57 protein-coding genes (2 of these 57 cut by a window edge) are annotated in these 53,633 nt (G+C 68.5%); 28 read left to right on the forward strand and 29 right to left on the reverse strand.

Annotated features, from left to right (window positions below; translation table 11 throughout):
* The 4 genes from ACTF4R_RS07040 to ACTF4R_RS07055 all read right to left on the reverse strand — a co-directional run.
* Positions 1 to 1,100, reverse strand: partial view of an LEA type 2 family protein gene (locus ACTF4R_RS07040; RefSeq protein ID WP_440007162.1) — the 5' portion only. 727 nt of this gene lie to the left of the window's left edge; 1,100 of the gene's 1,827 nt are visible here — the first part of the coding sequence; it begins with the start codon at positions 1,098 to 1,100; the stop codon falls past the left edge of the window.
* Between the two features lie 98 nt (positions 1,101 to 1,198).
* Positions 1,199 to 2,221, reverse strand: a complete 1,023-nt coding sequence (locus tag ACTF4R_RS07045; RefSeq protein ID WP_440007163.1) for an ABC transporter ATP-binding protein — start codon at positions 2,219 to 2,221, stop codon at positions 1,199 to 1,201.
* Positions 2,218 to 3,273 (reverse strand): ABC transporter permease, encoded by a 1,056-nt coding sequence (locus ACTF4R_RS07050; RefSeq protein ID WP_440007164.1) that lies wholly within the window; start codon positions 3,271 to 3,273, stop codon positions 2,218 to 2,220. The genes ACTF4R_RS07045 and ACTF4R_RS07050 overlap by 4 nt, the downstream gene beginning before the upstream one ends.
* A gap of 3 nt (positions 3,274 to 3,276) precedes the next feature.
* Complete coding sequence (locus ACTF4R_RS07055) at positions 3,277 to 4,326, reverse strand: extracellular solute-binding protein (RefSeq protein ID WP_440007165.1); 1,050 nt, start codon at positions 4,324 to 4,326, stop codon at positions 3,277 to 3,279.
* A 65-nt stretch (positions 4,327 to 4,391) separates the two neighbouring features.
* Here ACTF4R_RS07055 and ACTF4R_RS07060 point away from each other — a divergent pair, with 65 nt between their 5' ends.
* On the forward strand, positions 4,392 to 5,084 hold the full coding sequence (locus ACTF4R_RS07060; protein WP_440007166.1) for a TOBE domain-containing protein: 693 nt from the start codon (positions 4,392 to 4,394) through the stop codon (positions 5,082 to 5,084).
* A gap of 9 nt (positions 5,085 to 5,093) precedes the next feature.
* Here ACTF4R_RS07060 and ACTF4R_RS07065 read toward each other — a convergent pair whose 3' ends face one another.
* Positions 5,094 to 5,960 (reverse strand): dihydrodipicolinate synthase family protein, encoded by an 867-nt coding sequence (locus tag ACTF4R_RS07065; RefSeq protein WP_440007167.1) that lies wholly within the window; start codon positions 5,958 to 5,960, stop codon positions 5,094 to 5,096.
* Positions 5,961 to 6,063: 103 nt separating this feature from the next.
* On the opposite strand from ACTF4R_RS07065, the gene ACTF4R_RS07070 reads away from it, so the two are divergent.
* The 3 genes from ACTF4R_RS07070 (at position 6,064) to ygfZ (ending at position 8,883) form a co-directional block, all read left to right on the forward strand.
* On the forward strand, positions 6,064 to 7,155 hold the full coding sequence (locus ACTF4R_RS07070; protein ID WP_440007168.1) for a geranylgeranyl reductase family protein: 1,092 nt from the start codon (positions 6,064 to 6,066) through the stop codon (positions 7,153 to 7,155).
* A gap of 99 nt (positions 7,156 to 7,254) precedes the next feature.
* Positions 7,255 to 7,554: a DUF6432 family protein gene (locus tag ACTF4R_RS07075; protein WP_433626516.1), complete on the forward strand. Its 300-nt coding sequence runs from the start codon at positions 7,255 to 7,257 to the stop codon at positions 7,552 to 7,554.
* A gap of 207 nt (positions 7,555 to 7,761) precedes the next feature.
* Positions 7,762 to 8,883 (forward strand): CAF17-like 4Fe-4S cluster assembly/insertion protein YgfZ, encoded by a 1,122-nt coding sequence (ygfZ, locus tag ACTF4R_RS07080; protein ID WP_440007169.1) that lies wholly within the window; start codon positions 7,762 to 7,764, stop codon positions 8,881 to 8,883.
* 109 nt (positions 8,884 to 8,992) lie between these two features.
* Here the strand turns inward: ygfZ and glnA are convergent, their stop codons facing one another.
* A complete protein-coding gene (glnA, locus tag ACTF4R_RS07085) occupies positions 8,993 to 10,363 on the reverse strand; it encodes a type I glutamate--ammonia ligase (protein ID WP_440007170.1) in 1,371 nt (456 codons plus the stop codon).
* A 124-nt stretch (positions 10,364 to 10,487) separates the two neighbouring features.
* Between glnA and lrp the strand changes: the two genes are divergently transcribed.
* Both lrp and ACTF4R_RS07095 read left to right on the forward strand, forming a co-directional pair.
* Positions 10,488 to 10,946, forward strand: a complete 459-nt coding sequence (lrp, locus tag ACTF4R_RS07090; RefSeq protein WP_440007171.1) for an HTH-type transcriptional regulator Lrp — start codon at positions 10,488 to 10,490, stop codon at positions 10,944 to 10,946.
* Between the two features lie 172 nt (positions 10,947 to 11,118).
* The gene (locus tag ACTF4R_RS07095) at positions 11,119 to 11,451 is read left to right on the forward strand and encodes a winged helix-turn-helix domain-containing protein (RefSeq protein WP_440007172.1); all 333 of its coding nucleotides are present in this window, start codon (positions 11,119 to 11,121) and stop codon (positions 11,449 to 11,451) included.
* A 215-nt stretch (positions 11,452 to 11,666) separates the two neighbouring features.
* Here the strand turns inward: ACTF4R_RS07095 and thsA are convergent, their stop codons facing one another.
* The gene (gene thsA / locus ACTF4R_RS07100) at positions 11,667 to 13,361 is read right to left on the reverse strand and encodes a thermosome subunit alpha (RefSeq protein ID WP_440007573.1); all 1,695 of its coding nucleotides are present in this window, start codon (positions 13,359 to 13,361) and stop codon (positions 11,667 to 11,669) included.
* Positions 13,362 to 13,612: 251 nt separating this feature from the next.
* Here thsA and ACTF4R_RS07105 point away from each other — a divergent pair, with 251 nt between their 5' ends.
* On the forward strand, positions 13,613 to 14,560 hold the full coding sequence (locus ACTF4R_RS07105; protein WP_440007173.1) for an alpha/beta hydrolase: 948 nt from the start codon (positions 13,613 to 13,615) through the stop codon (positions 14,558 to 14,560).
* A 74-nt stretch (positions 14,561 to 14,634) separates the two neighbouring features.
* On the opposite strand, the gene ACTF4R_RS07110 is transcribed toward ACTF4R_RS07105, so the two are convergent.
* Positions 14,635 to 15,183: a KH domain-containing protein gene (locus ACTF4R_RS07110; RefSeq protein WP_440007174.1), complete on the reverse strand. Its 549-nt coding sequence runs from the start codon at positions 15,181 to 15,183 to the stop codon at positions 14,635 to 14,637.
* 155 nt (positions 15,184 to 15,338) lie between these two features.
* On the opposite strand from ACTF4R_RS07110, the gene sufU reads away from it, so the two are divergent.
* On the forward strand, positions 15,339 to 15,758 hold the full coding sequence (gene sufU / locus ACTF4R_RS07115) for a Fe-S cluster assembly sulfur transfer protein SufU (protein WP_113274837.1): 420 nt from the start codon (positions 15,339 to 15,341) through the stop codon (positions 15,756 to 15,758).
* A 22-nt stretch (positions 15,759 to 15,780) separates the two neighbouring features.
* Here sufU and ACTF4R_RS07120 read toward each other — a convergent pair whose 3' ends face one another.
* The 6 genes from ACTF4R_RS07120 to ACTF4R_RS07145 all read right to left on the reverse strand — a co-directional run bounded on the left by ACTF4R_RS07120 (position 15,781) and on the right by ACTF4R_RS07145 (position 21,156).
* Positions 15,781 to 16,410: a helical membrane plugin domain-containing protein gene (locus ACTF4R_RS07120; RefSeq protein WP_440007175.1), complete on the reverse strand. Its 630-nt coding sequence runs from the start codon at positions 16,408 to 16,410 to the stop codon at positions 15,781 to 15,783.
* A 10-nt stretch (positions 16,411 to 16,420) separates the two neighbouring features.
* Complete coding sequence (locus tag ACTF4R_RS07125; protein WP_440007176.1) at positions 16,421 to 17,560, reverse strand: NAD(P)/FAD-dependent oxidoreductase; 1,140 nt, start codon at positions 17,558 to 17,560, stop codon at positions 16,421 to 16,423.
* Positions 17,557 to 17,793, reverse strand: coding sequence for a sulfurtransferase TusA family protein (locus ACTF4R_RS07130; protein ID WP_440007177.1), 237 nt, complete (start codon positions 17,791 to 17,793; stop codon positions 17,557 to 17,559). The genes ACTF4R_RS07125 and ACTF4R_RS07130 overlap by 4 nt, the downstream gene beginning before the upstream one ends.
* A 207-nt stretch (positions 17,794 to 18,000) precedes the next feature.
* The gene (gene radA / locus ACTF4R_RS07135) at positions 18,001 to 19,032 is read right to left on the reverse strand and encodes a DNA repair and recombination protein RadA (protein ID WP_440007178.1); all 1,032 of its coding nucleotides are present in this window, start codon (positions 19,030 to 19,032) and stop codon (positions 18,001 to 18,003) included.
* Positions 19,033 to 19,165: 133 nt separating this feature from the next.
* Entirely contained in the window at positions 19,166 to 19,798 is a 633-nt protein-coding gene (gene pspAB, locus ACTF4R_RS07140; RefSeq protein ID WP_440007179.1) for a PspA-associated protein PspAB, read from the reverse strand.
* A gap of 74 nt (positions 19,799 to 19,872) precedes the next feature.
* Positions 19,873 to 21,156 carry an adenosylhomocysteinase gene (locus ACTF4R_RS07145; protein ID WP_440007180.1) on the reverse strand — a complete coding sequence of 428 codons (1,284 nt, stop codon included), beginning with the start codon at positions 21,154 to 21,156 and terminating at the stop codon, positions 19,873 to 19,875.
* 231 nt (positions 21,157 to 21,387) lie between these two features.
* On the opposite strand from ACTF4R_RS07145, the gene ACTF4R_RS07150 reads away from it, so the two are divergent.
* Positions 21,388 to 22,422, forward strand: coding sequence for an SPFH domain-containing protein (locus ACTF4R_RS07150; RefSeq protein WP_440007574.1), 1,035 nt, complete (start codon positions 21,388 to 21,390; stop codon positions 22,420 to 22,422).
* A 36-nt stretch (positions 22,423 to 22,458) separates the two neighbouring features.
* Here ACTF4R_RS07150 and ACTF4R_RS07155 read toward each other — a convergent pair whose 3' ends face one another.
* Positions 22,459 to 22,899 (reverse strand): DUF2267 domain-containing protein, encoded by a 441-nt coding sequence (locus tag ACTF4R_RS07155; RefSeq protein WP_440007181.1) that lies wholly within the window; start codon positions 22,897 to 22,899, stop codon positions 22,459 to 22,461.
* Positions 22,900 to 23,023: 124 nt separating this feature from the next.
* Between ACTF4R_RS07155 and ACTF4R_RS07160 the strand changes: the two genes are divergently transcribed.
* From ACTF4R_RS07160 to ACTF4R_RS07170, 3 genes are all read left to right on the forward strand, one after another.
* Positions 23,024 to 23,674 (forward strand): HVO_0476 family zinc finger protein, encoded by a 651-nt coding sequence (locus ACTF4R_RS07160; protein WP_440007182.1) that lies wholly within the window; start codon positions 23,024 to 23,026, stop codon positions 23,672 to 23,674.
* A gap of 2 nt (positions 23,675 to 23,676) precedes the next feature.
* Positions 23,677 to 24,309: a protein-L-isoaspartate(D-aspartate) O-methyltransferase gene (locus tag ACTF4R_RS07165; protein ID WP_440007183.1), complete on the forward strand. Its 633-nt coding sequence runs from the start codon at positions 23,677 to 23,679 to the stop codon at positions 24,307 to 24,309.
* Between the two features lie 173 nt (positions 24,310 to 24,482).
* Complete coding sequence (locus ACTF4R_RS07170; RefSeq protein ID WP_440007184.1) at positions 24,483 to 24,686, forward strand: DUF7470 family protein; 204 nt, start codon at positions 24,483 to 24,485, stop codon at positions 24,684 to 24,686.
* Positions 24,687 to 24,698: 12 nt separating this feature from the next.
* Here the strand turns inward: ACTF4R_RS07170 and ACTF4R_RS07175 are convergent, their stop codons facing one another.
* The 3 genes from ACTF4R_RS07175 to ACTF4R_RS07185 all read right to left on the reverse strand — a co-directional run bounded on the left by ACTF4R_RS07175 (position 24,699) and on the right by ACTF4R_RS07185 (position 26,883).
* On the reverse strand, positions 24,699 to 25,520 hold the full coding sequence (locus ACTF4R_RS07175; protein WP_440007185.1) for an endonuclease/exonuclease/phosphatase family protein: 822 nt from the start codon (positions 25,518 to 25,520) through the stop codon (positions 24,699 to 24,701).
* A gap of 4 nt (positions 25,521 to 25,524) precedes the next feature.
* Positions 25,525 to 25,809, reverse strand: coding sequence for a hypothetical protein (locus ACTF4R_RS07180; protein ID WP_440007186.1), 285 nt, complete (start codon positions 25,807 to 25,809; stop codon positions 25,525 to 25,527).
* Positions 25,810 to 25,896: 87 nt separating this feature from the next.
* Positions 25,897 to 26,883, reverse strand: a complete 987-nt coding sequence (locus ACTF4R_RS07185) for a tyrosine--tRNA ligase (RefSeq protein WP_440007187.1) — start codon at positions 26,881 to 26,883, stop codon at positions 25,897 to 25,899.
* Between the two features lie 172 nt (positions 26,884 to 27,055).
* On the opposite strand from ACTF4R_RS07185, the gene ACTF4R_RS07190 reads away from it, so the two are divergent.
* From ACTF4R_RS07190 to ACTF4R_RS07205, 4 genes are all read left to right on the forward strand, one after another.
* A complete protein-coding gene (locus ACTF4R_RS07190; RefSeq protein WP_433626564.1) occupies positions 27,056 to 27,412 on the forward strand; it encodes an Hsp20/alpha crystallin family protein in 357 nt (118 codons plus the stop codon).
* Positions 27,413 to 27,418: 6 nt separating this feature from the next.
* A complete protein-coding gene (locus tag ACTF4R_RS07195) occupies positions 27,419 to 29,092 on the forward strand; it encodes an ABC1 kinase family protein (protein ID WP_440007188.1) in 1,674 nt (557 codons plus the stop codon).
* A gap of 54 nt (positions 29,093 to 29,146) precedes the next feature.
* Entirely contained in the window at positions 29,147 to 30,319 is a 1,173-nt protein-coding gene (locus tag ACTF4R_RS07200) for an aminotransferase class I/II-fold pyridoxal phosphate-dependent enzyme (protein ID WP_440007189.1), read from the forward strand.
* Positions 30,320 to 30,647: 328 nt separating this feature from the next.
* A complete protein-coding gene (locus ACTF4R_RS07205; protein ID WP_440007190.1) occupies positions 30,648 to 32,534 on the forward strand; it encodes a cation:proton antiporter domain-containing protein in 1,887 nt (628 codons plus the stop codon).
* Here the strand turns inward: ACTF4R_RS07205 and ACTF4R_RS07210 are convergent.
* Positions 32,497 to 33,072, reverse strand: a complete 576-nt coding sequence (locus ACTF4R_RS07210; protein WP_440007191.1) for a DUF7344 domain-containing protein — start codon at positions 33,070 to 33,072, stop codon at positions 32,497 to 32,499. The genes ACTF4R_RS07205 and ACTF4R_RS07210 overlap by 38 nt on opposite strands.
* A gap of 218 nt (positions 33,073 to 33,290) precedes the next feature.
* Between ACTF4R_RS07210 and ACTF4R_RS07215 the strand changes: the two genes are divergently transcribed.
* The 3 genes from ACTF4R_RS07215 to ACTF4R_RS07225 all read left to right on the forward strand — a co-directional run bounded on the left by ACTF4R_RS07215 (position 33,291) and on the right by ACTF4R_RS07225 (position 35,736).
* Positions 33,291 to 34,973, forward strand: a complete 1,683-nt coding sequence (locus ACTF4R_RS07215; protein ID WP_440007192.1) for an aldehyde ferredoxin oxidoreductase family protein — start codon at positions 33,291 to 33,293, stop codon at positions 34,971 to 34,973.
* 93 nt (positions 34,974 to 35,066) lie between these two features.
* Complete coding sequence (locus ACTF4R_RS07220; RefSeq protein WP_440007193.1) at positions 35,067 to 35,375, forward strand: cupin domain-containing protein; 309 nt, start codon at positions 35,067 to 35,069, stop codon at positions 35,373 to 35,375.
* Between the two features lie 67 nt (positions 35,376 to 35,442).
* Positions 35,443 to 35,736, forward strand: a complete 294-nt coding sequence (locus ACTF4R_RS07225) for a CGCGG family putative rSAM-modified RiPP protein (RefSeq protein WP_440007194.1) — start codon at positions 35,443 to 35,445, stop codon at positions 35,734 to 35,736.
* Between the two features lie 123 nt (positions 35,737 to 35,859).
* Here ACTF4R_RS07225 and ACTF4R_RS07230 read toward each other — a convergent pair whose 3' ends face one another.
* Complete coding sequence (locus ACTF4R_RS07230) at positions 35,860 to 36,207, reverse strand: hypothetical protein (RefSeq protein WP_440007195.1); 348 nt, start codon at positions 36,205 to 36,207, stop codon at positions 35,860 to 35,862.
* 45 nt (positions 36,208 to 36,252) lie between these two features.
* On the opposite strand from ACTF4R_RS07230, the gene ACTF4R_RS07235 reads away from it, so the two are divergent.
* The 4 genes from ACTF4R_RS07235 to ACTF4R_RS07250 all read left to right on the forward strand — a co-directional run bounded on the left by ACTF4R_RS07235 (position 36,253) and on the right by ACTF4R_RS07250 (position 40,509).
* Entirely contained in the window at positions 36,253 to 36,480 is a 228-nt protein-coding gene (locus tag ACTF4R_RS07235) for a hypothetical protein (protein WP_440007196.1), read from the forward strand.
* Positions 36,481 to 36,559: 79 nt separating this feature from the next.
* Positions 36,560 to 37,900, forward strand: coding sequence for an O-acetylhomoserine aminocarboxypropyltransferase/cysteine synthase family protein (locus ACTF4R_RS07240; RefSeq protein WP_440007197.1), 1,341 nt, complete (start codon positions 36,560 to 36,562; stop codon positions 37,898 to 37,900).
* A 68-nt stretch (positions 37,901 to 37,968) separates the two neighbouring features.
* Positions 37,969 to 39,126, forward strand: a complete 1,158-nt coding sequence (gene metX, locus ACTF4R_RS07245; protein ID WP_440007575.1) for a homoserine O-acetyltransferase MetX — start codon at positions 37,969 to 37,971, stop codon at positions 39,124 to 39,126.
* Between the two features lie 48 nt (positions 39,127 to 39,174).
* A complete protein-coding gene (locus ACTF4R_RS07250) occupies positions 39,175 to 40,509 on the forward strand; it encodes a M28 family peptidase (RefSeq protein ID WP_440007198.1) in 1,335 nt (444 codons plus the stop codon).
* Between the two features lies 1 nt (position 40,510).
* Here the strand turns inward: ACTF4R_RS07250 and ACTF4R_RS07255 are convergent, their stop codons facing one another.
* The 3 genes from ACTF4R_RS07255 to truA all read right to left on the reverse strand — a co-directional run bounded on the left by ACTF4R_RS07255 (position 40,511) and on the right by truA (position 41,966).
* Complete coding sequence (locus tag ACTF4R_RS07255; RefSeq protein WP_440007199.1) at positions 40,511 to 40,780, reverse strand: hypothetical protein; 270 nt, start codon at positions 40,778 to 40,780, stop codon at positions 40,511 to 40,513.
* A gap of 81 nt (positions 40,781 to 40,861) precedes the next feature.
* Complete coding sequence (locus ACTF4R_RS07260) at positions 40,862 to 41,131, reverse strand: hypothetical protein (protein ID WP_113274862.1); 270 nt, start codon at positions 41,129 to 41,131, stop codon at positions 40,862 to 40,864.
* 43 nt (positions 41,132 to 41,174) lie between these two features.
* Positions 41,175 to 41,966: a tRNA pseudouridine(38-40) synthase TruA gene (gene truA, locus ACTF4R_RS07265; protein WP_440007200.1), complete on the reverse strand. Its 792-nt coding sequence runs from the start codon at positions 41,964 to 41,966 to the stop codon at positions 41,175 to 41,177.
* A gap of 355 nt (positions 41,967 to 42,321) precedes the next feature.
* On the opposite strand from truA, the gene ACTF4R_RS07270 reads away from it, so the two are divergent.
* Positions 42,322 to 43,707, forward strand: a complete 1,386-nt coding sequence (locus ACTF4R_RS07270; RefSeq protein ID WP_440007201.1) for an arylsulfotransferase family protein — start codon at positions 42,322 to 42,324, stop codon at positions 43,705 to 43,707.
* Between the two features lie 130 nt (positions 43,708 to 43,837).
* On the forward strand, positions 43,838 to 45,067 hold the full coding sequence (locus tag ACTF4R_RS07275; protein WP_440007202.1) for an aryl-sulfate sulfotransferase: 1,230 nt from the start codon (positions 43,838 to 43,840) through the stop codon (positions 45,065 to 45,067).
* On the opposite strand, the gene ACTF4R_RS07280 is transcribed toward ACTF4R_RS07275, so the two are convergent.
* The 4 genes from ACTF4R_RS07280 to ACTF4R_RS07295 all read right to left on the reverse strand — a co-directional run bounded on the left by ACTF4R_RS07280 (position 45,064) and on the right by ACTF4R_RS07295 (position 50,521).
* The gene (locus ACTF4R_RS07280) at positions 45,064 to 45,882 is read right to left on the reverse strand and encodes an MBL fold metallo-hydrolase (protein WP_440007203.1); all 819 of its coding nucleotides are present in this window, start codon (positions 45,880 to 45,882) and stop codon (positions 45,064 to 45,066) included. The genes ACTF4R_RS07275 and ACTF4R_RS07280 overlap by 4 nt on opposite strands.
* A gap of 54 nt (positions 45,883 to 45,936) precedes the next feature.
* A complete protein-coding gene (locus ACTF4R_RS07285) occupies positions 45,937 to 47,169 on the reverse strand; it encodes an MFS transporter (protein WP_440007204.1) in 1,233 nt (410 codons plus the stop codon).
* 72 nt (positions 47,170 to 47,241) lie between these two features.
* Positions 47,242 to 48,591: an ATP-binding protein gene (locus ACTF4R_RS07290; protein WP_440007205.1), complete on the reverse strand. Its 1,350-nt coding sequence runs from the start codon at positions 48,589 to 48,591 to the stop codon at positions 47,242 to 47,244.
* Positions 48,592 to 48,682: 91 nt separating this feature from the next.
* Positions 48,683 to 50,521, reverse strand: coding sequence for a flippase activity-associated protein Agl23 (locus tag ACTF4R_RS07295; protein ID WP_440007206.1), 1,839 nt, complete (start codon positions 50,519 to 50,521; stop codon positions 48,683 to 48,685).
* Between the two features lie 137 nt (positions 50,522 to 50,658).
* Here ACTF4R_RS07295 and ACTF4R_RS07300 point away from each other — a divergent pair, with 137 nt between their 5' ends.
* On the forward strand, positions 50,659 to 51,801 hold the full coding sequence (locus ACTF4R_RS07300; RefSeq protein WP_440007207.1) for a thiolase family protein: 1,143 nt from the start codon (positions 50,659 to 50,661) through the stop codon (positions 51,799 to 51,801).
* A 70-nt stretch (positions 51,802 to 51,871) separates the two neighbouring features.
* Here ACTF4R_RS07300 and ACTF4R_RS07305 read toward each other — a convergent pair whose 3' ends face one another.
* Both ACTF4R_RS07305 and sdhC read right to left on the reverse strand, forming a co-directional pair.
* Positions 51,872 to 52,237, reverse strand: coding sequence for a succinate dehydrogenase/fumarate reductase transmembrane subunit (locus ACTF4R_RS07305; protein WP_440007208.1), 366 nt, complete (start codon positions 52,235 to 52,237; stop codon positions 51,872 to 51,874).
* Entirely contained in the window at positions 52,237 to 52,629 is a 393-nt protein-coding gene (sdhC, locus tag ACTF4R_RS07310; protein ID WP_440007209.1) for a succinate dehydrogenase, cytochrome b556 subunit, read from the reverse strand. The genes ACTF4R_RS07305 and sdhC overlap by 1 nt, the downstream gene beginning before the upstream one ends.
* Before the next feature lie 121 nt (positions 52,630 to 52,750).
* Here sdhC and ACTF4R_RS07315 point away from each other — a divergent pair, with 121 nt between their 5' ends.
* Positions 52,751 to 53,407, forward strand: a complete 657-nt coding sequence (locus ACTF4R_RS07315) for a helix-turn-helix domain-containing protein (protein ID WP_440007210.1) — start codon at positions 52,751 to 52,753, stop codon at positions 53,405 to 53,407.
* A gap of 192 nt (positions 53,408 to 53,599) precedes the next feature.
* Positions 53,600 to 53,633 carry the 5' portion of an aldo/keto reductase gene (locus ACTF4R_RS07320; protein WP_440007211.1) on the forward strand. 755 nt of this gene lie beyond the right edge of the window, so 34 of the gene's 789 nt are visible here — the first part of the coding sequence; the start codon lies at positions 53,600 to 53,602; the stop codon falls past the right edge of the window.

The raw sequence follows: 53,633 nt of genomic DNA on the forward strand, positions 1-53,633 counted from the left end.
AGGTCGTCGGCGAACGCGGCGTCGGCACCGTTGGGGTTCTCGACGACCGCGGTGGTCCGGACGCGGGTGTCGCCCTGGTCGGGGACGACCCACTCGCTGTCGACCTCGCCGACCGACGGCGCCTCGAACGCCGCCTCGCCGGGGCGCTCGACGGTCTTCGTCGTCGACTCCCCGTCGCCGAGCATGTCGGTCGTGAAGACGACGCGCTCGCTCAGGAAGGACAGCGGGACGCGTTCGGTCTCGCCGTCTTCCTCCATCAGCGCGTAGAACTGCACGTCCATCGTCGTCTTCTCGTCGTTCCGGACGTGGCTGGTCCACCACTGCGGGAGCTTCGAGTTGTCCATCGCGGAGTCGATGTCGATGGTCGTCGTCTCGCCCGCGCCGATGCGGACCTCGCCGTCCGTCGTCCCCCGGGCGACCTCCACGTCGTTCATCGTGATGCTGTAGCCGAGCTTCGAGAACACGACCGTGCCGTTACCGGGATTCTGCACCGTCGCGGCGAACCGGATGGGCGTCTCCTCCGTCGTCGCCTCGCCCCACGAGGCGTCCGTCTTCGTCGCCTTCAGCACGGTCCGGTTGTCGACCGTCAGCGCTCGCGTCTCGTCCTCGTCGAACGCCGAGAGGATGTCGGTGCTGAACGTGCGCTTCTCGGCGGGCAGCGACTCGGAGAAGAACGGGACGCCGACGCTCGGCGTCACCGTCATCGTCGTCTGCTCGCCGCCGTTGACGTGCGTCGCCCACCAGTTCGGTATCTTCTCGTTGTCTATCTTCGCCGACAGCGAGACGGTCGAGCGCCCCGTTCCGAGGCCGACTCCGCTCTCTTCGCCCTCACCGACGGTCACGCCGTTCATGCCTATCTCGTACCCCATGTCGACCACGGGCGGGACGCCGACCGGGTTCGGGTTGTTCACGACGACGTTCGTCCGTATCTCGGTCGACTCCTCGTTCACGGTCCCCCACTCGCTGCTGGTCGATTCGACCGTCGGCTGGGCGACCGAGACGAGCCCCGACGTAAGGGCCACGCCGAGCCCCCCGGCGGTGACGACGAGCACCGACAGGACGGCGACCGCGACCTTGCCGAGCAAGCTATTCGGCCGCACGGATAACCACCTCTACTGACAGATACGAAATACGGTAGTTCATGCGTGGGCCCTTACGAAGCCGACGGTAAGAATCTTTACCTGGAGTGTTCCATCAGCTATCTGATGGCATGCGTTCGCCCGTCCCGGAACGCGACCCCGACCTCGTCGCCGACGGCCAGCGAATCGCCGGCCGCGACGGTCGGGTCGTTCCCGTCCGGCGTCGGGCGTTCGCGGGACGCGACCGCTCCGTCGGCGTACGCGTCGAACCGACGCCCGCCGACCGAGAGCGCGACCCGTCGACGGCCGTCCTCGGGGAACACGCGTTCGACCCGGGCGCGGAAGTCGGGGTCGGACGGGTCGAGTTCCACGTACTCGGGTCGGACCGCGAGGTGCTCCCCGTCGGCCGTGACCGGCGTTCCGGGGAGCCTGCCGTCCTCCAGTTCGAGGCAGTTCGCCCCCGTGAACCGTGCGACGAACGGGCTCGCCGGCCGTTCGAAGATGGCGTCCGGCGAGTCGACCTGGACGATGTCGCCGTCGTCGATGACCGCGATGCGGTCGGCGAGCATCCGGGCCGTCGTCCGGTCGTGCGTGACGTACACCGCGGTCTCGTCGGCGAGCACGTCCGCGAGGTCCTCGCGCAGCGACTGGCGGGTCGGCACGTCCAGCGCCGAGAGGGGTTCGTCCAGCAGGAACGCGTCCGGCCGGACGAGCAGCGCGCGCGCCAGCGCGACCCGCTGGCGCTCGCCCCCGGAGAGGGTCGGCGGGTAGCGGTCCGCGAGGTCCGCGACGCCGAGCGCGTCGAGCAGGCCCGCCGGGTCCCGGGTGTCGTCGTGGTACCGCCGTCCGAAGGCGACGTTCTCGCGCACGGTGAGGTGGGGGAACAGCGCGTAGTCCTGGAAGACGAACCCGAGGTCGCGCTCCTCCGGGGCCAGCCCCGACAGCTCCCGGCCGGCCAGCCTCACCGTCCCGTCGTGGTCGTGGAACCCCGCCACCGTCTCCAGCAGGAGCGTCTTCCCGCTCCCGCTCGGTCCCAGGACGGCGAGCGTCTCGCCCGCCGGCACCCGGAGGTCGGCGCGCACGTCGAACCGCTCGGCCCCCTCGGCGGTGAACGTCGCCGACACCTCGACGTCGAGGCTCACGGCCACCCCCCGTCGTCGTAGGCCAGCGAGCGGACGACCAGGAAGATGGCGACCGAGAGCGCGAGCAGCAGCGTCGCCACCGCGCCGCTCTCGTCGAGTCCGCCGGTGGTGTACTCCCTGAAGATGAACACGGGCGCGTGCTGGGTCTCCGCCCTCTCCCCGAACAGCGGCGGGTAGACCACGTCGACGTTGTACGCGACGATGGCGACCGCGCCGAACTCCGAGACGGCCCGCGCCCACGCCAGCACGCCGCCGGTGAGTACGCCCCGGACCGACAGCGGTGCGGTCACGCGCCGGAACGTCTCCCACCGGTTCGCGCCGAGGGTCCGAGCCGCGTACTGGAGTCGCGAGTCGACGGCCTCGAACCCCTCGCGGGCGGCGTTGACCGCGAACGGCGCGCTCACGAACGTCATCGCCAGCACCATCCCGGTCATCGTCCCGAGCACCGAGAAGTCGTAGTGAAAGCCGTCGAACAGCGGCACGTCGAAGAGGAGACCGAACGCGGCGAACTCGCCGGGAATCGACACCGCGAGCCAGTCGAACGCGCCGTCGCCGCTGTACGCGAAGAGGACGGCGAGTCCGGCGACGCTGTGCGGGACGACCAGCGGCAGGTCGACGAGGGTCTCGACGAGCGCCTGCCCGTGGAAGCCACGCGCGAGCACCAGTGCCAGCGGCACGCCGAGCGCGACCGACAGCAGCGCCGCGAGCATCGGCGCGTACACGGAGACGTACAGCGCGCGGTGCACCGCGGGGTCGGTCGCCTTCTCGACGACGAGACCCGGGTCCTGACTCGCGACCAGCATCAGCAGCGGGAGCGCGAGTAACACGAGCAGGACGCTGCCGAGCGTGGCCGCGGCGACGCCGAACGCCCCGCGGTCGCGGTAGTGGGCGACCGCCCCGGTGCTCACCACGGCGAAGAGCGCGTACGCGCCCGGACGGTCGACGCCGAAGGCGAACGCGAACGCGAGCAGTTGCACCGTGACGAACGCGAGCACCGTCGTCCCCGTTCCGAGCGCGACGGCGGGACTGCCGCGGGTCGTCTCTGTACTCACGGCTTAGACCTTCATCGGACCGAGCGAGGACTTTTCTTTCGCGTGGTTCGCCACGCGCTCCGGCACCGCGTCGGTCGCCGCCGTCACCGCCGGTTCGACGGGCTGGAGTCCCTTACTCTTCAGTATCTTCCGACCGGGCTCGGTTATCATGTACTCGACCCACTTCGCGCCGAGGTCGGGCGCTTCCGCGTTGCCCGGGACGGTGACGCCGTAGGCGATGGGCGCGCCCGTGAACGTCTCCCCGTCGGTCGTCACCTCCGCCTTCGCGTAGTGCTTCGCGTACCTCTCTGTCGCCCTGGAGAGGTCGACCTCCGGCTGGAGTTCGACGTAGGGGAGGTCGGCGGAGGTGCTGATCGACCGGTAGTAGAAGGCGTAGTCGAGCGCGCCGGCCTCCAGTTGGCCCTTGAGGTTCGTCTCGGTTCCGGTCGGCACCGTCGAGTTGTCCCGGAGCTTCCGGTAGGTCGACTCGTCGTAGAGGCGGTTCCCGTCGAACTCCTCCGCGCCGAGTTGCATCGTCATCACCGCCCGATAGCCGCCGGGGTCGATGGCGGGGTCGCTGTGCCCGACGGTGACGTCGTCGCGCGACAGGACCTCCCACCAGTTGTCCGTCGAGATGTCGTCGGCGCCGGGCGAGTCCTCGCGATACTGGATGGACATCGCGTTCGTCGCAAAGATGGCGTACCAGTCGCCGTGCTTCGGAAGGAGGCGGTCCCGGACGAGCCGGAAGTCGGAGACGCCGAGCACGTCGGCGCTCCGCCCCTGTTCGGTTATCTTCTTCGTCGAGGCGACCGACCCCTTCGCCTCGCGGCTCACCGAGACGCCGTACTTCTCCTCGAACTTCGGCTCGGCGGCGCCGAACGGCGGTTCGAGGCTGCCCGCGTGGAAGGCGGTCATCGAGTCCGCGCCCGACGACCCTCCATCCGTCGTGTCGGTTCCGCCGTCCGTCGTGTCGCCCCCGCCGCCGTCCTGACTGCTGACGCAGCCGGCGAGACCGACCGCTCCCAGCGAGCCGACGCCCGCAAGGAACCGTCGGCGAGTGCGTTGTTCCCTCATCGATACAACGGCGTTCTCCCGCACGGGACATAACGGTTTTGCCGACGCGGGTTCGAGACGGTGGCATGGACGCCGGGTTCGACGCGCACCTCCGCGCCGACGGAGTGGCGTTCGACGCCGACGACGCGGCCCTCCTCTCGGCGGTCGCCGAGTCCGGGTCGCTCAACCGCGCCGCCGAGTCGCTCGGTCGGTCGTACTCCCGGGCGCACGCCCGCCTCACCGACCTCGAAGACGCCTTCGGTCCGCTCGTCGAGCGCCAGCGCGGCGGCTCCGGGGGCGGCGGCAGCGAACTGACCGACCGCGCCGAGGAACTGCTCGCGCGCTTCGACCGTCTGCGCGCGGAGTTCACGGGGACGGCGGAGGTCGAAGAGACGGTCCTGACCGGTCGCGTCGTCGGTCGCGAGGGGGAACTCGCCACCGTCGAGACGCCGGCCGGTCGCGTCCGCGCGCTCGCCGGCGACGCCGCCGTCCCGGAGGCCGACGCCGTGCAGGTGAGCGTCCGCGCCGACGCCGTGACGCTGCACGACCCCGCCGACGCCCCGGCGACCGACGCGACCAGCGCCCGCAACCGGTTCGCCGGCGAGGTCGCGAGCGTCGAGCGCGGCGAGGCCGTCGCGCGCGTGGTCGTCGACGTGGACGCGGACGCTCCGCTGGCGGCGCTGGTGACGATGGACAGCGTCGAGAAACTGGCCCTGCGGCCCGGCGTGGGGGTGGTCGCGTCGTTCAAGGCGACCGCGACGCGCGCGACGCCGGAGTAGACCGCGGGGCTACACTCGCGCGCTCTCGACCAGTTCGGCCAGTTCCTCGCGCACGTCGTCGTCGACCGGTCGGTGCGGTTTCCGCGCGTAGCCCGCCGGCGCTCCCCGCTCGCGCATCGCCGCCTTCGCACCGGGAACGCCGTACCTCGACGTGATGGCGTGGTTCAACTCGACCAGTCGGGCGTTCAACTGGCGCGCCTCGTCGTCCTGGCCCGCGCGCCGGAGCCGGAATATCTCGTCGGCGCGCTCGGGCGCGACGTTCGCCAGCGCGAGCACGCCGCCGTCGGCCCCCGCGTCGAGGCCGGCGGCGTAGACGCTCCCGCTGCCGACGAGCAGGTCGAAGTCGACGCTCGCCGTGCGAGCGCGCTCGCGCTGGAGCCGTTCGAGGTTGCCGCTGGAGTCTTTCATCCCCGCGACGTTGTCGTGGTCCGCGAGGTCGGCGACCGTCGCGGCGTCGAGCGCGACCCCGGTGAACGCCGGGACGCTGTAGAGGTACACCGGCACCGGACTCTCGTCGGCCACCTCGCGGTAGTAGTCGACGAGCGCGTCCCGAGCGTGGTCGTAGTAGAACGGCGTCACCACGAGCGCCGCGTCCGCCCCCGCGTCGGCCGCGCGCTCGGTCGCCCGGAGCGTCTCCCGCAGGCCGGGGTGGCCCGTCCCGGCGAGCACCGGCACGTCCGCCGTCTCGGCGACGATTTCGACGACTCGGGCGCGCTCGTCGGCGCTCATCAGTTCGGCCTCGCTGTTCGACCCGCAGGGGACGAGGAAGTCGACGCCGCGCTCCTCGACCCACGCCACCAGTTCGCGCAGTTTCGCCTCCGCCAGGTCGCCGTCCTCGTCGAACGGCGTCACCAGCGGTACGCCGGTTCCGTCCATGTCCGAACCCACACGCGGCGGCGCCTTGAATCGAAGGGATGGGGCAGACGGCTCTCGCCGCGAGAGAGAAGGTATTTGACGCCCGGACCAGTACGCGACGATGATGTACGATTTCCTCGTCGTCGGGGCGGGACCGGCCGGTTCGCGGTTCGCGCGCCGGGCCGCCGATGCCGGTCACGACGTGCTCGTGCTGGAACGGGGCGAGGTCGGCGAGCCGCTGGCCTGCTCGGGCCACGTCAGCACCGACGTCTGGGAGTTCACGCCGCCGGGTGCTCGCGAGGAACTGCTCCAGAACGAGGTGTACGGCGCGCGGTTCCACGTCGGCGGTCCCGGGAGCGACGACCATCCGTTCTACAAGGACGAGGTCGTCTCGAACGTCATCGACCGCGTGGGCCTGGACCGCACGCTTGCCGACGCGGCCCGCGACGCCGGGGCCGACCTCCGGGAGAACCACAGCGTCTCCACCGTCGACGAGCACGGCGACCGCGTGGACGTGACGGCGTCCACGCCGGACGGCACCGAGGAGTTCAGCGCGAAGATGGTCGCGGGCTGTGACGGTCCCGTCTCGCGGGTCCGGCGCGAACTGGGACTGCCGGAACCGGGCGAGAAGCTCCAGGGCGTGCTGGGGTTCGCCGAAGAGGCGGACCCGGGCGACTTCGTGGACGTGCACCTCACCGCACCGCGGTTCTTCGCGTGGCGCATCCCGCGCGGCGACGCCGGCGTGGAGTACGGCCTGGCCGCACCGCCGGGGAGCGACCCCTCCGCCCGCGAACTGTTCGAGCGGTTCACCGCCGAGTACGACGTGGAGACGAGCGACTTCTGCGCCGGCATGATTCCCATCGGACCGCCGCGGTCGGTGACCGCCCACCGCGGGTTCCTGCTCGGCGACGCCGCCGCGCAGACGAAGCCGTTCACCGGCGGCGGCATCCTCTACGGCATGACGGCCGCGGACCACGCGGTCCGGACCGTCGACCCCGACGACCCCGCCACGCTGGCCGACTACGAGGACGCGTGGCGGTCGGACCTGAAGAGCGAGATTCGCCTGGGACACCTGGTCCGGCGGGCGTACTCGCTGCCGGAACCGGTCCAGACCACGGGACTGCGGGCGCTCTCGGGCGAAATCGCGGTCCACATGGACCGACCGACGTCGTTCTTCTCGCCCGAGCACCTCAAGACGCTGCTCTCGCGGACGTGAGCGCCCGGCGGAACGCCCGTCGTCGGGAGTCCAGGCGGCGCGTCGAACGGAGAGAGCTATGCAGGTAAGGCTAAAACCCGGGGTGACATAGGGACGGATATGAAGGCCAAGCGGGAGTATCGACGCCGCGCGGACGTCGAGGTCGAGATCCTCGACGCCCTCGTCGACCGGAGCGAGGAGGGGATGACGGTCTTCGAACTCCGGTCGCACGTCGAGGTCGACATCGACGAGATAGAGGGCGCGCTGGGCAACCTGAAGGAGGACGACCTCATCTGCGCCGAGATGAAGGACGGCCGCACCCTCATCAAGCCCGACGAGCGCGTCGTCCCTGACCCGGAGGAGGAAACCGGGGAGGAGCCGTCCATCGTCGACCGCATCATCGACCGGCTGCCGCTGTAGCGACCCGTCCGCGAACCGCCGCTCCGACGAACCCCTGCCGTCGCCGCGTCCCACCGAGGGCGGCGTCCGAAGGGGGCCCTCCACGTCCTCGTTCCTCTTCGTCCCGTCCTCGGCCGTCTCCGCGACGTCCGAGCGCCCCGCCCGCCGCGCGGTCGGTCCGTCGCGCCGTAGAATCACGCTTTTACCCCCGCGGACCCGAGTACGACCGTGACTCTGCTCGAAGACATCCACGCCGACCACGGGGCCGAGTTCGACTCGGTCGGCGGGCGGCGGATTCCGCGCGACTACGGTCGACCCGAACGCACCCACCGCGCGGTCCGGAACGGCGTCGGCCTCACGGAGATGCCGTACGGCGTCGTGGTCGTCGCGGGCGACGACCGCATCGAGTACGTGAACAACGTCGTTTCGAACGAGGTTCCCAGGGAGGACGGCGAGGGCCGGTACGCGCTGTTGCTCGACCCGCAGGGCCGCGTCGAGACGGACATGTACGTCTACTGTGCGGGCGACCGCCTCCTGCTCTTCGTCCCGCCCGGGGAGGCCACCTCGCTCGCGGAGACGTGGCGCGAGAAGGTGTTCATCCAGGACGTCGACATCTCGGTCGCGACCGACGATTTCGGCGTCTTCGGCGTCCACGGACCGAAGGCGACGGAGAAGGTGGCGAGCGTGCTCAACTCCGCCAGCACGCCCGACGAACACCTCTCCTTCGTTCGCGGGAAGATAGCGGACGTGGGCGTCACCGTCGTCCGTACCGACGCCCCGACCGGCGAGGAGGGGTACGAGGTCGTCTGTACGACGGGCGAGACGGAGGACGAGACCGAGACGTCGCGGTCGAACGTCCGGCTCGTCTTCGACACGCTCCTCACGCGCGGACTGAACGCCGTCCCGTTCGGCCGCCGGACGTGGGAGTCGCTGACCCTGGAAGCGGGGACGCCGCTGTTCGAGTTCGAACTCGCCGACGAGCTGCCGAACGACCTCGGCCTCCGCAACGCCCTGGACTTCGAGAAGGGCTGTTACGTCGGCCAGGAGGTCGTCTCCCGCATCGAGAACCGCGGTCAGCCGAGCCAGCGACTCGCCGGCCTCCTGCCGGAGGCGGTGCCGGACCGCGGTGCGGCCGTCTTCGCCGGCGACGAGGCCGTCGGCGAGGTGACCCGCGCGGTCGAGAGTCCGATGCGCGACGAGCCCGTCGCCCTGGCGCTCGTGGACTTCGACGTGACTCCCGGAACGGACGTGACCGTTCGCGTCGACGGCGAGGAACGGCCCGCCGAGGTCGCCGCCCTCCCGTTCGTCGAGGGGAGCGACCGCTCGGGGCGCGTGCCGCGCTACGAGTAACCGTCGAAAACGCGCCGGGCGACCGGCCGGCGCGTCACGACGGCGCGTACGACGGGGCAGGAGAACCGCGAGAGAAAGAGAGCGCCGAAAGACCTGTCGACCGCGTCGGTCAGAACTTCTCGAGGTACTTCTCCTTCTCCCACGGGGAGACGTGGGTGCGGTAGTCGGCCCAGTCGGCGCGCTTGGCCTTCACGAACTTCTCGGTGACGTGCTCGCCGAGGCCCTCGCGGACGACCTCGTCCTCTTCGAGCGCGTCGACGGCGTGACCGAGGCTGTCCGGCAGGGTGGTGATGCCGTAGTCGTCGAGTTTGGCCTCGTCGAACTCGTAGATGTCCTCGCGGACGGGGTCGCCGGGGTCGATCTCGTTCTCCATGCCGTCAAGGCCGGCCTGGATGATGGCCGCCAGCGCGAGGTAGGGGTTACACGAGGGGTCGGGGCTGCGAATCTCGAAGCGCGAACTCGTGCCCGCGGCGTCGGGGACACGGATGAGCGCCGAGCGGTTCACGTCGCTCCACGCGACGTACACCGGCGCTTCGTAGCCGGGGACGAGGCGCTTGTAGGAGTTGACGGTCGGGTTCGTGACCGCGGTGAACGCCTGGGCGTGTTCGAGGATGCCGCCCATGAAGTGGTACGCCGTCTCGCTGAGGTTGAACTCGTCGTCGTCGTCGGCGAAGGCGTTGCCCTCGTCGTCGAAGAGGCTTATGTGGCTGTGCATGCCCGAACCGTTGATGTCGCTGATGGGTTTGGGCATGAAGGTCGCGTGGATGTCGTTCTGTTCGGCGACGGCGCGGACGACGGCGCGGAACGTGGCGATGTTGTCGGCGGCCGAGAGCGCGTCGTCGTACTTGAAGTTGATCTCGTGCTGGCCGTCGGCGACCTCGTGGTGGCTGGCCTCTATCTCGAAGCCCATCTCTTCGAGCGTGAAGATGATCTCGCGGCGCACGTCCGACGCGAGGTCCTTCGGCGCGAGGTCGAAGTAGCCGCCCGTGTCGTGGGGGTCGGTCGTCGCGTTCCCCTCCTCGTCCTTCTCGAAGAGGAAGAACTCTGGTTCGGGGCCGATGCTGACGGTGTACCCCATCTCCTCGACGTCGGCGAGGACGCTCTTCAACACCTGGCGCGGGCCGCCCGCGAACGGCGTCCCGTCGGTGTTGACCACGTCGCAGATGAGACGCGCGCTCGCGGTGTCGCCGTCCGAGCGCCACGGGAGGACGGTGAACGTGGACGGGTCGGGTTCGAGACGCATGTCGCTCTCCTGGATGCGGACGAAGCCCTCGATGCTGGACCCGTCGAACCAGATGCCCTCGTCGAACGCCTTCTCGACCTGGTGGGCTGGGACGCTGACGTTCTTCACGGTCCCCGTGATGTCGGTGAACTGGAGGCGGACGAAATCGACGTTTTCCCTCTCTATCTCGTCGAGCACTTCCTGTTCTTCCTTCGATAGCCCCTCTTCTTTGGTAGTGGCAATATTTCCGTCTGTCATCCTTATCTACAGCCAACGCAAATACATCCACCATTAAAACGGTACCGGTTGGGCAATTGTGCAATAAGGGACTAGAATTGGATATTCGTTAAATTCTAAAGGGTGGAGTGGATTGGTGAGTGTAATGACGTACGAAAATCTCGATGCGAAACTGGTCAACGAACTGCTCGGCGACGGACGCGCGAGCCTGCGAAGCCTCGCGGAGGAACTCGACGTCTCGGTGACGACCGTCTCGAACCACCTGAACGACCTCGAAGAGGAGGGAGTCATCCAGGGGTACACGCCGAAGGTCGACTACGACGAACTCGGATACGACGTGACCGCTGTCGTCCAGCTGAAGGTCGAGGGGAACGCGCTCCCCGAGGTGACCGACCGGCTCCGCGACCACGACCAGATGATAAGCGTCTACGAGGTGACGGGCGACTACGACATCATCGCCATCGGGAAGTTCACCGACACGGACGGGATGAACGAACAGATCAAGCAGCTGCTCGTCGACCCCGACGTGAAAGAGAGCAACACCAGCGTCGTCCTGAACGCCGCCAGCGAGCACGAGCAGTTCGACCTGAAACTCGAAGAGTAGACCGCTCGCGGTTTCGCGCGGAGGTCGCGGGGCATCTATTCCGCCTCAAACGACTGTAAAAGTTCTTTACCAACTAGTTAAACTTAAGACATTCGGGACTGAACCCGGAATCGAGTGGACCGCCGCGCGCTCGCGCCACCATCCGAGTTCCGGTCGGTCTGCCAGCACACACATGCCAGAGAACTCCGAACCCGTCGGGACGCCGGTACCGTCCGTCCTCTTCTCGACGCTGGCCAGTCCTCGTCGACGGCACGTCCTCAGACAGTTACTGGAGCGCGACGCTTCCGTCTCGCTGACGCGACTCGCCCGGAACGTCGCCGCCAGCGAAGACGACGTCGAACGCGTGTACGTGGAACTGCACCACAGACACGTCCCGAAACTGGTCGACGCGGGCCTCGTCACCCGCGAGCGAGGTGGCGACGCGGTCACCCTCACCGACGGCGGGGGCGTCGTCGAACCGTACCTCGAACTCGCGACACGACTGGCGAACGTTCCGGAGGCGTAGTTCGGTCCGGATTCGACGCGTCGCTGTGGTCGAAGAAAAAATCGAGAATCCGTCGTAGTGCATCTGCGTCGTGAGACGGAGAGCGGTTCGTCGGGGCCGGGCGGGCTTCGTCGAGCGAAGGCCGACGGTCGACGCGAGTCGGCTTTCGGTCGAACTTACGCAGCCCTGGCCGAGAGAACCTCGGCCGCGCGATGAAATTCCTCTTACGCCGGAATTTACATCGCGCCGCCCATGCCACCCATACCGCCCATGCCGCCCATGCCGCCGCCCATACCGCCGGGGCCGCCGGCACCGGGACCGCCGGGGCCGCCGCCCATGTCGTCGTCGTCCGAGTCGACCTGACCGCCTTTCAGGTCGCCGGCAGCGATGACGTCGTCGATGCGCAGCAGCATGACCGCGGCCTCGGTCGCGCTCTCGACGGCCTGGGTCTTCACGCGAAGCGGCTCGACGACGCCGTCGTCCTCCATGTCGACGATTTCACCGGTGTAGGCGTCGAGACCGGCGCGGTCGTCGCCGCCGTCGTGCTGGCTCCGCAGGTCGACCAGCGAGTCGATGGGGTCGAGACCGGCGTTCTCGGCGAGCGTGCGCGGGATGACCTCGAGGGTGTCCGCGAACGCTTCGACGGCCAGTTGCTCGCGGCCGCCGACGCTGTCGGCGTAGTCGCGGAGTGCGAGTGCGAGCTCCGTCTCGGGCGCGCCGCCGCCGGGCAGGACCTTGCCGTCCTCCAGCGTGACGCGCACGACGCCGAGCGAGTCCTCGATGGCGCGCTCGACTTCGTCGACGACGTGTTCGGTGCCGCCGCGGAGGATGAGGCTGACGGACTTGGCCTCCTCGACGTCCTCGACGAAGATGCGCTGGTCGCCGCCGACGTCCTTCTGGGCGACGGAGCCGGCGAAGCCGAGGTCGTCCTCCTCGATGTCGCTGACGTTGCTGACGAGGGTCGCGCCGGTCGAACGGGCCAGCTTCTCCATGTCGTCGGACTTCGCGCGACGGACCGCGATGATGCCCTTCTCGGCGAGGAAGTGCTGGGCCATGTCGTCGATGCCGCCGTCCACGAAGACGGCGTCGGCACCGGCCTCGTCCAGCGCGTCGACCATCTCGCGGAGCTGCTCTTCTTCCTGGTCGAGGAAGCTCTGGAGCTGGTCGGGGTCGGTGACGTTGACCTCGGCGTCGATCTCGGTCTCCTGAATCTCGAGCGCGTCGTCGAGGAGAGCGACGTTGGCGTCCTCGGCGAAGTACGGCATGTTGTCGTGGACGCGCTCCTTGTCGACGATGACGCCCTCGACGAGCTCGGACTCGTCGATGGTGCCGCCGACGACCTTCTCGACCTTGATGTTGTCCGTGTCGACGTCACCGTCGTCGGCGACGCTCTGGACGGCACGGACGACGAGCTCCGAGAGGTGGCCCTTGGAGTTCTCCGCGCCCTTGCCGGTCATCGCCGTGGAGGCGATCTTCTCGAGCTGCTCGGTGTCCTCGGGCTGTACGTCGATGGCGGCGTCCTCGAGGACCTCTTTGGCCTTCTCCGCGGCCTGGCGGTACCCCTGCGCGAGCGTGGTCGCGTGGATGTCCTGTTCGAGGAGGTCCTCGGCCTTCTGGAGGAGCTCGCCAGCGACGACGACGGCGCTCGTGGTGCCGTCGCCGACCTCGTTCTCCTGGGTCTCGGCGACCTCGACGACCATGTTGGCCGCCGGATGCTCGATGTCCATCTCCTTGAGGATGGTCACGCCGTCGTTCGTGACGACGACGTCGCCCGTCGAGTCGACGAGCATCTTGTCCATTCCCTTCGGGCCAAGCGTGGTGCGTACGGACTCGGCGACCGCCTTTCCGGCGGTGATGTTCATCGACTGGGCGTCGCGTCCGGAGGTTCGCTGGCTGTCCTCCGAGAGCACGATCAGCGGCTGGTTACCCATTGGCTGCTGTGACATAGTCATCTCAAGGATTGATTGTGATTCTATATAAAGCTTTTCTTGGGCGCATGCGGACACGGAGCAAACCTGTGGAAGACCGTCTTGGCACAGAGTAACAGGGTGGGGTTTATACGCTGGTATCGCCGCTCGCCCCGTCTCGGAGGCCCTTCGCTACCGTCCGAGACGCGCGGTCGCGGTCCGACCCGAGCGACCGGTGTTCAACCTTTTTCGGGCTCGCTCGCGTCCTCTCGGTCATGGCAGACCAGCCGAGCGAGGACGTGCGAGCCGTTCTCGCCGCGATAGAGTCGATGAACTTGCCGGACGTCAGCGACCTCGCCCCCGAGGAGGCACGAGCGCTGATGTCGGAGGCGTTCACGACCGAGGAGCCCGTCGAGGCGGTCGGCGCGGTCGAGGACCGTACGATACCCGGGCCGGCCGGTGAGATTCCGGTGCGCATCTACACGCCCGAGGGCGACGGTCCGCACCCCGTCGTCGTCTTCTTCCACGGCGGCGGGTTCGTCCTCGGCGACCTCGACGGCCACGACGCGCCCTGCCGCATCCTCACGAACGCCGTCGACGCCGTCGTCGTGTCCGTCGACTACCGTCTCGCGCCCGAACACCCGTTCCCCGCACCGGTCGAGGACGCGTACGCCGCGACCGAGTGGGTCGCCGAGCACGCAGCCGAGGTCGACGGCGATTCCGACCGCCTCGCCGTCGCCGGGGACTCCGCGGGCGGAACGCTCGCCACAGTCGTCGCGCTCGCCGCCCGCGACCGCGACGGCCCGGACCTGGCCTACCAGGCGCTCCTGTACCCCGCCGTCGACTTCCGCGGCGACGACTACCCCTCGCGAGCGGAGAACGCCGAAGGCTACTTCCTCACCGCCGACGAGATGGCGTACTTCGGCGACCACTACGTTCCCTCGTGGGTGCACACGGCCAACCCCTACCTCGGTCCCATCGAGGCCGAGAGCCACGCCGACCTCCCGCCCGCCACGGTCGTCACCTGCGGTTTCGACCCGCTCCGCGACGAGGGCCGCGCGTACGCCGACGCCCTCGACGCCGACGGCACTCCCGTCACCCGCAGGCACTACGACGACCTCATTCACGGCGTCGTCAACATGGTCGAGGAGCCGATGGACGTCGCCGGCGGTCACGAAGTCCTCGACGACGTCGCCGGTGACCTCCGCGACGCTCTGCACTGATTCGCCGGGAGTCGCCATCTACCGGAGATTCGCAGAAGGCCGGGTCGAAAAAGGAGTCGTTGCCGGTGCGACCGTCAGCCGGGGAACTGGTGGAACTCCATCCCCTGGCGTTTCATCTCGTTGCGCTTGCGTTCGAGGAACGAGTACACCGCGCCGTGGGGCGCACCGTCGAGTATCATCTCGGCGGCGCTTCGGACTGCGTCGACCTGCTTGGGGTTGCCGATGACGCCGAGCGTCGTGCCGTAGATGACGACGTCCGCGCCGGTCAGTTCCTCCATCAGTTCGCGAGTACGACCGTTCTCACCGATGAGCCGCCCCTTGTGACGCTGGAGGTCGTTCTTGTTCCGGGCGACAGCGTCGATGTCGACGACGTCGAACATCATCATCTCGTCCTCCAGGAGGGTGAGCGCCACGTCGGGCGCGAATCCGCGCCCGATGGCCTTCACTATCTCGGGCGCTTTCAGCCCGAGAACCGGGTCCCCGGTCTGGTCGATTCGAACCGAACCGTCGTCGGAGTCGATGTCGAGGCGCACCTCCGCCTGGCTCTCGATCTCTCGCATCGTCTCACCACCCTCCCCGATGAGAACGCCGATACGGTCCTGCGGAATCGTCACGTGTTTCATGCGACGACCTAAAACCCACGGCGGTTTAAGCGCTTCCCCCTCCGTCGTTCACCGCGCACGCCGCCCCAGCGGCGTTTCGCGTTCGCAGACGATGCCGACGCTCGACCCGAACCGTCGGAATCCTTTTACGCCGCACACGCCTATCCGCAGACAGTATGAGCATGGGTTCGGACATGTATCGGCAGCAGATTCTCGACCACTACAAGAATCCGCGCAACTATGGAGAACTGGACGAGCCGACTTTCTCCCACCTCGGTCACAACCCCTCCTGTGGCGACGAACTGGAGTTCGACGTGACCCTCGCGGACGACGACGAGACCATCGAACGCGTCGCGTTCCGCGGCGACGGTTGCGCCATCAGCCAGGCCAGCGCCAGCATGCTCTCCGAGCGACTCCCCGGAAAGACCCTGGCGGAGGTCGAGGAGATGGACCGCGACGACGTCATCGACATGCTCGGCGTCGACATCAGCCCGATGCGGATAAAGTGCGCCGTGCTCGCCGAGAAGATCGTCCAGGACGGCGCGGAGATCTACGAGGGCGAGAAGGACCTCGACCAGACGACGACCGAGGACTGACGCTCTCTCTCTCTCTCCTCTCTTATTTTTCCTGCGCGCCCGCGCTCTCCCCGAGACTTCGGACCATCGCGAGGACGACGCCTATCCCCCGCTTCACCTCCGGGTCGCCCATCGCGCGAACGAGACCGGCGGGGCCGACGGGTTCCGGCGAGTCGTCGCGCCGGCCGACCTCGCCGACCGCGTCGAGCAGCGTCTCCGCCCCCCGGGCCGTCTCCGGTTCGCCGGCCGCGTCCGCGACCTCGCCCAGTCGACCGCCGGTCCGGGCGAGCGACGCCACCATCTCGTCGTCCAGTGCACCGGAGAGCAGCGGGAGCACGTCCGCCACCGCGGCGAGTTCGTCGAGTGCCCCGGACCGCTCGAGTTCTACGACGGTCTCCAGCGCGCTCGCGAGGTCGTCGCCGTTCTCGCCGACGGCCGCGGATAGTTGCGCTGTCTCGCGGGTCGCGAGCCCGTCGGCGGCTTCCGCGAGCGACGCCGACGTGGCGGCGACGCCGCTGACCATCTCGTCGTCGGCCGCGGCGACGGCGAGTTCGGTCGCGTCCAGCAGTTCGTTCACGAGGTCGAGCCGACGGACGAAGTCGGCGACCGCCTCGGGGTTCTCCGCGACCGCGTCCTCGAGCGTCTCGGGGGTCTCGCCCGTGGTTTCCGACATCGAGACCACCTCAGAGTATCCCCTTGGCCGTCAGCCAGTACGACTCGTTGTACGAGAGCTTGGCCCAGTGGATGAACCGCGACGGGTCGGGCAGGGCGGGCTGTTCGCCGTACGAGAACTCGACGAAGGTCGCCTCGTCCATCCCCGTCTCGATGAAACAGACGGTCTTGCCGTCGTAGCGCGCGGTCGGCGTCCGTCCGCGCACCCGGCTGGCGAGCCGGTCCGCGACCACGCCGGCCTCGAAGTGAGCGACGCTCCCGGCCTTGCTCGTCGGCACCTCGGCCGCGTCGCCGATGACGTACACGTCCTCGGCGCTCGCCGCTTCCAGCGTCTCGTTGTCAACGTCCACCCACCCGTCCTCGGTCAGTCCGGCGTCGACGGCGAGGTCGTCCGCGCGGTGGGGCGGGATGGCGACCAGTAGGTCGTACGACAGTTCCGTTCCCTCGACCGTCGAGACGACCCGCTCCTCGGGGTCGACTTCGGTCGCGTTGAAGAACGTCTCTATCGCGATGTCGCGCTCCTCCAGCCGCGGCGTCGCCCAGTCGGCGATGGCTTCGAGGCCGTGCGCCCGTCCGATGGGGTACGTGTAGGTGATGTCGACGTCCGCCCGGCGACCCCGTTCGCGCAACCAGTCGTCGACCATGAACACGAACTCCAGCGGCGCGGCGGGGCACATGTGCGGCGTTCCGACGACGCTGAGGACGAGGTGACCCTCCTCGAAGTCGGCCAGTTCGTCCCGCAGCGCCTCGGCACCCTCGGCACCGTAGAAGTGGTGTCCGCCCTCCTTCAGTCCCGGTGTCTCCTCGGGCACGACCTTCGCGCCGGTCGCGAGCACGAGGTGGTCGTACGGGAGCACCTTGCCGTCCGCCCGTTCGACGTGCTTCTCGTCGGTGTCGACGTCGACGACGCGGTCGACCTTCAGGTCGACGCGGTCGTCGAGCAGTTCGTCCACCGGTCGACGGGCCTGCTCCGGTTCGCGCTTGCCGAACGCGACGTAGAGGAACAGCGGTTTGTACGTGTGTTTCGGGTCGTCGGTGACGAGCGTCACCGTCACGTCGCCCGCCGCTATCTCCGGGTCCAGCTTCTCGGCGAGACGGTTGGCGACGATGGTGCCGCCGGTTCCACCCCCGACGACCACGATGCGGGTCATGCTTTCCTCACGTAGATGCTCCAGCAGTCGCCGCGGTCGACGACGTCGAGCAGTTCGTGGTTCGCCGTCTCGGTCCACTCCGGTACGTCCGTCGTCGACCCCTCCTCCGTCCGGAGTTCGAGCACCGTACCGGGGTCGACGGACTTCACCTTGCCGATGAGGTCCATCATCGGTCCGGGGCAGATCGCCCCGCGGGAGTCTATCGTTACGTCGGCAGTCACGTTGTCGCTCATCGTACTTCCCTCGGTCGAACGTTCGGCACCGACGCCTATAGTATTGTGTGCGAATTCCAAATCCATGAGAATTGTACGACGCAGCGGCGGGGACCGCGCGCCGCTCGTCGCGGTCGTCTCGTCGATAGAAGTAGTGAGAAACTGCTCGTGCCCCTCGGTCACCGTCGGGGGTGTCCGTCGAAATAGTCGTCCGCCGGACGAGGGCGCTTACTCCGGCTTCAGGCCTTCGTCCTGGACGCGCATGACCGCCTCTCCGTCGGCGAGGTTCGGCGCGTCCACGAGACGGACGATACGCTTGTCGCCCTTGGACTTCCGGAGGTACATCCGGAAGGTGGACTTGTGCCCGAGGATGTTCCCGCCGATGGGTTGCGTCGGGTCGCCGAAGAACGAGTCGGGGTTCGAGGCGACCTGGTTCGTGACGAGGACGGCGGCGTTGTACAGGTTGCCGACCTTGTCGAGGTCGTGGAGGTGGCGGTTGAGCTTCTGCTGGCGCTCGGCGAGTTCGCCACGGCCGACGTACTCGGCGCGGAAGTGAGCGGTGAGGCTGTCCACGCAGAGCAGCCGGATGGGCCACTCGCTCTCTTCGTGTTCGTTGGCGAGTTCCTGGGCCTTCTCGGCCAGCAGCATCTGGTGGTTGGAGTTGAACGCCTTCGCGACGTGAATCTTGTCGAGGAAGTCCTGGACGAGTTCCTCCATCGCCTCGTCGTCGTCCGGGCTACCCTCGATTTCTCGGTCGTCCATCGCGGCCTGGAGCGCCTCGTCGGGGAGTCCCCGGACCATGTCGTCGATGCGCTCGGGGCGGAACGTGTCCTCGCTGTCGATGAACATCGCGCTACCGCCGAGACCGCCCTGCTCGGGCGGGAGCTGGACGTTCACGACGAGCTGGTGGGTGACCTGGGACTTGCCGGCCCCGAACTCGCCGTACACCTCGGTGATGGACTGGGTCTCGACGCCGCCGCCGAGCATCTCGTCCACCTCGTCGATCTTCCACTTGAGCTTCCCGATGCGCTCGCGGCGTTCGAGCACCTGCGAGCCGGTTTCGAAGCCGCCGATGTCGGCCTGCTCTCGCGCACCCTGGATGATGTCGGAGGCGGTGCTGTCGCCGACGTCCGCGGTGTTGCTGAGTTCGCCCGGGCTCGCGACTGCGAGGCTCTGGAAGGATTCGAATCCTGCGTCTCGGAGTTTCTCGGCCGTCGCCGGGCCGACGCCCGGCAGTTCTTCGAGGTCTACGTCTGCCATCGTATCCTCACCTTGTGCCCTCCGTCATATAAACCCCCGTTAACACCAATGTGAAAGTGAAAATGCCAGACGAAACGGGGGCGGTCTGAACGAGATGGCAAACTTTAGAGGGGAAGAGCGTCGATAGTGCGAACTACTCCCAGGGATGGGTACCGGCGCGGTCGGGCCAGAGCGGGTACCAGTACTCCTTGTCCTGCTCCAGTTCGAGTTCACCGTCCAGATTGCTCTCCAGTTTGAACTCCGCCGCCTCGTCGCGTTCGTTGCCGGCTTGAGGGGCGAAGGGGTAGTACGCGCCGCGACGGAACGAGTAAATCCAGTAGACGTAGTCGCCGTCCTTTCGACGACCCTGCGAACCGCCGCGCTTCCGGAACGCGAACAGCACCGCGAGCAGGCGCGAGCCGTACCCCTCCTCAACGAAGGTGTCGGCGGCGAAGTGGAGGCTGGTGACGAGGTCCTCGAAGTCGTCGTCCTCCAGCACGACCCACGAGTAGCCGTGGCTGTCCTGGTGGGTGTGGGTTTTCGTCCCCGTCTCCTCCTCGCCCGCTTCGAGGATGGCGTGGACCTCTTCGACCGCGTCCTGGAAGCCCGTGCTGTCGACTTCGGAGAAACAGAGCGCGGCCTCCCCGACCGGTTCGTAGCCCAGGTCGGCCTCCATCGTCACGTACGCGGTACTCATCCCGAACAGGTCCTCGGGGTCGGCGTCCCGTCCCGCGTCGGCCTCGGCGCGCATCCCGAGCACCTCGCGGAGTCCGTCGAGCAGTCCCATGGCCGGGTGTACGCACGCCGCGACAAAAAGGGGGACGGAGAACCGCCTCGATCAGGCGACTCGCCGGGGCGTATTCACGTCCCGTGCTGCCAGCTGTCCATGTACTCGGCCTGCTCGTCGGTCAGTTCGTCGAACTCGACGCCCTCGGCGTCCAGCTTTATCTCGGCTATCTCGCGGTCGAGGTCGTCGGGCACGTCGTGGACGCCCGCGTCGTACGCCTCGCCGTTCTCGACCATCTCGCGGACGCAGGCGGCCTGCACGCCGAAGCTCTGGTCCATCACCTCGACGGGGTGGCCGAGCGCGACGGGTGCGGCGAGGTTGACGAGCCGACCCTCGGCGATGACGTTGAGCCGCCGTCCGTCCGACATCTCGTACTCGCGGACGCCCTCCCGGGCCTCGCGCTCGGCGACGGCGAGGTCCGAGAGCTGGTCGAGGTTGACCTCCACGTCGAAGTGGCCGGCGTTGGCGAGCAGGACGCCGTCGTCCATCTTCTCGAAGTGCTCGCGCGTGATGACGTCGCGGTTGCCGGTCGTCGTGAGGAACACGTCGCCCTCCTCGGCCGCCTCGGCCATCGGCTTGACGTCGTAGCCCTCCATGTGGGCTTCGAGCGCGCGCCGGGGTTCGACCTCGGTGACGACGACGTTGGCGTTCTGGCCGGCCGCCTTCTTGGCGACGCCCTTGCCGCAGTAGCCGTAGCCTGCGACGACGACGGTCTTGCCGGCCCACGAGAGGTTCGTCGTCATGGCGATGGACGCCAGCGAGGACTCGCCCGTGCCGTGGACGTTGTCGAACAGGCGCTTCATCGGCGTGTCGTTGACGGCGAAGACGGGGTATTTCAGCGCGCCGTCCTCGTCCATGGCGCGCAGGCGGTGGACGCCCGTCGTCGTCTCCTCGCAGCCGCCGACGATGGAGTCGATGAGTTCGGGGTAGTCCTCGTGGATGGCGGCGACGAGGTCCATCCCGTCGTCGACGGTGACGGTCGGTTCGAGGTCGATGACCGCCTCGATGGCGGCGTAGTACTCCTCGTCGTCCACGCCGCGCTTGGCGTAGGAGGTGATGTTCGGGTGTTCGTCCAGCGCGGCGCTCACGTCGTCGTGCGTCGAGAGCGGGTTGCAGCCGGTGACCGCCACTTCCGCGCCGCCGTCCGCGAGCGTCTCGACGAGCACGGCCGTCTTCGCCTCGACGTGCATCGCCATCCCGATGCGCTGGCCGTCGAGGGGCTGGTCGTCCTCGAACTCCTCGCCGACGGCGGTCAGTATCGGCATGTGCTCGCGCGCCCAGTCCATCTTCCGGTGGCCCTCGGTGCGAGCGCTCTCCACGTCGTCGAGTTGCTCGCTGATGGGCGGATACTCCGTCATACCTCCGCGATGGACGACCGCGCCCAAAACCCTACCGAAGTCGGTCATCGACCGAGGTTCCGCCGGAACGCGGAAAACGTTAAGCGACTGGTGAATCTTGGTACGAGCATGGAGCACCCCTTCTACGTCCTGGGCAAGCTCTCCCGGGGCGTGAGCGCGGGGAAGGCCCTCCTCGTCCTGACGCTGGCGGTCCTCTTCGTCCTCGCCCTCCCGTTCCTCGACGCCGTGACGATGGTGGGCCTGCTCGCGCTCGCGGTCGTCGCCGCGGCGGTGAACAGCGCGGTCGAGATCGTCGACGCGACGGAGAAGCGCGCGCTGACGGTGTTCGGCGAGTACCGGAAACTGCTCGGCCCCGGCCTCCACTTCGTCCCGCCGTTCGTCAGCAGCACGCACACGTTCGACATGCGAACGCGGACGCTGGACGTGCCGCGCCAGGAGGCCATCACGCGCGACAACTCGCCGGTCACCGCCGACGCCGTCCTCTACGTCCGGGTGATGGACGCGAAGAAGGCGTATCTCGAGGTCGAGGACCACGAGCGCGCCGTCGCCAACCTCGGCCAGACGACGCTGCGCGCCGTCATCGGCGACATGGACCTGGACGCGACGCTGAGCCGCCGCGAGGAGATAAACGCCCGCATCCGCGAGGAGATAGACCGGCCGACCGACGACTGGGGCGTCCGCGTCGAGAGCGTCGAGGTCCAGGAGGTGATGCCCAGCGCGGGCGTCGTCGACGCGATGGAGGAACAGACCTCCGCCGAGCGCCGACGCCGCGCGATGATCCTGGAAGCGCAGGGCGAACGCCGCAGTGCGGTCGAGCGCGCCGAGGGAGAGAAGCAGTCCAACATCATCCGCGCGCAGGGCGAGAAGCAGAGCCAGATCCTGGAGGCGCAGGGCGACGCGGTGTCGACGGTCCTGCGCGCGAAGTCCGCCGAGTCGATGGGCGAGCGTGCAGTCATCGACAAGGGGATGGAGACGCTGGAGTCCATCGGTCAGGGCGAGTCGACGACGTTCGTCCTCCCCCAGGAACTGTCCTCGATGCTCGGCCGCTACGGCAAACACCTCACGGGCAGCGACGTCGAGACCGACGGCGACCAGCTCGACAGCCTGGAGTTCGACGAGGAGACCGGCAAACTGCTCGGCCTCGACGACATCGAGGCGACGCTGGCGGAGATGGACGAGGGCGGTGCCGTGCTCTCGGAACTGGAGGACGTCGAGGGCGGGGCGTCGGACCGCGAACTCGAACTCGAACTCGACGAGTCGGAGTGACTCCGTCGGCCGACCGCACTCGCGGTCGGCCCGCGCTCAGCCCCGTTCGCCGAGCCTGTCGCGCCAGCCCGGACCCCAGACCGCTTCGGGGTCGACGCCCTCGAACAGCCGTTCGTAGTCGGTCGTGAGGTGCGACAGCACGTCGTCGCTCTTCCGCGACGTAACGGCGTCCAGCAGGACGGCCACGACGGCCTGGGCGTGGCGGCGCGCCGTCTCGCGCTCGGCGACGTCGGTGACCATCTCGCGTTCGAGGACGCGCGCGACGAACTCGTCGAAGCCGAACGACGTCGAGCCGTCGGCGGCGGTGAGGTACTCGCCGACCTCGTGGGGTAGCTGCTCGGCGAGGTTCCGCGCCGTCTCGTCCGGGACGCGCTCGCTCAGCGTGACCAGCGTCGCACCGATGGCGTCGTCCGCTTCCTCGGCCGTCGACAGGTCGGTGCGCTCTTCGACCTCTCGCACGAACGTCTGGTACTCCATGGCCGGCGGTGAGGACGACGGCCAGCACCTTAACCGGGACGGCACACGCGGTTCCGATTCCGGGTCGTTCGACTCCGAGGGGAGACTCCACGAACTTTTACGCGCGCGGCGTTTATCCCCGCGCATGACCGAAACCACCGAACGCGTCGCGGCGGCCTGTCCCTCCTGTTCGCCCGACGTCGAGACCGTCCACGAAGTGCTCAAACCCGGCGGCCAGACGACGGTTCGATGCACGGAGTGCGGCCACGTCCACAAGACGCGAATCGAGGAGCCCGAAACGACGGACACCGGCGTCGTCGTCTCCCAGGACGGCGAATCGTTCTCCGCGAGGGAAGAGGTGCCCGTCGGCGAGGAACTCGCGGTCGGCGAGGAGTTCGTCCTGGAGACGGAGGAGGCCATCATGGTCGTCCGCATCACCAGCCTCGAACTCGACGGCGACCGCCGCGTGGAGGAGGCGACCGCCGAGGACGTCGAGACCATCTGGACCCGCGCGGTCGACAACGTCACCGTGAACGTCACGCTCCACCCGAAGGAGGGGAGCTACGACGACTCCCGCTCGATCAAGGTCGACGTGCCCGGCGACTACCAGTTCGTCGTCGGCGAGACCGCGGAACTGGGCGACGAGGAGTTCGCGGTCGACGGCATCCTCGTCGCGGACGACGCCGTGGCGTACGACATCGACAAGCTGGACCGCGACGGCGACGACCTCGTCGCCAAGGACGTGAAACGAGTGTACGGCACCGACAAGAGTTCCTCCGCCTGGTCGGCGTGGTGACGGTGACGGACTTCGAGCAACGCCGCCGCGACCTCGTCGACGCCCTCGCGCGCCAGGGCCGGGTCGAGCGCGAGTCCACGCGTGCCGCGCTCGAAGCCGTCCCGCGCCACGAGTTCGTGCCGGAGAGCAGCCGCGAGGACGCGTACGCCGACCGCCCGCTCCCCATCGACGAGGGCCAGACCATCAGCGCACCGCACATGGTCGCGGCGATGGTCGACCTGCTCGCGCTGGAGTCCGGCGACCGGGTGCTCGAAATCGGAACCGGCTGTGGCTACCACGCCGCCGTCACCGCCGAGGTCGTCGGCGCGGAGAACGTCTACAGCGTCGAGTACCACGACCGACTCGCCGAGCAGGCCCGGCGGCGATTCGAGCGACTAGGTTACGGCGACGTGTCCGTCCGCGTCGGCGACGGGCACGACGGCTGGCCCGAGCACGCGCCGTACGACGCCGCCTACCTCACCTGCGCCGCCTCCGAGCTGCCGACCGCCGTGGTCGAGCAGGTCCGCCCGGGCGGCCGACTGCTCGCCCCCGTCGGCGACGCGACGCAGCGACTCGTGCTCGCCCGCCGGCGCGCCGACGGCAGCCTCGACCGCGAGGAGCACGGCCGCGTGCGCTTCGTGACGATGCAGGAGTAGCCGCTTTCGAGCGTCGGAGCCGGGAGTCGACCGGGGGAGTCGATTGGGGGAGAATCGACCGGGGAGTTGACCGGGGGACACAGTTGGAAGGCTCGATTCGTGGGGGAGCGTCCCGGGGGACGGACCGGCGGCCAAGTGGCAGCTTTAAGTCTCACCCGTCCCGAAACCGGGGCATGTTCGACAAACTCGGCGCGAAAGGGCTGGTCGGTCTGCTCGCGCTCGTCGCCGGCATCGCCGTCATCGCACTGGAAAGTCTCCTCATCGCGGCCGGTATCACCCTCGTGGTCGCCGGCGTCGTGCTGGTCGCGTGGGGTCTCGTCTCGGGCCTGATGGAGAGTTTCGGGATGGGCGCGATGATGGGCGGCGGCTTCGAGTAGCGCCGTTCGCGTTCACCTTCCGTCCAGTTCGGTGAGCGAGACGTCCGCGACGACCGGGAGGTGGTCGGAGGCGTATCGTCCGTTCGCGTAGGCGTCGCTCTGGACTCCGTGGAGGACGACCTCCACGTCGCTGGTGACGAAGATGTGGTCTATCTTCTTGTCGGGAATCAGGTTGCGGAAGTCCGTCATCGACGTTTCCGGACCGTGGTGGCCGTACTTCGAGAAGCGGTGGGTGTCGCGCAGGGTGCGGCCCGGACTCACCCTGGTCCGACTGGTCAACCGCTCGTACGGCGGCGACCCCGCCCGGCAGTTGAAGTCGCCGGTGACGACGACCGGTTCGTCGGGGACCAGTCCGTCGATGCGCTGCAACAGCAGTTTCGCGCCGTTCAGTCGCGACTCCTCGCCCGCGTGGTCGAAGTGCGTGTTGAAGTGGTAGAAGGTCACGTCGGTGCGCTGCTCGCGGAGTTCGACGTGGTGGACGAGTCGCGGCAGGTCGGCGTCCCACCCGACGCTCCCCGGTTCGTCGGGGGTTTCGGACAGCCAGAACGTGTCCTCGCTTTCCAGATTGAACCGGTCGCGGTCGTAGCCGATGGCGGCGTACTCCCCGGCGCTCTCGACGTTCTCGCGCCCGGCGGGGAGCCACTCGTACGTGGGTAGCTGTTCGCTCAGATCCCGTAGCTGGGCGTGCAGCGCCTCCTGGAGTCCCACCACGTCCGGCCTGTGGAACCGGATGGAACTCGCCACCCGGTCCCGTCGCTCGCGCCACACGTCGTCGCCGTCGTTGGGGTTGTCGTACCTGACGTTGTACGACATCACGCGGAGTTCGACCGTCATGAGGCTACGAATATACTTCGCCGGCGATTCTCCCCCCGTGTTCGTCGACCAGCGTCCCGATCTCGGCGATGTCGTCGGGCGAGATGTTCGGGTTTCCGGTCGAACACCCGCGGATGAGCGTGAGCCACCCCGTCAGGTATCCCCGCACCCACATCCCGCCGTTGTCGGTGAGGGTGTTCCTGTCCTCGATTATCTCCTCGGTCCCGAACCCCTCCCGCAGTTCGTTGGCTATGCTTGCAGAGTGGTGAGCGAGCGTGTCCTCCAGGAACTTTCGCTCGTGGTCCTTCATACTCCGTCCGACCACGGCGGTTCCAATGCCGTTACCGGCCGCTACCGACCACCGCGTCTGAACGAAGAGTGGTGACTCCCTCGGCGGTCAGTCCTCGGCTTCGAGTTCGGCGAGCTTCCGCCGTCCGGGTTCGATGAGCTCGTCGAGGTACGTCGCCAGCGCCCCCTTCGCGTCCGCGGGGTGGAGTTCGCCGCTCTCGAGGTCGTCGGCCAGCGACTCGTAGTCGTCGTACTCCAGGTTACCGCCGTACTCCTCGGGGCGCTCGACGACGACCGTCTCGAAGCGCGGGAAGACGTGGTACTGGAAGATTTCGAGGACGGGGTTCTCCTTGTCGCCCTCGGGGTCGCGCGTCGGCGGACAGAACGCCGACTCGACCTTCTCTTCTATCTCCTCGGTGCCGTCCTCCATCGAGATGGTGACGCCGGCACTGGAGGACATCTTCCCCTCTCCGGTCGTCAGGTCCGCGATGATGGGCGTGTGGATGCAGGGCCGGGCGTCGTAGCCCAGCGACGGCAGTTCCTCGCGCATCAGCATGTGGACCTTCCGCTGGTCGAGACCGCCGATGGCGAGGTCGAGGTCGAGGTACTCGATGTCAAGCGCCTGCATCAGGGGGTAGACGACGTGGGAGACCTTCGCCGTCTCGCCGCTCTGTATCTCGGCCATCGCGCGCTGGGCGCGGTTGAGCGTCGTCTCCAGTTCGAGTTCGTGGAGGTCGAGCGCGTAGTCGTCGTCGAGCTGGTAGTCCGACCCGAGCACGAACTCCGTCCTGTCCTCGTCGAGTCCGTACGCGAGGAACTGCTCTTTCATCCGCTCGGCCGTCTCCCGGATCTCCTCGAACGTCCCCTTGTCGTTGAGGTAGGCGTGCACGTCCGCGAGCAGGACGACCACCTCGAAGCCGGTCTCCTGCAGGTCGATGAGCTTGTTCGCGGCGAGCATGTGCCCGATGTGGAGCACACCGGAGGGCTCGTAGCCGACGTAGGCCCGCCGTCCCTCGGGCGACTCGGCGAGTTCCCGCACTTCCTCCTCGGTCACCAGTTCCTCAGCGTTCCGAGCGATTAACTCGTAGGCGTCCATGCGGAGAAACAGACCCCTCTCGGGCTTTAGGGTTACGTCATGCTCGCCCGTCGGCGTTCGTGTACGGCGCGTCGACGCGGCCGTGGGCCGCGACGGCGTGCGACGACTCGCTCGTCGACCCGGCGAACGCGCGACCGTACCCTTTTTCGCCCCTCGACCCAAACCCTCGGGTATGTCAGCGCTGCGTGACGCGATGCGAGAGCTTCCGGACACCGTCTTCGCCGACCTGCTGGAGAGCGACGACGCCTACCTCCTCGCGATAGACATGCCGGGCGTGACCGAGGAGACGGTGGACATCGACGTCGACGATGGCCGCCTCCTCGTGGAAGCGCGGCGCGAGAAGGACGTTCCCACGGAGTTCGACTACCTCCGCGAGGACCGGTCGCTGTTCCTCGACGCCGAACTTCCGCTGCCGCCGGACGCGACCGGTTCCGGCGGGGAGGCCACCATCGACCGCGGCGTGCTCGAAATCACCCTGCCGAAGCGCTCGGCCGCACCCGAGCAGTCCATTCCGGTCCAGCGTCGGTAATCGCGGGTGGTCACTCTGGTCAACCTCCGCGCCTACCGGCGCTTTTTCGTCGTCGCCTGGCACTTCCTTCCGCTGCTGTTCAGCTACGCCCGCGACCGGCACCGGTTCCTCCTGTTCGGCGGGTCGCGCCGCGTCGACAGCGAGACGCGCGTCCAGCGGGCGAACACCCTGCTCGAATCGCTGCTGACGCTCGGGCCGACGTTCATCAAACTCGGGCAACTGCTGTCGACCCGGCCGGACATCCTCCCGCCGGAGTACGTCGACGTGCTGTCGAAGCTCCAGGACGAGGTGCCGCCCGCCGACTGGAGCGAGGCCGAGAAGGTGGTCGAGGCAGAACTCGGCCCGGTCGCCCGGGAGTTCGACTCGTTCGACACCGACGCCATCAGCGGCGCGAGCCTCGGACAAGTGTACGCCGCCGAGGTCGACGACCGGAGCGTCGCGGTGAAGGTGCGCCGTCCCGGCATCGAGGACCTCGTGGAGGCCGACCTCCGGGTCATCCGGTGGTCGGTCCCCGTCCTGATGCGCTTCATCGGACAGGCGCGGGCGTTCTCGCTCGAGACCCTCGCGGACGAGTTCGCCCGGACCATCCGCCAGGAGATGGATTACGACCGCGAGGCGACGATGCTGACGGAGATTCGCGAGAACTTCGCCGACGACGATGACGTCGCCATCCCGGCCGTCGTCGAGAGCCACTCGGGCCCGCGCGTGTTGACGATGGAGTACCTCGGGGGGACGAAGATAAACGACGTGGCGACGCTGGACGAGAAGGGCATCGACCGCACCGACCTCGCGGAGACGCTCCAGCGCGCCTACCTCCAGATGATAATCGAGGACGGCGTCTTCCACGCCGACCCCCATCCCGGAAACCTCGCCGTGCGGGACGACGGCACCGTCGTGTTCTACGACTTCGGGATGAGCGGCCGGGTGGACGCGTTCATCCAGGAGAAGATCGTCGACTTCTACGTCGCGGTGGCGAACCAGGACATCGACGCCATCCTCGACGCGCTCATCGAGATGGGCACCCTGTCGCCGGAGGCCGACCGCGCGACGATGGGCGAGGTGATGGAACTCGCCATCCAGGACGCCCGCGGCGAGGACATCGAGACCTACCGCGTCCAGCAGATAGTCTCGCAGGTCGAGGACACCATCTACGAGTTCCCCCTGCGACTTCCGTCGAACCTCGCGCTCGTCCTCCGGGTCGCCACGGTCGTCGAGGGCGTCTGCGTGACGCTGGACCCCGAGTTCGACTTCATCGCCGTCGCGACGGACTACCTCACCGAACAGGGCTATCGCGAGGAGTCCATCAAGCAGTTCCTCGAACAGGCGGGCGACGAGGTGCAGGCCTCGGCGCAGTCGCTGGTGCGGGTCCCGCCGAAACTCGAGCGCACGCTGGACCGCACCGACCGCGACGACCTCTACGTCCGCGTCAACGTCGAGGACGACGACGACGTGTTCGACCTGTTCGCGAAGCGACTCGTCTACGGGATGTTGCTCTCCTTCAGCCTGCTCACGACCGGCATCCTCTACACCTTCTCGACGCTCCGCGCCGCCATCGTGGCGGGCGCGTTCACCCTCGTCGTCGCCGGTCTGCTCTACCGGTCGTTCCGCGAGCGCCGCGGCATCCGCGCGACCCCGCAGTTCACCCGCCAGAACCTCCGCCAGCGCGAGGAGCGGGAGTGAGGCGTCGCGTTCCACTTCCGGTAGCTTAACGCGTTCGCCCGACGACCCCCGACTATGGAAATCGCGCCCTTCGGACTCGAACGCTGGTTCGGGAAGTACGAACACGAGGCCGACATCATGCTCGCCGAGAGCGGCATCCGGAGCCTCGACGCCTCGCGGTTCGACCTCGACCCCGGGAAACTCGGGTACGTCATCCCGACCGACGGCGACCCCGAGTTCCGCGCGGCGGTCGCCGACCGCTACGACCGTGGTCGCGACGAGGTGGCGTTCACCTGCGGTACCCAGGAGGCGAACTTCCTCGCGTTCTGCTCGCTCATGGGGGGCGAAGATGCGAACGGGGCCGGCGGCCAGACCGCCTCCTCGTCTCGTGGCTCGGGGAGCCACGCGGTCGGCGGTAGCACCGCCTCCTCGTCCCGTGACTCTTCGAGCCACGCGGTCGTCGTGACTCCGACCTACCAGGCGCTCCACGCGGTCCCGGACGCGATGGGCGAGGTGAGCCGCGTCTGGCTCGAACCGCCGGAGTGGGAACTCGACGTCGACGCCGTCGCGGACGCCATCCGCCCGGAGACCGGCGTCGTCGTGCTGAACAACCCCAACAACCCCACGGGGCGCTACCACCCCGAGGAGACGGTCCAGGCGCTGTACGACCTCGCCGAGGACGCGGACGCACACCTGCTCTGTGACGAAGTGTACCGCCTGCTGGCCGACGACCCCATTCCTCCGGTGGCGAGCATGGGCGAGCGCGGCATCAGCACGACCAGCCTGACCAAGGCCTACGGGCTTGCGGGCCTGCGGTTCGGCTGGATAGCCGGCCCCGAGGACGTGGTCGAGCGCGCGGTCCGGTGGAAGGACTACACCACCATCTCGCCGCCCATCTTCGGCCAGCACGTCGCGCGCCAGGCGCTCGGCGAACAGGAGGACGCCATCCTCGAGGAGAACCGCGAACTGGCGGCCGACCACCGCGACCGCGTCCGGGCGTTCGTCGCCGACCACGACCTCGACTGGTACGACCCCGTCGGCGTGAACGGCTTCGTCTCGATTCCGGACGGGTTCGACGACGCCCGGGAGTTCTGCCGCGGCGTCGTCGAGGAGGAGAGCGTCGTCCTCGCGCCCGGCGACCTGTTCGGCTACGAGAACTACTTCCGCATCGGCTTCGGCCTGCCGACTGCGGAACTGGAGGAGGGGCTGGAGCGCGTGTCGTCGTTCGTCGACCGACGCGCCGAGTGACGGCGGAACCTTCAGACGTCCTCGAGACGCCGGTCGACTCGTCGTGGACCGACGGCGGGATGTGACAGGAGACGTTCAGCGAGAGCTTCGCCGTCGAGACGCGGTCGAAAGCCGTTCGACGGCCGTTAGAGGTCCTCGTCGTCGTTCCGTAGCTCCTCGGTGAGAACCACCGACGCGTCGAGAACGAACCGCTGCGCGAGCAGATGCCCGGGCATGCGTGTGGGCTGGTACCGAATAACGAAAACCTTCTCCCGACGGCGACGATTCGGCTATCGCAAAGGAGCGCTTTTATACGGCCGGGGCCACCACCTTCGGGCGAGAAACGCTCATGAGTGTCGAGTCAGCGGGGTCGGGACCGGGACTGCTCGTCATCGTCGCGACAGTTATCGGTCTCGGCGTCGTCGCACAGATACTTGCGGACCGCTTTCAGGTGCCGAGCGTGCTCTTTCTCATCGTCTCGGGCATCGTGGTCGGCCCCGTCGGAATCGGTCTGCTGAACCCCGCCTCGTTCGGGGGTGCACTGTCGGCCATCGTCGGCCTGAGCGTCGCCATCATCGTCTTCGAGGGGGCGTTCCACCTGAAGCTGAGCAAGCTACGCGAAGCGCCGTCGGCGCAGATAAAGCTGGTGACGGTCGGTGCCGTCGTCTCGCTGATCGGCACCGCGGTTACGGTCCGGTACGCCCTCGGGACGGAGTGGGACCTCGCGTTCCTCATCGGTGCGCTACTGATCGCGACCGGCCCGACGGTCATCACGCCGATCCTCTCGGTCGTCGCGGTCCGGGACCGCGTCGAGGCCGCGCTGGAGACCGAGGGTATCGTCAACGACGTGACGGCGGCCATCCTCGCCGTGGTGATGTTCGAGGTCGTCGTGCTGACCGAGGGCTCGGCGTTCGAGTTCAACGAGTTCCTGAGCGAGTTCATCACCAAACTCGGGACCGGACTGTTCGTCGGCATGCTCGTCGCCGGCGTGGTCTGGTACGTGCTCCGGCACATCGACCTCTCGCGAGGCAACGCGCCCCAGAACGCCCGCCTGCTCGTGCTGGTCGGCGCGCTCGTGGCCTACGCGGGTGCCGACTTCTTCGCCAAGGAGGCCGGCATCGCGGCGGTCGCGACGGCGGGCATGCTGCTCGGCAACGCCGACCTGCCGTACGAGGAGAAGATAGAGGAGTTCAAGGGCGACATCACCCTCGTCGTCCTCTCGTTCGTCTTCATCATCCTCGCGGCGCTGCTACAGCCCGCCGACCTCTTCTCGCTGGGACTCGGCGGCGTCGCGGTCGTGGTGGTCGTCGCGCTCATCGTCCGTCCACTGGGCGTCATGCTCTCGACGACCGGCGACCGGTTCGACTGGGGCGAACGGCTGTTCATGAGCTTCGTCGGTCCGCGCGGCATCATTCCCGCGTCGGTCGCCACGCTGTTCGCGTTCCAGCTCCAGAGCCGCGGACTGAACCAGGCGGCGACGACGCTGGTCGGGACCGTCTTCCTCGTCATCGTCGTCACCGTCGTGCTGGAGGGCGGATTCGCCCGTCACATCGCCGAATACCTCAACGTGATTCCCATGCGTGTCATCATCGTCGGAGGCGGGAAGGTGGGCCGTGCGCTCGCCGAACGCCTCGAAGACCGGGGAGAGAACGTCGTCATCGTCGAGAACGACGAAACGATAATCGAGACCGCTCGCGACGCCGGCTTCACCGTCCACAGGGGCGACGGCACGGACACGGAGGTGCTCCGTGCCGCCGGCGCGGACAACGCCCGCATCGCCGTGGCCGCGACCGGCGACGACGACGCGAACCTGCTCGTCGCTCAGCTCGCCGACTCGAAGTTCGACGTCGAGACCGTCATCGCCCGGGCGAACAATCCGGACAACGTCGACGCCTTCGAGGACCTCGGCGTTCGAACCATCTCCTCGTCGATGGCGACGGCGTGGGCCATCGACAACGTCATCGAACGCCCGGCGCTGTCGAACTGGATGACCGAACTCGGCCGGGCCGGCGACGTCCAGGAGATAGAGGTCACCTCCGAGAATCACATCGGCAAGACCATCGAGGAACTCGACGACGAACTACCGAGCGGCTGTCTCATCGCGCTGGTGGGACGCGACGGCGATACGCAGGTCCCCAACGAGAATTTCACGCTGCAGAAGGGCGACCACATCACGTTCCTCGGACGCAAGGACGCCGTCAGGGAGGCCATCGACCTCTGCCACCCGCCCGCGTGAGCTCGACCCGGCGATCCAGCCCGAGGTTGATGGCCGACAGCGCGGCGAACGCCCCGAGAACGAGAGCGGCGTACCCCAGCACGGGGATGGCCGTGAACGGGTACATGCCGAGTAACCGGCAGCCGACGACGACGCCGCTGACGAGCGCGAGCGCCAGGTAGTAGCGACTCCAGTTCGCGCCGTCCGGTGCGGGCGAGAGGTAGTCGTCGAGTTCGTCTGCGCCGTCTGCGAGCGCGACGGTGCCGCGGTGGCGGTCGTAGTCGACGACACCCGCGTCGGCCATCTTCGGCAGGTGCGTCTGGTACAGCGACGTGTACACCGACTTCCGCTCTTTCGATGATATCAGGTCGACGGTCGTGTCCCGTTCGTGGGCGGCGATGACCTCCGCGAGTTCGCCGATGGAGGTCGGGCCGGACTGGGTCCGGAGGTACGCCATCGCGTAGCGGCGACGCGCGTTCGTCAGTATCTCGAACGCCGTGTCGCGCGACATGGTTTCCGCGTCGGCCGAGGTGCTCTCCGCACCGCTGTCTCCGCTCATGGGCGGCGACGGCGGTGGTCGCCTTTCGCTTCCGGTCTCCCCGGCACAGTGTCCGAATTTCGGGGAGCCGCTGGAAAAAGATATCCGTCCATTTAGGCACCAACGTGGCGGAAATAAGGGGTTCCGGCGGACGGCCGTCGTCCGCGACGCGAGACGGTCACTCGCCCGACCTGTTTCGAACGCCGATGTTTATTGTACCGAAGCTCCAACTCTCGAACATGCTTCACGCTGAAGGCCCGCTACTGACCGTCGACGTGGGCGAGCGCGAGACGACGACGACCGACGTCGACGACGTGCTCGCCTCGTTCGTGGGCGGTCGGGGCGTCGCCACGAAACTGGCGCACGACCGGATTCCGTTCGACGCCGACCCGTTCGGCCCGGAGAACAGCCTCTTCTTCACGACCGGACCGCTCCAGATGTCGACGATGAGCTTCACCGGGCGGATGAACTGCACCGGCCTCTCGCCGCTGACGGGTGGCCTGCTCTCCTCGAACGCGGGCGGATTCCTCTCGCGGAACTTCACCGGGACGGGGTACGCCGCGGTCGAGATAACGGGCGAGAGCGACGACCTCGTCGCGGTCCACGTCACCGACGACGGAGTCGAGTTCGAGGACGTGCCGGAACTCGCCGACGCGACCGTCGGCGAGACGGGGGAGTACGCGGCCGACGAACACGGCTTCGGCGACGACCAGCTCGCCGTCGCCGGGCCGGCGGGCGAGAACCGGGTTCGGTTCGCGGCCATCATGACCACGGAACACCGCGCGTTCGGTCGCGGCGGCCTCGGCGCGGTCCTGGGCGACAAGAACGTCAAGTACGTCGCGTTCGCTGGCGACAGCGCGCCCGATATCGACGTCGACCCCGTGGCGATGGACGTCCACCGCGAGGCCGCGACCGCGGACGACCACCCGATGAAGGAGGCCGGCACGACCAGCGTCACGGAGTACGCCAACCACGTCGGCGCGCTGCCGTCCTACTACTTCTCGGAACTGGAGTTCGACGGCGCGGCCGACATCGGCGGTGAGGCGGTCTCCGAGAAGAAGTACAAGAAAGGCACCTGCTCGCAGTGTGCGTTCGCGTGCAAGCTCCCCACGCGCGACGAGGAAACCGGACTCGAAACCGAGGGGCCGGAGTACGAGACGGTGATGGCGTTCGGCAGCAACTCCGGCGTCGACGACGTGGTCTCGGTGATGAAGTCCAACGACCTCTGTGACGAACTCGGCATGGACACCATCTCCTGTGGCGACGCCGTCGCCGCCTACCTCGCGGCGAACGACGAGTTCGGCAACAGCGACCTGATTCACGACCTCGTCGAGAAGATAGCCTACCGCGAGGGCGACGGGGACCTGCTCGCGGAGGGCGTCCACCGCTTCGCGGACGACCTCGACGTCGAGGACTGGACGGTGAAGGGCCTGGAGTTCGCGGCCCACGACGGCCGCACGCTGAACGGACAGGGCCTCGCCTTCGCCACCTCGAACCGCGGCGCGGACCACATGTACGCCGAGTTCTACTCGAAGGAGTACCCCCTCGTGGACAAGGACGAGGCGGTCGACCCGGAGGGGCTGGACGGCAAACCGCCGCTAATCGTCGAGAAGGAGAACCACAACGCGGTGCTGGACAGCGGCGTCGTCTGCAAGTTCTCGCGGGACTTCATGACCGAGGAACGCCTCGAAGCACTGCTCGACGCCGACTACGACGACCTGCAGGCGATGGGTGCTCGCGTCGTCGAACTGGAGCGCCACTTCAACAACCGGCGGGGCTTCGACCGGGCGGACGACGCGCTGCCGTACGACTTGCCGGGCTTCGAGGACGCCCTCTCGGAGTACTACGAGGTCCGGGGCTGGAACGACGACGGGACGGTGCCAGACGGCCGGATTTCGGGCGCGGCCAGCGCGGACGACTGACCCGCGCCCCGGTCCGGTGCGCTCGCGGCGCAACCGCCGCCGAACGCGTTCGGGGGAACGGTGACGGTGCCGGTGTGACTACGTCCCGACGAGATGGCGACGAAGCGAACGCTGGCCGACCTCGACGGCGACCCGACGGCGGTCGTCTTCCCGGGAGCGGAACCGAAGACGGTCAGACTCACGCTCGACGAGGGCGAACGCGTGGCTCCTCACAGACATCCGGACCGGCAGGTCGTGCTCGCGGTCCTCGACGGTCGCCTGACGCTCGACGTCGACGACGAGACGCACACGGTCGAGGCGGGCGAGACCGTCCGCTTCGACGGCCGGCAGGAGGTGTCGCCGTTCGCCGAGACCGACGCCACCGCGCTGCTCGTCCTCGCTCGTCGCGTCACGGCGGACTGAGCGACTCGACCGGACGAACACGTTCGGGACTCGGCTTTCCTCCGGCAGCGACCAACGAACGACCGTCATGTCCGACTCCACCCCCGAACCGGTGACGGACCACGTCCACGAAAGTTCGTGGTCGGCGAACCTCGAACTGCCGCGCCACGCCGACGACCGCGCCCTCACCGTCGAGCAGGCGCTCGACGCCGTCCGGAAGACGGCGTCGGGCTACCACGTCAACCTCGTCACGCACGGGAACCACGGCCACCCGGAGACGTATCTCTTCGACGAACTCCGGGACGCGTTCGACGACGCGGAGTACCGATTCGTCGAACGGTGTGGCTGCGGCGGGTACGTCACGCGCGTCCACGTCGAGTGATTCGGGTCCGTTCGTCGTTCTTCCGGCGTTCTGACGCTCCCGGCGCGGACCGTCCCCGGTGGAGCAGTCGCCCGCCACGCTCTCCTCGACCGCGAACGTGTTCGAGAGAATCGCTTCTCGTCCCTACAGGCTAGGGAGGATGCGAACACGCACCGACCCGTTCTTCGTCGCGGCTGGACTGTACCTGACCGTCGGACTCCTGAGGGTCGTCGGCGCCGTCGACGAGCGGGACGGCGACCTTCCCGCTGCGGTCGCGGCGAGTTCCCACGCGCTCTCCTGGGCGGGCGTGGCGAGCGTGAACCTCGGCGTGCTCGCGTTCTGGGCGACGGCGGTGCCGGCGCTCTCGAACGTCGCGGGCGCGCTCACGACCGCCGGCTTCGCGCTCCTCGCGCCCCCTGGGCCGCGCTGCTCGTCGCGCTCTGGACGCGACTCGCCTAGAGCGACCGCGGGGGAGCGTCGCCGCCCACCCACACCGTGTCGCAGGATTGATTGGTCGCTCTGGAGAACCACCGACCGATGTCCGACCCTGCCCCCGACCCCGCGGACCTGGAGCGGCGACTCGACGACGTGCAGCGCACGGTGAACCGCCTTCGTGCGGTGGTCGCCGTCCTCGTCGTTATCGTCCTCCTGCCCCTGCTGGCCGCGGTCGACGACGGTCTCGGAAACGTTTCCCTCGTCGTCCCCGCCGCGCTCGCTGTCGGTGCCGTGGCACTCGCGTACGCGCTCACGTCGCTGACTGCGTAAAAACCTCTCCGCTGACTGCAGAGGTGAATCGTGTCGTAACCGCTGGTTATAAATCGTTTCGAGAATATGCTCGTAGCACATGACCGACGACGAGGACCGGTCGCGCGACGGCGGCCGACGGGGGGACCAGGCTAGCGAGCGGCCGCGATTCGGGACGCGAAGCGTCCACGCGGGCCAGCAGTCCGACCCCGCGACCGGAGCGGTCGCGCCGCCGCTCTACCAGACCACGTCCTACGAGTTCGCGGACGCCGACCACGCCGCCGACCTGTACGCCCTGGAGCGCGACGGCCACATCTACTCGCGGCTGAGCAACCCGACGGTCGAGACGCTCGAAGACCGCATCGCGGCGCTCGAAGGCGGTGCCGGCGCCGTCGCCACCGCCAGCGGGATGGCCGCGCTCGACTCGCTCACCTTCGTCCTCGCCGAGGCGGGCGACAACGTCGTCGTCTCCACCGACACCTACGGCGGGACGACGACGTACTTCAGCCACGTCGCCTCGCGGAGGGACGTCGAGGCGCGGTTCGTCGACACGCTGGACTACGACGCCTACGCGGACGCCGTCGACGACGACACCGCGTTCGTCCACGTCGAGACCGTCGGCAACCCCTCGCTCGTCACGCCCGACTTCGAACGCCTCGCCGAGGTGGCCCACGAGCGCGACGTTCCGCTCGTCGTGGACAACACCTTCGCCACGCCCGCGCTCTGTCGCCCCCTGGAGCACGGCGCGGACGTCGTCTGGGAGTCGACGACGAAGTGGCTCCACGGCAGCGGGACGACCGTGGGCGGCGTGCTCGTCGACGGCGGCGACTTCGACTGGGCGGCCGGCGGCTACTCCGAACTCGCCGGGACGAACCGCGCGTACCACGACGTCGACTTCTCGCGCGACTTCGACGCGCCGCTCGCGGCCGCCGCGCGCTACCGCGCCGTCCGGAGCCTCGGCAACCAGCAGTCGCCGTTCGACGCGTGGCAGACCCTCCAGGGCGTCGAGACGCTGTCGCTGCGGATGGAGCGCCACTGCGATAACGCGGCCGTCGTCGCGGAGTACTTGGACGACCACGACGACGTGGCGTGGGTCGCGTACCCCGGACTGGCGGCCCACGAGACCCACGAGAACGCGACCCGGTACCTCGACGGCGGGTACGGCGGGATGGTCGCGTTCGGTCTGGAGGAGGGCTTCGAGGCCGGCAAGGCGTTCTGCGAGGCGACCGACCTCGCTACCTTCCTCGCCAACGTCGGCGACGCGAAGACGCTCGTCATCCACCCGGCGAGCACGACCCACGCCCAGCTCTCCCCGGACGAGCAGCGCGAGGCCGGCGTCACCCCCGACCTCGTTCGCCTCTCCGTCGGCATCGAGGACCCCGCAGACCTGCTCGCCGACCTCGACCGGGCAATCGAACGCGCGACGCGGGAGGCGACATGACCGACGCGAACGACGCCGCAGGCGCGTGCGAAGCGCCGGACGGACGCGAATCGGACCACGTACACGACATGCCGGGCGAGCGCGTCTCGCTGGGGCCGTTCGAGTTCGAGCGCGGCGGGTCGGTTCCCGACCTCCGGGTCGCCTACGAGACGTACGGCGACCCCGCGAACGACGCGGTCCTGCTCTGTCACGCCCTGACGGGCAGCCACCGGGTGACGACCGCGGGCGACGAGACGGTCGACGCCGACCAGGCGAGGGCCTGGTGGGACGACGTGGTCGGCCCGGGCGCTCCCATCGACACGACCGAGCAGTTCGTCGTCTGCGCGAACGTCCCCGGCTCCTGCTACGGGACGACGGGACCGGCGAGCGAGGACCCCGCGACCGGCGAACCGTACGGCTCCGACTTCCCCGCCGTGACGGTCGGCGACTGGGTGCGCGCCCAGCGGCGCCTGCTCGACCACCTCGGCATCGACACGCTCCAGGCGGTCGTCGGGGGAAGCGTCGGCGGCATGAACGCCGTCGAGTGGGCCAAGCGCTACCCCGACCGCGTCGAGCGCGTCGTCCCCATCGCCGCCGGCGCGCGCCTCGACTCCCAGCTGCTCGCGCTGTCGGCCATCGCCCGCCGGGCCATCGCGAGCGACCCGGCGTGGCAGGGCGGCGACTACTACCCCGACCACCCCGACGACGGGCTGGCGCTGGCCCGCCAGCTCGCGCACGTCACCTACCGCTCGAAGGAGTCCATGGACGACCAGTTCGGCCGCCGGACCGCCGACTGTCCGCCGCGCGAACTGGCACCGGACGCCCTGGGCGACGCGACCGACGACGACTACCGCGAGGTCGAGAGCTACCTCGACTACAACGCCCGGTCGTTCGTCGAGCGCTTCGACGCCAACAGCTACCTTCGGCTGACGCGGGCGATGGAGGACTACGACCTCGCTGCGGGCTGTGCGTCCGACGCCGACGCGCTCGCCGAGTTCGACGGCGAGGCGCTCGTCGTCTCCATCACCGGCGACTGGCACTTCACGACAGACCAGGGCGAGGCGCTCGCCGCCGCGTTCCGCGACGCCGGTGCGGAGACGACCCACCGCGTCGTCGAGAGCGACTACGGTCACGACGCCTTCCTCGCCTGCCCGGAACTGATAGGGCCGTCGCTGCGCCGCTTTCTAGGTCGTCGTCGCAATCGCGGCTCGTTCGCGCCGGTCCACGCCAGCCTCTTCGCGAACTGAACCGGTTCCGGGACGGGATTTTTGTCGCCGGGACGCTCACTCCACGCCATGACGGCGAACCGCTCGGAAGCACTCGGCGCGATGTGGCGGGACGACTATCCCTGGACCTTCCTGACGCGGTTGACGGAGATAGAGAACCGGCTGGGCGGCCATCCGGGCGAGCGCGAGGCGGCGAACCTGGTCGCGGAGGGGTTCGAACGCGCCGGCGCGCGCGAGGTCACGACCGACTCGTTCGACATCGCGCGCTGGGACCGCGGCCGGGCCGACCTCGCCGTGACCGACCCGGTCCGGCGCTCGTTCGAGGCGGTCGCGCTCCCGTACTCGCCCGGGGGCGAGGTCCGCGGCGAACTGGTCGACGTCGGTCACGGGACGCCCGAGGAGATAGACGAACGGGACGTGCAGGGGGCCATCGCCGTCGCGAGCACGACGACGCCGCCCGGCAGCCGGTTCGTCCACCGGATGGAGAAGTTCGGCTACGCGGCCGCCGCCGGCGCGGAGGCGTTCGTCTTCCACAACCACGTCCCGGGACAGCTACCGCCCACGGGGTCGCTGACGTTCGGCGACGTGGCGACGCTGCCCGGCGTCGGCGTGAGCGAGGAGACGGGCGCGTGGCTCACGGACTACGCCGACCGCGGCGCGACCGCGACGCTCTCCGTCGACGCCGGCACGGAACCGGGGACGAGCCACAACGTCCACGCGCAACTCGGGCCGGACACCGACGAGGAGGTCGTCGTCGTCGCGCACCACGACGCCCACGACGTCGCGGAGGGCGCGCTCGACAACGGCTGCGGCATCACGGTCGTCGTCGCGGCGGCGCACCTGCTCGCCGACCTCGACCTCGAAACCCGGGTCCGGGTCGCTGGCGTCGGCTGCGAGGAGACCGGCCTGCTCGGCAGCGAGGACCTCGCGGAGCGCCTCGACACCGACCGGGTCCGGGCGGTCGTCAACGTCGACGGCGCGGGGCGGTTCCGCGACCTGCGGGCGTTCACCCACGACTCCGAGGCGATGGCGGACGTGGTCGAGGCCGTCGCCGACGAGGCGAACCAGCCCGTCGAACTGGAGGAGGACGTCCACCCCTTCAGCGACCACTGGCCGTTCCTCCGGCGGGGCGTCCCCGCGCTCCAGTTGCACAGCGAGCAGGACGCGAGCGTGCCGGGCGAGCGCGGCCGCGGCTGGGGGCACACCCACGCGGACACCCGGGACAAGGTCGACGACCGCAACCTACGCGAACACGCCATGCTCGCCGCCCTGCTCGTCCAGGAACTCGCCCGGCGCGAGGACGTTCCCCGGCGGGACCCCGACGACGTCGCCGAGAACCTCCGCGAGAACGACTACGAGGAGGGGATGCGTGCCGCCGACATCTGGCCCGACGAGTGGCAGTGAGTCACCACTCGCTCGTGGCTCTCGCGTCGAGGAGCGCCTCGCCGAGGACGGCGAGACCCTTCAGGACGCTGAACGCGCCGCCGACCAGCGAGACGAGGTAGAACAGTCCGAACACCGCGAAACCGATGCGTCCGAACGGGGGGCCGAGCGACGCACCGACCCATCGACCGGTCACGACGATGAGAACTCCGAGGACGACCCAGAACGTCGACTCCCACAGCCGCGCGCTGTCGACCGTGCGCGTGCCGCTCAGGAAGGTGTTCGCGCTCATGGTCACGAATGACAGCGACGGGACAAAAAGCTATCCCGCCCGGAAGCGACGGTCGAGCGCGCGGTCGCCGCGCCCCGCCGACTACTCCTCGAATATCTCCTCCTTGTCGACGGCCCAGAGCAGCGTCGCCAGTCCACGCAGGCCGAGGTAGACGCCGACGAACAGGGCGGCGACCCAGACGGCGGCGGCGACGAGGAAACCGAGGATGCCGCCGCCGAAGACGACGCTGACGCCGCCGGCGGCGGCCCCGCCGAACCCCAGTGCGAGCAGACCGAGCACGACCCATCGGGTCGCGTGCCAGAGCCACGAACTGTCGACGACCTCCAGGTCGTCCGGATCGGTTGCGACCATACTTCGCTTCCGACTCGACACGTCAAAAATCTATGTGGTGGCGCTACCGGAGACGGTCGTCTATCTCGCCGGCGACCCGCGCCCCCGCCTCGCGCTCGACGCGGAGGTCGGCGAACACCTCGCGGGCGCTCGCGGCCGCCTCGTCGTTCACCGCGAAGTCGAGGTCGTAGCCCACGTCCGTGAGCACGAGGGGGTGGGCGGGCGCGGGCGCGACGCCCTCGGGGCCGTCCAGCGGTTCCGGCGAGAGCACGCGGTCGACCTTCGCGACCGGTGCCTCGCCGGTGGCGACCGCACGGACCAGCGCGACGACCCGGCGGACGAGGTTGCGCGCGAACCCGCCCGCCCGGAGCGTGACGACGAGGTAGTCGCCGTCGCGGAGCACGTCGGTCCGGAGGTCGCGGACGGTGCCCTCCTCGTCGGGCGTCAGGTTGTGAAAGTCGTGCTCGCCGGAGAGGCGGTCGAGGGCGTCCTTCGCCAGCGCGAGGTTCGCCCGCGGCGCGTAGCAGTGGTAGGTGTACTCCCGGAAGAGGGCGTCGTGGGTGGCGTGGAACTCGGGGCCGGCGTCGGCGCTCGCCCACGCCCGGACCGACGCCGGCAGTTCGCTGTTCAGCGCAGCGGGCGTGAGCCAGTCGGGAGCCGCGAACGCGACGGTCTGGGCGACCGCGGAGACGCCGGCGTCGGTGCGACCCGCGGCGGCGTACCCCTCGGGGGCGTCGTCGGCCACGCCGAGCGCCCGGCAGGCGTCCAACAGCGCGTCCTCGACCGTCGACACGTCTGGCTGGCGCTGGAACCCGTGAAACGGACGACCGTCGTAGGCGACCCTGAAGGCGCGCATCGCCAGTCGCTACTGGCGGCCCGCGCTTAGTTCGTGTGGTCCGTTCGCACCCACAGGACCCGGTTGACGGCGCGAACGCGACCGCTACGGGCGCGTTGACGCTGTCTGGCGAACGGAACGCGGCCAGTATCGGCGTTCAATCGCGGGATACCGCGGCCGACGTCGGCCGACAGACTTCCCCTGCGACCGGACCCCCGACCGTTCGAGCGGCGAGGTGCCCGCGACGGGCCGTCGGGCGTCACGTGCGAGGCCGGGCGACGCCCGCGGAGACGCGTTCGGCGACGACGCCGCGAACGCGTGTCCGATTCGACAGTGAACGTAAACATACAAGAACCACCGTTCGATAGAGGGTCGTATGCGACCGCCCTCTCGACGGCAACTCTTCGCCGCCGTCGCCGCCGTTCTCTGCGTGCTCTCGCTGCCGGCCGTCCCGCTGGCCGCCGGCGGCGCGAACGGAGACGCCCGACTCAATCCCTGCGTCGGAACGATGACCAGTCCCGCGAACGGAACGACGGTAATCGCCGTCCAGGGGTTCACCTGGCACGAGGGCGACGCCGGCAAGAAGCCCGCGAAGCTCGTCGGCGTCGGCCCGCGCGGTCAGGTGCAGTGGGTCCACCACGCCGCCGACCACGGCACCGTCTGGCAGTACGACGTCGACCCGATGGCGAACGGCAACGTCTTCGTCACCGCGACGAAGAACAAGCGGACGTACGTCTACGAGTTCGACCCCCGGACGCAGGAGCACGTCTGGCAGGAGGAACTGCCCATCGAGGACACACACGACGTCGACCTCATCAACGGCGGAACCCAGTTGCTCGTCGCGAACATGAAGAACTACGACGAGGACAGCGGGAAGAACGACGACAGCATCTTCGTCTACGACCTGCAGAAAGACGAGATCGTCTGGCGCTGGTACTTCCGCGACCACTACCCGAAGGACACGGCAGAGAACTACACCGACGACTGGACGCACGTCAACGACGTGGACAAGATAGCCGACGGGAAGTATCTCGCATCGCCGCGCAACTTCGACCAGGCCATCGTCGTCGACCGCTCGACGAACGAGGTGACCATGCGACTGGGGAGCGACGACGACTACGACGTCCTCGACGAGCAGCACAACCCCGACTACCTCGAGAGCGAGAACGGGAGCGCGACGTTCCTCGTCGCCGACTCCAACAACGGCCGCATCGTCGAGTACGCCCGCCGCGACGACGGGTGGGAACGCACGTGGAAGCTGGGCAAGGGCGACGACCTCTCGTGGCCCCGGGACGCGGACCGCCTGCCGAACGGCAACACGCTCGTCGGCGACTCCCGGAACCACCGCGTGCTGGAGGTCGCCCCGAACGGAACGGTCGTCTGGGAGTTCTCCTCGCCGTATCTCGTCTACGACGCCGCGCGCATGCAAGCAGGCGAGCACGGCGGGCCGACCATCGCCGACATGAACGCCACCGGGGCCTACGGCCTACAGGGTGACGCCGCCCGCCACGAGAACTGGAGCAACCTCGTCGGCTGTCACTCCTACCTCCAGTCGGTCGACGGCTGGGCCGCGGGCCAGAAGCCGTCGACCACCGGCGCGACGACCGAGGAGTCGGGCGTGAACGATGACGACGTGCGCAATGCCCTCGTTACGACCACGACCGACGACGACACGGCGACGTCGCTGCCGGGCTTCGGCGTCGTCGTCGCCGCGGGCGCGCTGCTGGCGGTCGCCGCGCTGCTGGTTCGGCGACGCGAGTAACTCGGCGGTTCGTTCCCGGTGCTCTCGGTTCCGGCGCTTCTCGGGGTCGAAGGGGGTTGGCCGTTCGGGACGAGGACCGAACGACTTCGTTTCGGACAACCTACAAGTGTCTGGGTCCTGTACGGCGGGCATGGTTTCGACTCCGCGAAACCGGGGGATGGCGGTCGTGGTGGCAGTGGTTTGCTGTCTGGGGGTGGTCGCGCCGGTCTCCGTCGCCCAGCCGCGAGACGTCGGGAACCCCTGCGTCGGGACGGTCGAGCGGCCGGCGAACGGCACGACGGTCGTCAGCGTCCAGGGGTACAACCAGAGCGGGAAACAGCCGGCGATGCTCGTCGGCGTCGGCCCGCGGGGGGCGATTCGCTGGGTCCACCACAGCGCCGCCGAACACGACGCCGTCTGGTCCTACGACGTCGACCCGATGGCGAACGGCAACGTGTTCGTGACGGCGGCGGTCCGGGGCGGGAAGACCCTCGTCTACGAGTTCGACCCGACGACCCAGGAGACCGTCTGGAGCGTCGAGTTCGACATCCGGGACACCCACGACGCCGACCTCATCGACGGCGGGTCCGCGATCGTCGTCGCCAACATGCGCAACGCCGACCCGGCGAACGGCACGAACGACGACCGCATCTTCGTCTACAACCGCACGAGAGGCGAGATAACGTGGGAGTGGCGCTTCGCCGACCACTACCCGCCGGCGGTCGGCGGTAACTTCAGCAAGGACTGGACGCACGTCAACGACGTGGACGCCATCGGCAACGGGACCTTCCTCGTCTCGCCGCGCAACTTCGACCAGGTCATCGCCGTCGACCGCGCGACCGGCGAGATAACGACGAAACTCGGCGAGGACGGGAACCACGACGTCCTCCGCAAGCAACACAACCCCGACTACCTCGAGAGCGAGAACGGGACCGCGACGATACTCGTCGCGGACAGCGAGAACGACCGCGTCGTCGAGTACGCCAGACGGGGCGACGGCTGGACCCGCACCTGGACGGTCGGCTCCCCGGAGACGCTCCACTGGCCGCGGGACGCCGACCGGCTGGACGACGGCAACACGCTCGTTTCGGACACGAAGAACCAGCGCGTCGTCGAGGTGACGCCGACGGGCGAGGTCGTCTGGGAGTTCTACGCCCCGTGGCTGGTGTACGACGCCGCGCGCCTGCGGACGGGCGAGCACGGCGGGCCGACCGCCGCCGACCTGAACGCCACCGGCACCCACGAGATAACGGGGAGCGCCGGATTCCACGGCGACACCGACCGCCTCGCGGCGTGTCACGCGCGGCTGATGGCGGTCGACGGACTGACCGAGGCGGGTCGGGACGCGCTCGGCGGGAACGCGAGCGCGGGGCGAACCTAGAGGGAGAACCGCTCGCCGTCGACCGCCAGCGGCTCCTCGAACGCCTCGTCGGCGGGGTAGAAGTGCGAGACGTGGACGAGTCGGGTCTCGGCGGCGCCGAGTTCCTCTGCCAGCGCCAGCGCCCCCTCGCGGGTCATGTGTTTCGTGCCGAACGTGCGGGCCACGCCGTCGTCGTCCCGGTGGTCGCCGCCGACCGGGTGGCTGTCGGCGAGCGACGCCGGAACGATGGCGTCCGCGAGCAGCAGGTCGGCGTCGGCGAGCGCGTTCCGGGAGTCGTCCGGAATCGCGTAGCTCGTGTCGCCCGTGAGCGCGAGCTTCGTCCCGTCGCGCTCGACGACGACGCCGTAACAGAGCATCGGCGGGTGGTCGACGGGGACGAGCGTCACGTCGAACCCGCAGGTCGAGAACGTCTCGAAGGGGGCGCGGTCGTGGACCGTCAGCGGCCTGAGGTAGTCGTACTGGCTCCGGACGGAGTCGGCGACGCTCTCGCCCGTCACGGGGTCGACCTCGTCGGCGGCGTGAACGGCGAGGGAATCGAGCAGTCGGTGGGCGTTGCCGAGGCCGTGGAGGTGGTCGAAGTGGACGTGCGTGACGACGGCGGCGTCCGGGAGGGCGACGTCCTGCGTGAGAAACTGGTGGCGGAAGTCGGGGCTCAGGTCGACGAGCAGCGACTCGTCGGTGGCTTCGTTGCGAACGTGCACCGAGAAGCGCGTGCGCTCGACGCCCCGCTCTCGGGCCGCCGCGCACGTCCCGCAGTCACAGCGAGGCGTCGGCGTGCCGGTCGTGTCGCCGGTTCCGAGGAGCGTGACCTGCATCCCGTAGGGGTTGCCGTTTCTGGTACAAATGTCTCCCGCTGGCGGCATCGAGGATTACGCCGCCGCCGACCGCTCCGCCGGCGAGTCGACGAGCCACGTCACGCCCGCGCCGACGAGGAACACGACGCCGAGTCCCGCGACGGCGGCCGTCTCGGTCACCGCGTCGGCGGCGACGCCCGCCGCGATCACCATCGGGACGCGCAGGAGTCGCCACAGCATGGAGAACGCGCTCAGCGTCGTCGCGCGCCCCGCCGAACCGACGTGGTCGTTCAGGTGGCCGTTCACCATCGGCAGCAGGAGCGCCTTCGACCCTCGAATCGCGACGAACATCGGCAGGGCAGCGGCCACCGCGACGCGGGGGAGGACGAGCAGGACAGCCGTCGCCACGGGGACGACGAGGAGCGCCCCCCAGAGGCCGAACGCCTCCTCGACGTCGCCGGCGAAGTAGCTGGCGACGGCCGAGACGACGGTGAACCCCGCGTAGAGGAGACCGAGGACGACGCCCAGCGGCAGGGCGTGACCGGCGACCGTCGCGGATTCGAGCGTCGCCTGGAACAGTTCGCGGGTCACCGGCTGGATGTAGGAGTTCGCTGCGCTGACGACCGCGAAGAACAGGCCGACGTACACCACGAACGGCCGGAGTGGACGCGAGGTGAACTGCCTCCGGACGAGCGGCAGGGCGTCGAGGACGGTGATGCGGTCGTCCGCGAGGGAGTCCTCGTCCGCGTCGTCGCCGTACCGGCGGCTCCCGGGGAGCGTGAACAGGACGGCGAGGCCGAGGCCGTTCAGCGCGACCGACGCCACGAAGGGGTATCGCGGGTCGACGGCGTACAGCGCGCCGCCGGCCACCATCGTGACGACCGAGGTCCACCGCATCACCGACGCGCCCCGACCGCGGATTCGCGTGAAGTCGTCGGCGTCGAACCGCTCTTCGAGGACCTCGTAGAGCCAGGCGTCGGCGCTGCCGGACGCGAACGTCAGCGCGAGCGCCCAGAGCGCGTAGAAGAGGACGTACGGCCAGAACGACTGCGCGACGACGAATCCGAGGAGCGAGAGCACCGTGAACACGACCGAGAGCGCGAGGCTCGTCCGGCGGCCGTATCGGTCGCCGACGTACCCCGTCGGGACCTCGCCGAGCACGACGAGCGTCGACGACAGCGCGCTCAGGGCTCCGTACTGCGTGAACGAGACGTCGCGGAGGACGAACAGGGTGAAGATGGGCGAGATGAACCCGACAGAACGGGTCGCCTGAAAGAGATAGTACTTCCCGATCAACCGGCTCGACATGGCGTAGGCGTCGCGGACGACCGGAAAAAGGGTTTCCTGAACTGCGCCTTTGTAGTATTTCTTACAGCTACGTCAGTGGTCGTGGGAGTGCCCGTCGTCCTCGCCGCTCGCGCCGCTGATGTCCCCGCCAGCGACGAGTGCGTCGTGGTCGCCCTCGATCATGTCGAGGTCCTTCAGGTTGTCCCGCTCCTCGAAGTCCTGGATGGCGCGCAGCAGGTCGTCCTGCTTGAGGTCGGTGCGATTCTCCATCAGCGCGTCGAGGACGGCCTCGCGCAGCACCATCCGCAGGTCGCTGCCGGTGAGTCCCTCCGTGCGCTCGGCGAGCGCGGGCGGGTCGAAGTCCTCGATGTGCATCTCTCGGGTGATGACCCGGAGGATGTCCGCCCGCATCTGGTCGTCGGGCTTGGGGAAGTTGATGATCTCGTCGAAGCGCCGCCACGCCGCGGCGTCGAGCTGGTCCGGGTGGTTCGTCGCGCCGATGAGGAGCACGTCGTCCTGGATGAGCGAGATGTTGTCGATGCTCTTCAGGAGCGTGTTCACCGCGCGCTTGATGGCGGCGTGTTCGTCGCTCCGGCGCGTCTTGGCGACGAAGTCGAACTCGTCCATGAAGAGGATACACGGCGACAGGCGCTTCGCCACCTCGAACACCTTCTCGACGTTCTTCGCGGTCTCGCCGAGGTACTGGCTGGTTATCATCGACAGCTTCACCTCGACGAACGGGAGGTCGAGGTCGTACCCCAGCGCCCGCGCCGTGGAGGTCTTGCCGGTCCCCGGCGGGCCGACGAACAGGAGCTTCCCGATCTCGCGCAGGCCGATGCGGGAGAGGTACTCGCGGTGCTCGATGGCCTTCACTATCTTTTTTATCTCGTCCTCCTGGTTCTCCGTGAGGACGAGGTCGTCCAGCGTCAGTTCGACCTCCTCCGGCGCGTGGATGTCCACGAGGTCGAGCATGTTCTCGCCGTCTTCCTCCTCCTCGTCGCTGAAGTGCTCGGCGAGCAGGCTGTCGATCCACGCGCGGTCGGCCTGCACCGGCCGGTTCTCGTCGCGGGCGGTCTCGTAGTCCACGTCGACGCCGTCGCGGTCCTCGAAGGCGTACGCCAGCGTCGGGTTCGCCGCCACGCGGTCGGCCGCGCGGTCGAGGTACCACTTCTCGGCCATCTCCGGTTGCGTGAGTTCGAGCGTCCCGGAGAACTCGTCGCGGTCAGTGAACATCAGGTCCGAGATGGCTTCCCACGGTCGGTCGAGGTCGGCCGCCTCCCGGGCGTTCTCGACCGTCGCCCGGAGCGGTCGCTCGATCGACCCCTCGTGCCAGAACACCTGCCTGATCTGCGGCGGCAGGTCGTTTTCGTCTAGGTTCTGGTGTTCGTCGTAGAGGTGCGTCGTGAGCAAGAACTCGATTACGTCCAGCGCCCCGCTGCTCATTCTTCCGTGGCTTGACGCTACAGAAGGATAAGCGCGTCGAACGCGGACGAGTCCGGTCGCCGACGGCCGATTCGAGCGGTTCGGCGGCGTCTCAGCCGAACGTGCCGGGTTTCGGCGCGTCCGCCGGCAGCGCGTCCTGGTCCACGAAGATGACGACGCTGCTGACGGTACAGCCACTGTCGTACCCGAACCGCTGGACGTCGTAGCGGACGTATCCCTTCATGTAGCGGTCGACGTCGTCGGCGACGTCCTCCTCGCTGTTGCAGGTCGACGCGTCGCCGAGCGCGACGACGATGGGCGGTTTCTCGCCGACCAGGTCGCTGGGGTCTCTCGTGCTCGTCACTTCGGCGTCGGCGGCCTCGAAGTACCACTCCAGCGGGAGGCGGGCGAACCAGCCGCCGGTGGCGGGCGGCACGTCGTGGCCCGCCTCGTTGCCCGCGTAGAACTTCTCGCCGTAGTAGAGCACGTCCGTCCCCTCGTTCTCCCGGGCGACGTCCTGGAGGTCGGAGAGCAGGGCGTCCATCTCCGTCGAGGACTGGGCGTACTGGACGAGTTCGTTGTCCGGGCTCTGGGGATTCTGGTAGGTGGTGGAGTACGCGGCCGTCCCGACCTGCGCACCGACGAGCAACAGCAGCAGTACGGCGGCGACGACGCTGAGGTCGTCGTCGCGCTGGTACCCGTCCCACCCCCAGCGGAAGACGAGCGCGAGCGCCACGGCGGCCGGAATCGCGAGCGGGACGACGGCGTGGACGACCGCCCACGCGGCCTTGATGTCCATCACGAGGGGGTAGCCGAGCACGCTGGCGAAGCCCCAGTAGAAGCCGAAGGAGACGAGGTCGCTCGGACGCTCGCCGGAGTAGCGGTCGACGAGGAAGCCGACGACGGCGAGGACGACGAGCGCGAGCGCGCCGACCTCGATGACGCCGAGGTGGTGTTCGAGGAAGGGGAGGTACGGATGGCTCTGGTGACCGCCGGCCCAGCTCCCCATGAACTTCCGCCACGTGCCGAAGATGGCCTCGTCGACGACCGCGAGGAACATCCAGGCGTCACCGCGTCCGAGGGCCTTCCAGAGGCCGGGGCCGGCCTGCCCCTGCGAGCGCGGGGCGTAGAAGAAGACGATGATGGTGAAGAACTCGAGGATGCCGAGCAGGCCGACGCCGAGGTAGACGAGGGGTCTGCGGAGCACGGAGCGGTCGCCGTCGCGGAGTCGGGACGCGCCGCGGCGCGACCAGTCGGGGAACGCGGCGGCGACGCCGTCGTTGCCGACGCGCCGGAGGAACAGCCGGTGGTCGTACAGCAGCACGGCCGCGCCGCCCCAGCAGGCGGCGTACAGCAGGGCGTTCTCCTTCATCGTGAACCCGAGCGCGAAGCAGGCGACGCCGACGAAGAAGTAGCCGGCGCGGCGCGTCCCGCCGGTGTCGTACGCCCGGACGAAGAAGCCGAGCGCGAACAGCATCGCGGCCGCGAGTAACACGTCGTTGCGCATGAACCGCGAGTAGTACAGCAGGATGGGGTTCGTGGCGAGCAACAGTGCGAGCGCGACCGTCTCCGAGTCGCGCAGCCGCCGGCGGAAGAGGACCGCGGAGAGGGGGAGCAGACCGCCCGCGAGCGCGACGATAAGCCGCATGGTGAAGTCGCTCGCGCCGAACAGCGAGAAGAGGACGGAGTTGACGTGGACGAGGAAGGGACCGTGGACGATGGGGCGGTACGACCAGATTCCCGTCTCGACGTAGCGGGCTATCCAGTAGGCGACTCGCGCCTCGTCCTGGTGGGCGACGCGCGTTCCGAGGCCGACGAGGCGGAGCGCGAGCGCGAACACCGTGACGAGGCCGACGAGGGGCACGGGGTGGGTGAACCGTTCGAGCATCCCGGTCGCGTCGCTGGCGGCGAACGACCCGGAACGGGATTGCGTGGCGTCGGAGCCTGACATTGGAGGGGGTTACAGACGCTATGGACCTCCGCGCGACAAATAGTTTCTGAACGCATCCTGTATATGAACTTTCAAATCGTTTCTCGTTTACTCGCGTTCAACCGCCACTTAAGAGCCACGAGCTACTAGGGGCTTGCATGGCAAGTGAGACCGTTCCAGTCATCGCGAAGGCAGTGCGAACGCCGCAAGGTAAGGAAGACGGCGTTTTCGCCGACACGCGTAGCGAAGACCTCTCGATTCCACTCGTGAACACCATCCTCCGGGAGACGGGGCTGACGAGCGACCACGTCGACGACCTGATGTGGGGGGTCGCCCAGCAGCGCGGCGAACAGGACAACAACGTCGCGCGGGTCATCGCGCTGCTCTCCGACCTCGGCGAGGAGGTGCCCGCGGCGAGCATCAACCGCTGGTGTGCGTCCTCGATGCAGGCCATCATCAGCGCGAGCGACGCCATCCGTGCCGGCCAGCGCGACGCCGTCGTCGCGGGCGGCGTCGAGAACATGTCCCGCGTCTCGATGAGCCAGAGCTACGGCAGCGTCCACCCGCGGCTCTCCGAACACTACAACGTCGGCGAACTCCAGATGGGGATGACCGCCGAGAAGGTCGCCGAGGAGTACGACGTCTCCCGCGAGGCCCAGGACGAGTACGCGCTCCAGAGCCACCGGCGCGCGGCCGAGGCGACCGAGTCCGGCCGTTTCGACGACCAGATCGTCCCCATCGAGACCGACGACGGACTCGTGGAGAAGGACGAGGGCATCCGCCCGGACACGAGCATGGAAGCTCTCTCCCAGCTTCCGACGGTGTTCAAGAGCGACGGGACCGTCACGCCGGGCAACTCCTCGCAGATATCCGACGGCGCGTCGGCCACGCTCGTCACCAGTGAGGCGTTCGCCGAGGACCACGGTCTGGACGTCATGGCCTACGTCGGCGACAACAACGTCGCGGGCGTCGACCCGACCGTGATGGGCATCGGACCGGTGCCGGCGACGCGCGGCCTGCTGGAGCGCACGGGCGAGGACATCGACGACTTCGACCTCGTGGAGCTGAACGAGGCGTTCGCCAGCCAGACGGTGTACGCCCGGAACCAGCTCGGCGTTCCCGAGGACAGGTTCAACGTCAACGGCGGGGCCATCGCCCTCGGTCACCCGCTGGGCGCCTCCGGCGCGCGCCTGCCCGTGACGCTCGTCCACGAGATGGAGAAGCGCGACGCCGAGAAGGGCCTGGCGACGCTCTGCGTCGGCTTCGGCCAGGGCGCGGCGATAACGTTCGAGCGCCGGTAATCGAACGCGCCGCCTCCGAACCCCCTCGCGGAAGCCGTCTCGACGCCCGAGACGGTCCGCTCGCCCCTCGTCACGCCACCCCCGCCATGACGACCGCGACGTAGATTCCCTGCGCTATCAGCGCCCCGCCCGCGAGCACGAGGACCGCGAGCACCACTCGCTTCGCGGTCCCCGACAGCCCCTGGTTCAGTAGCGCGCCGTAGACGCCGTTGACGCCGTGGAACGTCGCCGCGACGAGGAACAGCAGCATCGTTGCGAGATAGCCCCACTGGCTCATCCGGGCTCGCGTCCCCGCGAATGTAATCTCGGAGGGATGGTGGACGAAGTGGAGCAGGAAGAAGTGGAACGCCAGCACGGCGACGAGGAACGCCGCCGTCACGCGCTGGAGCAGCCACGCGAGGCTTCCGCTCCGGAACGAGGAGTAGCGTTCGGCCATCAGAACGCCCCCTCCATGAACGTCGGCACGCTCGCCAGGACGACGACCGCGGTCACGACGAGCGAGGCGTAGAAACTCCTGTCTTGTGCCTCCAGACCCACGCCGAGGTCGACGAACAACAGTCGGACGCCGTTCAGGACGTGAAAGACGGCGACGGCCAGCAGCCCGACCTCCAGCACCCTGACGACGAGGATGGTCTCGAGACCCTGGAGCCTGCTCGTGTACGCTTCGGGGCCCGACAGCGCCGCGCTCAACACCGGGACGTGCATGAAGAGATAGCCGACGAGTATCCACCCGCTGAACTTGTGGAGAATCCACGCCCACATGCCGGCGGTGAACTCCGTCCACCGGTCGAACTCCTCGACCGTACCGCGGTCGTGATTCCGTGTCATGCGCTCGATTCGGGGCTTCGCCCGGCGGGTGGATAGCCGTTGAGCCGAAAATCTCCGCGGGGTTCATAAGCCGGTCGCGGTCGAAGCAATCCTTTTCAGCGATCCGATAGAAATCCGAGCCATGAAGCGCGTTCGGATAACCATCAGGCCGCCGGACGTCTACCTGCCGCCGGTGTACGAACTCGTCACGCGCGGGGCGGAGTATCTCGACCGGACGCGTATCGTGAACTGGAACGTCTCCAGTCCGCCCGCGGGGTTTCTGCTCCGGATTCGAGGGGAGTACCGTCGCCTCGAAGACGCCCTCGCCGACGGCGCTAACCTCCGCGAGTTCGAGATCTTCCCGATCACGGACGAGGAGTGTCACTGCTTCCTGACGGCCGAAGCTCCGACCGTCGCGAGGGCGCTGTTCGACAACTTCACCCGGGGGAGCCTGATGACGGTTCCGCCCATCGAGTGTCACGAGGACGGGAGCAGCACGTTCACCATGATCGGAACGGAGGCCGACATCCAGGCCGCCGTCGACGGCGTCCCCGAGGGCGTCGGCGTCGACGTCGAGGCGGTCGGCGGGGAGACGGTCGCACCCGGTGGCGTCGTCGGTCGGTTGTCCGTCCGTCAGCGGGAAGCGATAGAGACCGCTCTGGCGGTCGGCTACTACGACGTTCCGCGCGACGCGACGAGCGACGACGTCGCCCGCGAGATGGACTGTGCGACCGCGACCGCGTCGGAACACCTCCAGAAGGCCGAGTCGAAACTGGTCGCTGCGCTCTTCGACGAGTGAGTGCCGTTCGGCGACACGTTTCGGGGCCGCGACGCCTCTCGGGAGTGCGACGCGACCGTTCATCCGTTCGGTGTGACGCCGACCCGCGGCCGGCGACCGCGACTCCCGACGACGCCCCGGGAACGACGCGTTGCCGCCGTCCGTTCTACCGCTACGCCGACCTTTTTGCGCCCGCTGGTCCTGTCACGAACCATGCCAGCGATTCCGAGTCCCGGCCTGGGAACGT

This window comes from Halomicrococcus pelagicus, from assembly GCF_051917725.1.
GTDB lineage: Archaea > Halobacteriota > Halobacteria > Halobacteriales > Haladaptataceae > Halomicrococcus.

What these genes read in the sequence shown, in the direction of transcription:
- ACTF4R_RS07055 (WP_440007165.1), bottom strand. Translation starts at nt 4,326, where the DNA reads ATGAGGGAACAACGCACTCGCCGACGGTTCCTTGCGGGCGTCGGCTCG.
- ACTF4R_RS07060 (WP_440007166.1), top strand. Translation starts at nt 4,392, where the DNA reads ATGGACGCCGGGTTCGACGCGCACCTCCGCGCCGACGGAGTGGCGTTC.
- ACTF4R_RS07065 (WP_440007167.1), bottom strand. Translation starts at nt 5,960, where the DNA reads ATGGACGGAACCGGCGTACCGCTGGTGACGCCGTTCGACGAGGACGGC.
- ACTF4R_RS07070 (WP_440007168.1), top strand. Translation starts at nt 6,064, where the DNA reads ATGTACGATTTCCTCGTCGTCGGGGCGGGACCGGCCGGTTCGCGGTTC.
- ACTF4R_RS07075 (WP_433626516.1), top strand. Translation starts at nt 7,255, where the DNA reads ATGAAGGCCAAGCGGGAGTATCGACGCCGCGCGGACGTCGAGGTCGAG.
- glnA (WP_440007170.1), bottom strand. Translation starts at nt 10,363, where the DNA reads ATGACAGACGGAAATATTGCCACTACCAAAGAAGAGGGGCTATCGAAG.
- lrp (WP_440007171.1), top strand. Translation starts at nt 10,488, where the DNA reads ATGACGTACGAAAATCTCGATGCGAAACTGGTCAACGAACTGCTCGGC.
- ACTF4R_RS07095 (WP_440007172.1), top strand. Translation starts at nt 11,119, where the DNA reads ATGCCAGAGAACTCCGAACCCGTCGGGACGCCGGTACCGTCCGTCCTC.
- thsA (WP_440007573.1), bottom strand. Translation starts at nt 13,361, where the DNA reads ATGGGTAACCAGCCGCTGATCGTGCTCTCGGAGGACAGCCAGCGAACC.
- ACTF4R_RS07105 (WP_440007173.1), top strand. Translation starts at nt 13,613, where the DNA reads ATGGCAGACCAGCCGAGCGAGGACGTGCGAGCCGTTCTCGCCGCGATA.
- ACTF4R_RS07110 (WP_440007174.1), bottom strand. Translation starts at nt 15,183, where the DNA reads ATGAAACACGTGACGATTCCGCAGGACCGTATCGGCGTTCTCATCGGG.
- sufU (WP_113274837.1), top strand. Translation starts at nt 15,339, where the DNA reads ATGAGCATGGGTTCGGACATGTATCGGCAGCAGATTCTCGACCACTAC.
- ACTF4R_RS07120 (WP_440007175.1), bottom strand. Translation starts at nt 16,410, where the DNA reads ATGTCGGAAACCACGGGCGAGACCCCCGAGACGCTCGAGGACGCGGTC.
- ACTF4R_RS07125 (WP_440007176.1), bottom strand. Translation starts at nt 17,560, where the DNA reads ATGACCCGCATCGTGGTCGTCGGGGGTGGAACCGGCGGCACCATCGTC.
- ACTF4R_RS07130 (WP_440007177.1), bottom strand. Translation starts at nt 17,793, where the DNA reads ATGAGCGACAACGTGACTGCCGACGTAACGATAGACTCCCGCGGGGCG.
- radA (WP_440007178.1), bottom strand. Translation starts at nt 19,032, where the DNA reads ATGGCAGACGTAGACCTCGAAGAACTGCCGGGCGTCGGCCCGGCGACG.
- pspAB (WP_440007179.1), bottom strand. Translation starts at nt 19,798, where the DNA reads ATGGGACTGCTCGACGGACTCCGCGAGGTGCTCGGGATGCGCGCCGAG.
- ACTF4R_RS07145 (WP_440007180.1), bottom strand. Translation starts at nt 21,156, where the DNA reads ATGACGGAGTATCCGCCCATCAGCGAGCAACTCGACGACGTGGAGAGC.
- ACTF4R_RS07150 (WP_440007574.1), top strand. Translation starts at nt 21,388, where the DNA reads ATGGTGGGCCTGCTCGCGCTCGCGGTCGTCGCCGCGGCGGTGAACAGC.
- ACTF4R_RS07155 (WP_440007181.1), bottom strand. Translation starts at nt 22,899, where the DNA reads ATGGAGTACCAGACGTTCGTGCGAGAGGTCGAAGAGCGCACCGACCTG.
- ACTF4R_RS07160 (WP_440007182.1), top strand. Translation starts at nt 23,024, where the DNA reads ATGACCGAAACCACCGAACGCGTCGCGGCGGCCTGTCCCTCCTGTTCG.
- ACTF4R_RS07170 (WP_440007184.1), top strand. Translation starts at nt 24,483, where the DNA reads ATGTTCGACAAACTCGGCGCGAAAGGGCTGGTCGGTCTGCTCGCGCTC.
- ACTF4R_RS07175 (WP_440007185.1), bottom strand. Translation starts at nt 25,520, where the DNA reads ATGACGGTCGAACTCCGCGTGATGTCGTACAACGTCAGGTACGACAAC.
- ACTF4R_RS07180 (WP_440007186.1), bottom strand. Translation starts at nt 25,809, where the DNA reads ATGAAGGACCACGAGCGAAAGTTCCTGGAGGACACGCTCGCTCACCAC.
- ACTF4R_RS07185 (WP_440007187.1), bottom strand. Translation starts at nt 26,883, where the DNA reads ATGGACGCCTACGAGTTAATCGCTCGGAACGCTGAGGAACTGGTGACC.
- ACTF4R_RS07190 (WP_433626564.1), top strand. Translation starts at nt 27,056, where the DNA reads ATGTCAGCGCTGCGTGACGCGATGCGAGAGCTTCCGGACACCGTCTTC.
- ACTF4R_RS07200 (WP_440007189.1), top strand. Translation starts at nt 29,147, where the DNA reads ATGGAAATCGCGCCCTTCGGACTCGAACGCTGGTTCGGGAAGTACGAA.
- ACTF4R_RS07205 (WP_440007190.1), top strand. Translation starts at nt 30,648, where the DNA reads ATGAGTGTCGAGTCAGCGGGGTCGGGACCGGGACTGCTCGTCATCGTC.
- ACTF4R_RS07210 (WP_440007191.1), bottom strand. Translation starts at nt 33,072, where the DNA reads ATGAGCGGAGACAGCGGTGCGGAGAGCACCTCGGCCGACGCGGAAACC.
- ACTF4R_RS07215 (WP_440007192.1), top strand. Translation starts at nt 33,291, where the DNA reads ATGCTTCACGCTGAAGGCCCGCTACTGACCGTCGACGTGGGCGAGCGC.
- ACTF4R_RS07220 (WP_440007193.1), top strand. Translation starts at nt 35,067, where the DNA reads ATGGCGACGAAGCGAACGCTGGCCGACCTCGACGGCGACCCGACGGCG.
- ACTF4R_RS07225 (WP_440007194.1), top strand. Translation starts at nt 35,443, where the DNA reads ATGTCCGACTCCACCCCCGAACCGGTGACGGACCACGTCCACGAAAGT.
- ACTF4R_RS07235 (WP_440007196.1), top strand. Translation starts at nt 36,253, where the DNA reads ATGTCCGACCCTGCCCCCGACCCCGCGGACCTGGAGCGGCGACTCGAC.
- ACTF4R_RS07240 (WP_440007197.1), top strand. Translation starts at nt 36,560, where the DNA reads ATGACCGACGACGAGGACCGGTCGCGCGACGGCGGCCGACGGGGGGAC.
- metX (WP_440007575.1), top strand. Translation starts at nt 37,969, where the DNA reads ATGCCGGGCGAGCGCGTCTCGCTGGGGCCGTTCGAGTTCGAGCGCGGC.
- ACTF4R_RS07250 (WP_440007198.1), top strand. Translation starts at nt 39,175, where the DNA reads ATGACGGCGAACCGCTCGGAAGCACTCGGCGCGATGTGGCGGGACGAC.
- ACTF4R_RS07255 (WP_440007199.1), bottom strand. Translation starts at nt 40,780, where the DNA reads ATGAGCGCGAACACCTTCCTGAGCGGCACGCGCACGGTCGACAGCGCG.
- ACTF4R_RS07260 (WP_113274862.1), bottom strand. Translation starts at nt 41,131, where the DNA reads ATGGTCGCAACCGATCCGGACGACCTGGAGGTCGTCGACAGTTCGTGG.
- truA (WP_440007200.1), bottom strand. Translation starts at nt 41,966, where the DNA reads ATGCGCGCCTTCAGGGTCGCCTACGACGGTCGTCCGTTTCACGGGTTC.
- ACTF4R_RS07270 (WP_440007201.1), top strand. Translation starts at nt 42,322, where the DNA reads ATGCGACCGCCCTCTCGACGGCAACTCTTCGCCGCCGTCGCCGCCGTT.
- ACTF4R_RS07275 (WP_440007202.1), top strand. Translation starts at nt 43,838, where the DNA reads ATGGTTTCGACTCCGCGAAACCGGGGGATGGCGGTCGTGGTGGCAGTG.
- ACTF4R_RS07280 (WP_440007203.1), bottom strand. Translation starts at nt 45,882, where the DNA reads ATGCAGGTCACGCTCCTCGGAACCGGCGACACGACCGGCACGCCGACG.
- ACTF4R_RS07285 (WP_440007204.1), bottom strand. Translation starts at nt 47,169, where the DNA reads ATGTCGAGCCGGTTGATCGGGAAGTACTATCTCTTTCAGGCGACCCGT.
- ACTF4R_RS07290 (WP_440007205.1), bottom strand. Translation starts at nt 48,591, where the DNA reads ATGAGCAGCGGGGCGCTGGACGTAATCGAGTTCTTGCTCACGACGCAC.
- ACTF4R_RS07295 (WP_440007206.1), bottom strand. Translation starts at nt 50,521, where the DNA reads ATGTCAGGCTCCGACGCCACGCAATCCCGTTCCGGGTCGTTCGCCGCC.
- ACTF4R_RS07300 (WP_440007207.1), top strand. Translation starts at nt 50,659, where the DNA reads ATGGCAAGTGAGACCGTTCCAGTCATCGCGAAGGCAGTGCGAACGCCG.
- ACTF4R_RS07305 (WP_440007208.1), bottom strand. Translation starts at nt 52,237, where the DNA reads ATGGCCGAACGCTACTCCTCGTTCCGGAGCGGAAGCCTCGCGTGGCTG.
- sdhC (WP_440007209.1), bottom strand. Translation starts at nt 52,629, where the DNA reads ATGACACGGAATCACGACCGCGGTACGGTCGAGGAGTTCGACCGGTGG.
- ACTF4R_RS07315 (WP_440007210.1), top strand. Translation starts at nt 52,751, where the DNA reads ATGAAGCGCGTTCGGATAACCATCAGGCCGCCGGACGTCTACCTGCCG.